57 protein-coding genes (2 of these 57 cut by a window edge) are annotated in these 54500 nt (G+C 65.3%); 34 read left to right on the forward strand and 23 right to left on the reverse strand.

Annotated features, from left to right (window positions below; translation table 11 throughout):
- Positions 1–606, forward strand: partial view of a 5-methyltetrahydropteroyltriglutamate--homocysteine methyltransferase gene (locus tag AC1ROX_RS09360; protein WP_493124699.1) — the 3' end only. 924 nt of this gene lie to the left of the window's left edge; the window shows 606 of its 1530 coding nt (coding positions 925–1530); its start codon lies beyond the left edge, outside the window; its stop codon occupies positions 604–606.
- A gap of 139 nt (positions 607–745) precedes the next feature.
- The gene (locus AC1ROX_RS09365; RefSeq protein WP_493124701.1) at positions 746–1300 is read left to right on the forward strand and encodes a hypothetical protein; all 555 of its coding nucleotides are present in this window, start codon (positions 746–748) and stop codon (positions 1298–1300) included.
- A 36-nt stretch (positions 1301–1336) separates the two neighbouring features.
- Here AC1ROX_RS09365 and AC1ROX_RS09370 read toward each other — a convergent pair whose 3' ends face one another.
- Positions 1337–1570 (reverse strand): hypothetical protein, encoded by a 234-nt coding sequence (locus AC1ROX_RS09370; protein ID WP_493124703.1) that lies wholly within the window; start codon positions 1568–1570, stop codon positions 1337–1339.
- A 101-nt stretch (positions 1571–1671) separates the two neighbouring features.
- Here AC1ROX_RS09370 and AC1ROX_RS09375 point away from each other — a divergent pair, with 101 nt between their 5' ends.
- The gene (locus tag AC1ROX_RS09375) at positions 1672–2199 is read left to right on the forward strand and encodes a hypothetical protein (RefSeq protein WP_493124705.1); all 528 of its coding nucleotides are present in this window, start codon (positions 1672–1674) and stop codon (positions 2197–2199) included.
- On the opposite strand, the gene AC1ROX_RS09380 is transcribed toward AC1ROX_RS09375, so the two are convergent.
- Positions 2196–2684, reverse strand: a complete 489-nt coding sequence (locus AC1ROX_RS09380; protein WP_493124707.1) for an HTH domain-containing protein — start codon at positions 2682–2684, stop codon at positions 2196–2198. The genes AC1ROX_RS09375 and AC1ROX_RS09380 overlap by 4 nt on opposite strands.
- A gap of 138 nt (positions 2685–2822) precedes the next feature.
- Between AC1ROX_RS09380 and AC1ROX_RS09385 the strand changes: the two genes are divergently transcribed.
- Entirely contained in the window at positions 2823–4769 is a 1947-nt protein-coding gene (locus AC1ROX_RS09385; RefSeq protein ID WP_493124709.1) for a hybrid sensor histidine kinase/response regulator, read from the forward strand.
- Between the two features lie 4 nt (positions 4770–4773).
- Here the strand turns inward: AC1ROX_RS09385 and plsY are convergent, their stop codons facing one another.
- Both plsY and AC1ROX_RS09395 read right to left on the reverse strand, forming a co-directional pair.
- Positions 4774–5400: a glycerol-3-phosphate 1-O-acyltransferase PlsY gene (gene plsY / locus AC1ROX_RS09390; protein WP_493124711.1), complete on the reverse strand. Its 627-nt coding sequence runs from the start codon at positions 5398–5400 to the stop codon at positions 4774–4776.
- 2 nt (positions 5401–5402) lie between these two features.
- Positions 5403–6263: a metallophosphoesterase family protein gene (locus tag AC1ROX_RS09395; RefSeq protein WP_493124713.1), complete on the reverse strand. Its 861-nt coding sequence runs from the start codon at positions 6261–6263 to the stop codon at positions 5403–5405.
- 129 nt (positions 6264–6392) lie between these two features.
- Between AC1ROX_RS09395 and AC1ROX_RS09400 the strand changes: the two genes are divergently transcribed.
- The 5 genes from AC1ROX_RS09400 to AC1ROX_RS09420 all read left to right on the forward strand — a co-directional run bounded on the left by AC1ROX_RS09400 (position 6393) and on the right by AC1ROX_RS09420 (position 12179).
- On the forward strand, positions 6393–6914 hold the full coding sequence (locus tag AC1ROX_RS09400; protein ID WP_493124715.1) for a sigma-70 family RNA polymerase sigma factor: 522 nt from the start codon (positions 6393–6395) through the stop codon (positions 6912–6914).
- Between the two features lie 96 nt (positions 6915–7010).
- Positions 7011–8012, forward strand: coding sequence for a FecR family protein (locus AC1ROX_RS09405; RefSeq protein WP_493124717.1), 1002 nt, complete (start codon positions 7011–7013; stop codon positions 8010–8012).
- A 104-nt stretch (positions 8013–8116) separates the two neighbouring features.
- The gene (locus tag AC1ROX_RS09410) at positions 8117–10576 is read left to right on the forward strand and encodes a TonB-dependent siderophore receptor (protein ID WP_493124719.1); all 2460 of its coding nucleotides are present in this window, start codon (positions 8117–8119) and stop codon (positions 10574–10576) included.
- A 97-nt stretch (positions 10577–10673) separates the two neighbouring features.
- Positions 10674–11663, forward strand: a complete 990-nt coding sequence (locus AC1ROX_RS09415) for a Bug family tripartite tricarboxylate transporter substrate binding protein (RefSeq protein WP_493124721.1) — start codon at positions 10674–10676, stop codon at positions 11661–11663.
- Between the two features lie 12 nt (positions 11664–11675).
- Positions 11676–12179 carry a YbhB/YbcL family Raf kinase inhibitor-like protein gene (locus tag AC1ROX_RS09420; RefSeq protein ID WP_493124723.1) on the forward strand — a complete coding sequence of 168 codons (504 nt, stop codon included), beginning with the start codon at positions 11676–11678 and terminating at the stop codon, positions 12177–12179.
- A gap of 95 nt (positions 12180–12274) precedes the next feature.
- Here AC1ROX_RS09420 and AC1ROX_RS09425 read toward each other — a convergent pair whose 3' ends face one another.
- Positions 12275–14059 (reverse strand): sulfatase family protein, encoded by a 1785-nt coding sequence (locus tag AC1ROX_RS09425; RefSeq protein ID WP_493124725.1) that lies wholly within the window; start codon positions 14057–14059, stop codon positions 12275–12277.
- Between the two features lie 124 nt (positions 14060–14183).
- Between AC1ROX_RS09425 and AC1ROX_RS09430 the strand changes: the two genes are divergently transcribed.
- Positions 14184–15197 carry an amidohydrolase family protein gene (locus tag AC1ROX_RS09430; protein WP_493124727.1) on the forward strand — a complete coding sequence of 338 codons (1014 nt, stop codon included), beginning with the start codon at positions 14184–14186 and terminating at the stop codon, positions 15195–15197.
- Here the strand turns inward: AC1ROX_RS09430 and AC1ROX_RS09435 are convergent.
- Together AC1ROX_RS09435 and AC1ROX_RS09440 are read right to left on the reverse strand one after the other, a co-directional pair.
- Complete coding sequence (locus tag AC1ROX_RS09435) at positions 15194–16585, reverse strand: OprD family outer membrane porin (protein ID WP_493124729.1); 1392 nt, start codon at positions 16583–16585, stop codon at positions 15194–15196. The genes AC1ROX_RS09430 and AC1ROX_RS09435 overlap by 4 nt on opposite strands.
- Positions 16586–16706: 121 nt before the next feature.
- Entirely contained in the window at positions 16707–17699 is a 993-nt protein-coding gene (locus AC1ROX_RS09440; RefSeq protein WP_493124731.1) for an HNH endonuclease, read from the reverse strand.
- Positions 17700–17933: 234 nt separating this feature from the next.
- Between AC1ROX_RS09440 and AC1ROX_RS09445 the strand changes: the two genes are divergently transcribed.
- From AC1ROX_RS09445 to AC1ROX_RS09470, 6 genes are all read left to right on the forward strand, one after another.
- Positions 17934–18734 carry a tetratricopeptide repeat protein gene (locus AC1ROX_RS09445; protein ID WP_493124733.1) on the forward strand — a complete coding sequence of 267 codons (801 nt, stop codon included), beginning with the start codon at positions 17934–17936 and terminating at the stop codon, positions 18732–18734.
- Between the two features lie 33 nt (positions 18735–18767).
- On the forward strand, positions 18768–19838 hold the full coding sequence (locus AC1ROX_RS09450) for an alpha/beta fold hydrolase (protein WP_493124735.1): 1071 nt from the start codon (positions 18768–18770) through the stop codon (positions 19836–19838).
- A gap of 239 nt (positions 19839–20077) precedes the next feature.
- The gene (gene mddA, locus AC1ROX_RS09455) at positions 20078–20809 is read left to right on the forward strand and encodes a methanethiol S-methyltransferase (protein WP_493124737.1); all 732 of its coding nucleotides are present in this window, start codon (positions 20078–20080) and stop codon (positions 20807–20809) included.
- A 21-nt stretch (positions 20810–20830) separates the two neighbouring features.
- On the forward strand, positions 20831–22003 hold the full coding sequence (locus AC1ROX_RS09460; RefSeq protein WP_493124739.1) for an MFS transporter: 1173 nt from the start codon (positions 20831–20833) through the stop codon (positions 22001–22003).
- 86 nt (positions 22004–22089) lie between these two features.
- Positions 22090–23070 carry a hypothetical protein gene (locus AC1ROX_RS09465; protein WP_493124741.1) on the forward strand — a complete coding sequence of 327 codons (981 nt, stop codon included), beginning with the start codon at positions 22090–22092 and terminating at the stop codon, positions 23068–23070.
- Between the two features lie 19 nt (positions 23071–23089).
- Positions 23090–23281: a hypothetical protein gene (locus AC1ROX_RS09470; protein WP_493124743.1), complete on the forward strand. Its 192-nt coding sequence runs from the start codon at positions 23090–23092 to the stop codon at positions 23279–23281.
- A gap of 39 nt (positions 23282–23320) precedes the next feature.
- Here the strand turns inward: AC1ROX_RS09470 and AC1ROX_RS09475 are convergent, their stop codons facing one another.
- Positions 23321–24055 carry an SDR family NAD(P)-dependent oxidoreductase gene (locus AC1ROX_RS09475; protein ID WP_493124745.1) on the reverse strand — a complete coding sequence of 245 codons (735 nt, stop codon included), beginning with the start codon at positions 24053–24055 and terminating at the stop codon, positions 23321–23323.
- An 84-nt stretch (positions 24056–24139) separates the two neighbouring features.
- On the opposite strand from AC1ROX_RS09475, the gene AC1ROX_RS09480 reads away from it, so the two are divergent.
- A complete protein-coding gene (locus tag AC1ROX_RS09480; RefSeq protein WP_493124747.1) occupies positions 24140–24556 on the forward strand; it encodes a winged helix-turn-helix transcriptional regulator in 417 nt (138 codons plus the stop codon).
- 19 nt (positions 24557–24575) lie between these two features.
- Here the strand turns inward: AC1ROX_RS09480 and AC1ROX_RS09485 are convergent, their stop codons facing one another.
- Both AC1ROX_RS09485 and AC1ROX_RS09490 read right to left on the reverse strand, forming a co-directional pair.
- On the reverse strand, positions 24576–25346 hold the full coding sequence (locus tag AC1ROX_RS09485) for a hypothetical protein (protein WP_493124749.1): 771 nt from the start codon (positions 25344–25346) through the stop codon (positions 24576–24578).
- A complete protein-coding gene (locus AC1ROX_RS09490; protein ID WP_493124751.1) occupies positions 25340–26284 on the reverse strand; it encodes a hypothetical protein in 945 nt (314 codons plus the stop codon). Before AC1ROX_RS09490 ends, AC1ROX_RS09485 begins: the two co-directional genes overlap by 7 nt.
- A gap of 293 nt (positions 26285–26577) precedes the next feature.
- On the opposite strand from AC1ROX_RS09490, the gene AC1ROX_RS09495 reads away from it, so the two are divergent.
- Positions 26578–26919 carry a hypothetical protein gene (locus AC1ROX_RS09495; protein WP_493124753.1) on the forward strand — a complete coding sequence of 114 codons (342 nt, stop codon included), beginning with the start codon at positions 26578–26580 and terminating at the stop codon, positions 26917–26919.
- Positions 26920–27009: 90 nt separating this feature from the next.
- A complete protein-coding gene (locus tag AC1ROX_RS09500) occupies positions 27010–27987 on the forward strand; it encodes a Bug family tripartite tricarboxylate transporter substrate binding protein (RefSeq protein ID WP_493124754.1) in 978 nt (325 codons plus the stop codon).
- 207 nt (positions 27988–28194) lie between these two features.
- On the opposite strand, the gene AC1ROX_RS09505 is transcribed toward AC1ROX_RS09500, so the two are convergent.
- From AC1ROX_RS09505 to AC1ROX_RS09515, 3 genes are all read right to left on the reverse strand, one after another.
- Positions 28195–29196: a Bug family tripartite tricarboxylate transporter substrate binding protein gene (locus AC1ROX_RS09505; RefSeq protein WP_493124756.1), complete on the reverse strand. Its 1002-nt coding sequence runs from the start codon at positions 29194–29196 to the stop codon at positions 28195–28197.
- Positions 29193–30074: an isocitrate lyase/PEP mutase family protein gene (locus AC1ROX_RS09510; RefSeq protein WP_493124758.1), complete on the reverse strand. Its 882-nt coding sequence runs from the start codon at positions 30072–30074 to the stop codon at positions 29193–29195. The genes AC1ROX_RS09505 and AC1ROX_RS09510 overlap by 4 nt, the downstream gene beginning before the upstream one ends.
- 103 nt (positions 30075–30177) lie before the next feature.
- The gene (locus AC1ROX_RS09515) at positions 30178–31101 is read right to left on the reverse strand and encodes a LysR family transcriptional regulator (protein WP_493124760.1); all 924 of its coding nucleotides are present in this window, start codon (positions 31099–31101) and stop codon (positions 30178–30180) included.
- Between the two features lie 169 nt (positions 31102–31270).
- Here AC1ROX_RS09515 and AC1ROX_RS09520 point away from each other — a divergent pair, with 169 nt between their 5' ends.
- The 10 genes from AC1ROX_RS09520 to AC1ROX_RS09565 all read left to right on the forward strand — a co-directional run bounded on the left by AC1ROX_RS09520 (position 31271) and on the right by AC1ROX_RS09565 (position 43444).
- A complete protein-coding gene (locus tag AC1ROX_RS09520) occupies positions 31271–31657 on the forward strand; it encodes a hypothetical protein (RefSeq protein WP_493124762.1) in 387 nt (128 codons plus the stop codon).
- 521 nt (positions 31658–32178) lie between these two features.
- Positions 32179–35190: an NACHT domain-containing protein gene (locus tag AC1ROX_RS09525; protein ID WP_493124764.1), complete on the forward strand. Its 3012-nt coding sequence runs from the start codon at positions 32179–32181 to the stop codon at positions 35188–35190.
- A gap of 154 nt (positions 35191–35344) precedes the next feature.
- Positions 35345–36286: a hydroxyacid dehydrogenase gene (locus tag AC1ROX_RS09530; RefSeq protein ID WP_493124766.1), complete on the forward strand. Its 942-nt coding sequence runs from the start codon at positions 35345–35347 to the stop codon at positions 36284–36286.
- Between the two features lie 132 nt (positions 36287–36418).
- Positions 36419–37390, forward strand: a complete 972-nt coding sequence (locus AC1ROX_RS09535) for a Gfo/Idh/MocA family protein (protein WP_493124767.1) — start codon at positions 36419–36421, stop codon at positions 37388–37390.
- A 188-nt stretch (positions 37391–37578) separates the two neighbouring features.
- A complete protein-coding gene (locus AC1ROX_RS09540; protein ID WP_493124769.1) occupies positions 37579–38541 on the forward strand; it encodes a tripartite tricarboxylate transporter substrate binding protein in 963 nt (320 codons plus the stop codon).
- Positions 38542–38566: 25 nt separating this feature from the next.
- Positions 38567–39352 (forward strand): HpcH/HpaI aldolase family protein, encoded by a 786-nt coding sequence (locus AC1ROX_RS09545; protein WP_493124770.1) that lies wholly within the window; start codon positions 38567–38569, stop codon positions 39350–39352.
- 155 nt (positions 39353–39507) lie between these two features.
- Positions 39508–40713 carry an acyl-CoA dehydrogenase family protein gene (locus AC1ROX_RS09550; protein WP_493124772.1) on the forward strand — a complete coding sequence of 402 codons (1206 nt, stop codon included), beginning with the start codon at positions 39508–39510 and terminating at the stop codon, positions 40711–40713.
- A gap of 15 nt (positions 40714–40728) precedes the next feature.
- Positions 40729–41619, forward strand: coding sequence for a hypothetical protein (locus AC1ROX_RS09555; protein WP_493124774.1), 891 nt, complete (start codon positions 40729–40731; stop codon positions 41617–41619).
- A gap of 7 nt (positions 41620–41626) precedes the next feature.
- Positions 41627–42637 (forward strand): LacI family DNA-binding transcriptional regulator, encoded by a 1011-nt coding sequence (locus AC1ROX_RS09560; RefSeq protein ID WP_493124776.1) that lies wholly within the window; start codon positions 41627–41629, stop codon positions 42635–42637.
- A gap of 27 nt (positions 42638–42664) precedes the next feature.
- A complete protein-coding gene (locus tag AC1ROX_RS09565) occupies positions 42665–43444 on the forward strand; it encodes an epoxyqueuosine reductase QueH (protein ID WP_493124778.1) in 780 nt (259 codons plus the stop codon).
- A gap of 12 nt (positions 43445–43456) precedes the next feature.
- Here AC1ROX_RS09565 and AC1ROX_RS09570 read toward each other — a convergent pair whose 3' ends face one another.
- The 4 genes from AC1ROX_RS09570 to AC1ROX_RS09585 form a co-directional block, all read right to left on the reverse strand.
- Entirely contained in the window at positions 43457–44329 is an 873-nt protein-coding gene (locus AC1ROX_RS09570) for a class I SAM-dependent methyltransferase (RefSeq protein WP_493124780.1), read from the reverse strand.
- Positions 44330–44373: 44 nt separating this feature from the next.
- A complete protein-coding gene (gene solA, locus AC1ROX_RS09575; protein WP_493124782.1) occupies positions 44374–45540 on the reverse strand; it encodes an N-methyl-L-tryptophan oxidase in 1167 nt (388 codons plus the stop codon).
- Between the two features lie 69 nt (positions 45541–45609).
- Complete coding sequence (locus AC1ROX_RS09580) at positions 45610–46050, reverse strand: hypothetical protein (RefSeq protein WP_493124784.1); 441 nt, start codon at positions 46048–46050, stop codon at positions 45610–45612.
- 32 nt (positions 46051–46082) lie between these two features.
- Positions 46083–46703, reverse strand: coding sequence for a hypothetical protein (locus AC1ROX_RS09585; RefSeq protein WP_493124786.1), 621 nt, complete (start codon positions 46701–46703; stop codon positions 46083–46085).
- Positions 46704–47002: 299 nt separating this feature from the next.
- Between AC1ROX_RS09585 and AC1ROX_RS09590 the strand changes: the two genes are divergently transcribed.
- Together AC1ROX_RS09590 and AC1ROX_RS09595 are read left to right on the forward strand one after the other, a co-directional pair.
- Complete coding sequence (locus tag AC1ROX_RS09590) at positions 47003–48418, forward strand: YcjX family protein (protein ID WP_493124788.1); 1416 nt, start codon at positions 47003–47005, stop codon at positions 48416–48418.
- Between the two features lie 10 nt (positions 48419–48428).
- A complete protein-coding gene (locus tag AC1ROX_RS09595; protein WP_493124790.1) occupies positions 48429–49361 on the forward strand; it encodes a DUF697 domain-containing protein in 933 nt (310 codons plus the stop codon).
- Between the two features lie 127 nt (positions 49362–49488).
- Here AC1ROX_RS09595 and AC1ROX_RS09600 read toward each other — a convergent pair whose 3' ends face one another.
- From AC1ROX_RS09600 to AC1ROX_RS09615, 4 genes are all read right to left on the reverse strand, one after another.
- Positions 49489–50475 carry a M48 family metalloprotease gene (locus AC1ROX_RS09600; RefSeq protein ID WP_493124792.1) on the reverse strand — a complete coding sequence of 329 codons (987 nt, stop codon included), beginning with the start codon at positions 50473–50475 and terminating at the stop codon, positions 49489–49491.
- Positions 50438–51118, reverse strand: a complete 681-nt coding sequence (locus AC1ROX_RS09605) for a hypothetical protein (protein ID WP_493124794.1) — start codon at positions 51116–51118, stop codon at positions 50438–50440. The genes AC1ROX_RS09600 and AC1ROX_RS09605 overlap by 38 nt, the downstream gene beginning before the upstream one ends.
- Before the next feature lie 152 nt (positions 51119–51270).
- Complete coding sequence (locus AC1ROX_RS09610) at positions 51271–51723, reverse strand: hypothetical protein (RefSeq protein WP_493124796.1); 453 nt, start codon at positions 51721–51723, stop codon at positions 51271–51273.
- A 176-nt stretch (positions 51724–51899) separates the two neighbouring features.
- Positions 51900–52649, reverse strand: coding sequence for a S24 family peptidase (locus AC1ROX_RS09615; RefSeq protein WP_493124798.1), 750 nt, complete (start codon positions 52647–52649; stop codon positions 51900–51902).
- Positions 52650–52744: 95 nt separating this feature from the next.
- On the opposite strand from AC1ROX_RS09615, the gene AC1ROX_RS09620 reads away from it, so the two are divergent.
- A complete protein-coding gene (locus tag AC1ROX_RS09620; protein ID WP_493124800.1) occupies positions 52745–52960 on the forward strand; it encodes a hypothetical protein in 216 nt (71 codons plus the stop codon).
- A 26-nt stretch (positions 52961–52986) separates the two neighbouring features.
- Here the strand turns inward: AC1ROX_RS09620 and AC1ROX_RS09625 are convergent, their stop codons facing one another.
- Positions 52987–53583, reverse strand: a complete 597-nt coding sequence (locus tag AC1ROX_RS09625) for a thermonuclease family protein (protein ID WP_493124802.1) — start codon at positions 53581–53583, stop codon at positions 52987–52989.
- Between the two features lie 78 nt (positions 53584–53661).
- Here AC1ROX_RS09625 and AC1ROX_RS09630 point away from each other — a divergent pair, with 78 nt between their 5' ends.
- Together AC1ROX_RS09630 and AC1ROX_RS09635 are read left to right on the forward strand one after the other, a co-directional pair.
- Complete coding sequence (locus AC1ROX_RS09630) at positions 53662–53907, forward strand: hypothetical protein (RefSeq protein WP_493124804.1); 246 nt, start codon at positions 53662–53664, stop codon at positions 53905–53907.
- Complete coding sequence (locus AC1ROX_RS09635) at positions 53907–54314, forward strand: terminase small subunit-like protein (RefSeq protein WP_493124806.1); 408 nt, start codon at positions 53907–53909, stop codon at positions 54312–54314. Before AC1ROX_RS09630 ends, AC1ROX_RS09635 begins: the two co-directional genes overlap by 1 nt.
- 182 nt (positions 54315–54496) lie before the next feature.
- Here the strand turns inward: AC1ROX_RS09635 and AC1ROX_RS09640 are convergent, their stop codons facing one another.
- A protein-coding gene (locus AC1ROX_RS09640) for a helix-turn-helix domain-containing protein (protein WP_493124808.1) crosses the window boundary here: on the reverse strand, positions 54497–54500 show its 3' end. Its footprint extends 449 nt past the window's final position; only the last 4 of its 453 coding nucleotides appear in the window; its start codon lies beyond the right edge, outside the window; its stop codon occupies positions 54497–54499.

A 54500-nucleotide genomic window follows, 5' to 3' on the forward strand; every position in this document is an offset into this window, starting at 1 on the left:
CGCGCCGAGCTGCAGGACCTGCTGGATGCCGGCGTTTCGCTGGTCCAGTTCGACGAGCCCGTCCTGTCCGAGGTCGTGTTCAGCGGCGCCAAGAGCGGTCCTTCCTTCATGTGCGGCGCGCTCTCGGAGTCCCGCGAGCCGGCGCACGAGCTCGCCTTCGCGCGCGACCTGGTCAATGCCGTGGTCTACGGCATGCCGCGCGAGCGCATCGCGCTGCATGTCTGTCGCGGCAACTGGACGCCCGACGAATCGGTGGCGCTGAGCGGCGACTATCGCCCGCTGGTCGATACGCTCGCCGGCATGCGCGTCGGCGCCTATCTCCTGGAGATGTGCACCCCACGTGCCGGCGAGCTGGAGATACTGAAGTCGCTCCCCGACGACGCCCTCATCGGTGTCGGCGTCGTGAACCAGAAATGTGCCCATGCCGAGCCGGTCGAGGAAGTCGGGGCCAGGATCGCCCGCGCCATCGACCTGTTCGGCCGGGACCGCCTCCTGTTCCATCCCGACTGCGGCTTCGCCACCTTCGCCGACAACCCGATCTGCAGCACCAGCTCAGCCGAGGAGAAACTCAAGGTCATCGCGCAGGCGGTGGAGCGGATGGGTTAGAGCGTAGGATCGCCTTCACACGCCTACTGGCAGTATGTCGCGCGACAACAAGACAACCGCTCAAAATGGGCGACGTCTCGGTAACAGCCATTGTGAAAACGGGCAGGATGCCGGGGCGCAATCAGGAAGGCATGACATCATGCATCGCCGGATCTTCATGGTGATTGGTGCAGCGAGTGCGGCAGGCCCGACAGCGGTCGGGCTGGCCATGGATTCCGCGGCGTCACGGGCACAGGCGCAGCCCGTCATGTGGGAAGACATCTACGGTTCCGAAGGCCGCTATCGCGTGAAGATGCCCAAGGGCTATCGTTACCTGCGCGTGCCGAACCACGGCACGACGGTCCACTCCTATGTTTTCATGCTGCCCGACAGGGTGACGCTCGAGCTGCTCGACGTCACCCTCGCCACCCCGTATGACCTCCCGACCGGCCCGGCCTTCGCCACTGCACTCGAACAATCACAGGCAGGAATGATGACGACTTGGCCGGGTGCCAGGATTGTCGAACAGGGCCAGGTCACGACGGGGCCGTTCACCGGCCGCGACTTCACCCTCGCCGCTGCCGACGACAGGTTCGTGAGGGTGCGCCTCTACCTGACGCGCACCGCGATCTATACCCAAGTAGCCCAGGGGCCGGCGTCGGAACGCGGCGACCGGATGGTCGCCGAATTCTTCGATTCGCTCCAGTTCGCCTAGCTCAGCGTGCCTTCCGGGGCGCCGGGACCCACTGGATCAGCCCTGTTCGAGACAGTCGTTCATGAACTGCACCGTCTGCTGGATGCCCCAGGCGAAGGACGCCTGCCGTTCCGGCGCGTGCAGCATGCCGGGATGGAGAACATGGCGGGCGCGACCCTTCTCGACGACCAAGCCGTGTTTCAGCAGGACCTTCAGCTCGCGCCGCACCGTTTCGCGCGGAATGCCCGTCGCCCGGCGCCGTATCGGCGCCGCAGCGGACAGCTTGGCCATTGTCTAAGTACGATTCTGCCCGTTTTGGGCACGGAGCCTTTGCCCATTACAGAGGTCACCGAAACGGCGCAGGATACAGGACCTCAACCAGGGAAGGCATCATGCATCGTCGAATCTTCATGGTGACAGGCGCCGCAGCCGGTCTGGCCGGCACGTCCACTCCGGCATGGGCACAGCAGCTCGCGTGGGAGGACATCACCGGTCCCGGCAGTCGCTATCGCCTGAAGATGCCCCTGGGCTACCGCTACCTGCACGTGCCCACGCATAGCGGCACGCTGAATTCTTACGTCTACATGCTGCCCGACAAGGTGACCCTGGAGCTGCTGGACGTCGTGCCGGCGAGCCCGCACCCGGTCCCGACCGGGGCCGCCCTCACGACCGCGCTCGAACAGGCGCAGGGCGGCATGATGAAGAGCTGGCCAGGCAGCACCGTGCAGGAGCAGCGCCAGATCATGACCGGCCCGCTCACCGGCCGCGAGTTCGTCCTGGCGGCGGCGGGCAACCGCTTCGTGCGCGTGCGCTTCTATCTCACGCCGGCGGCGATCTACTCGCAGATCGCGCAGGGCCCGATGGCTGGATTCGGCAGCCCGATGGTCGCGGAATTCTTCGGCTCGCTGCGTTTCGACTAGCCGGAACGCTTTCGGCTGGCGGGGACCCACTGGATCAGGCCCTGTTCGAGGCAGTCGTTCATGAACTGCACCGTCTGCTGGATGCCCCAGGCGAAGGCGGCCTGACGTTTCGGCGTCTGCAGCATGCCGGGAGTCAGCACGTAGCCGGCGCGGCCCTTTTCGACGACGAGGCCGAACTTCTGCAGGGTCTTCAGCTTGCGGCGCACCGTCTCGCGCGACATCCCGGTAGCCTGCGCGATCGAGCTCGCGTTCACCGCACGCTGGGCCTCCACACCGACGACGCTGTTGAGACTGCGATGCCTGTCGCGGAACCCCTCGTCGCGCATGCCGGGCTCGACGCCCGCCATGCCGACGATCTCGGCGATCCGCGCCAGGTCGAGATCGCCGGAATAGACCTCCTGCCGCCGGAGCTCGAGCCGGTGCAGGTAGGTGCCGATCAGGTAGATGAAGAGGCGGGAATTCTCGGGAGGGCCCTTCAGGGCCAAGCGGCCCTCCGGTACCGTTTTCGTCGCCCGCCGTCGTGCCGGCGCCGCTGCCGTCTGCCTGACCATCGATCCCCCAAGTCCAAAGTCGCGATCTGCCCGTTCGGATGTGCAGCCTAGCATCCGTGCTACAAGCGCAGCATGACGGTTCGTGCTTCAGATCCTCTTGAGTTTTCCAGCGAACGGACCGACGAGAATTCCTTCCGGATGCTCGTCGAGGGCGTGCTGGACTACGCGATCTACATGCTCGATCCCGCGGGCAACGTGGTGAGCTGGAACAGCGGCGCGCAACGCTTCAAGGGCTATGCCGCCGAGGAGATCATCGGCAGCCATTTCTCGCGCTTCTATAGCGAGGAGGACCGGCAGAGCGGCCTGCCGGCGCGGGCGCTCGCCACGGCGCTCGCCGAGGGCAAGTTCGAGAGCGAGGGCTGGCGCATCCGCAAGGACGGCTCGCGCTTCTGGGCACATGTCGTCATCGATCCGATCCGCGATCCCGACGGCAACTTGCGCGGCTTCGCCAAGATCACACGCGACCTCACCGAGCGGCGGGCGGCCGAGGAGGAGCTGCGCCGCAGCCAGGAGGAGTTCCGCCTGCTGGTGCAGAGCGTCACCGACTACGGCATCTACATGCTCGACCCGGAGGGCAACGTGGCGACATGGAACGCAGGCGCCCAGCGCATCAAGGGCTATACGCCCGAGGAGATCGTCGGCCAGCATTTCTCGCGCTTCTATACCGAGGAGGACCGCGCTGCCGACGCGCCGCAGCTTGCGCTGGCGACGGCGGCGCAGGAGGGCCGCTTCGAGAAGGAAGCGTGGCGGGTGCGCAAGGACGGCACGCGCTTCTGGGCCAGCATCGTCATCGATCCGGTGCGCGGACCGGACGGCACGCTGCTGGGGTTCGCCAAGGTCACGCGCGACATCACCGAGCGCCGCGAGGCGCAGATCGAGCTGGAGCGGGCGCGCGAGGCGCTCTTCCAGTCGCAGAAGATGGAGGCGATCGGCCAGCTCACCGGCGGCGTCGCACACGATTTCAACAACCTGCTGACCGCCGTGATCGGCAGCCTCGAACTGGTGCGCAAGCGCCTGCCGCCGGACGACAAGAACCTGTTGCTGATCGATAATGCCATGCAGGCGGCGCGCCGCGGCGCCACGCTGACCCAGCGCATGCTGGCGTTTGCGCGACGCCAGAAGCTCGACCCGGAACTGGCCTCGGTGTGCGATTTGGTGAGCGGCATGACGGCGCTGTTCGACCATACGCTCGGCCCCTCGATCGTGCTCGACATCGATTGCCCCGCGACGCTGGGTCTGGTGAGGGTCGATACCAACCAGCTCGAGATGGCGCTGCTCAACCTCGTGGTGAATGCGCGCGATGCCATGCCGCGCGGCGGCGTCATCACCATCGCTGCGCGGGATATCGTGACGCGGCCGTCAGCCTCCTTCCCGCTGCCCGCCGGCCGCTATGTGCGCCTCTCGGTCAAGGACCAGGGGCATGGCATGGACGCGATCACGATGGCCCGCGCGACCGAGCCCTTCTTCACGACCAAGGGCGTGGGCAAGGGAACCGGTCTTGGCCTGTCGATGGTGCATGGCCTGGCCGAGCAGCTCGGCGGCCGCCTGCAGCTCGAGAGTGAGCCCGGCGCCGGCACGACCGCGTCGCTGTGGATCCCGGTCGCCGGCGGCGAGGATGTCCCGGCGAACCGGGCCGAGCCCGCGCCGGCGCCCGCAGCGACGTCGCTCCATATCCTCGCGGTCGACGACGATGCGTTGATCCTCGTGAACACGGCCGCGATGCTCGAAGACCTCGGCCATGAGGTCACGACGGCCTATTCGGGCCGCGAGGCGCTGGCTGCCTTGTCGCGCATGAAACAGGTCGATCTCGTGATCACGGACCAGGCGATGCCCGGCATGACCGGCACCGAACTGGTCGCCGAAATCCGGCGCGAACGGCCCGACCTTCCGATCCTGCTGGCGACCGGCTACGCCGAGCTGCCCAACGGCGAAAGCACCATCGTGCCGCGCCTCAACAAGCCGTTCCTGCAGGCGCATCTCCAACAGGCCATCGCCGAGGTGATGCGGGGGCGGCGGTAGCGCGTCAGGCGCTGCTGCGCCCCACGCGCGGCTCGGTGCCAGCGAGCAGGCGGCCGATGTTGGCGCGATGGAGCGCGATGACGTAAAGGCCGCCGGCGACGACCAGCAGGCGATAGGCCAGCGGCTCGGGCAGGGCGCAGACGAGAGCGGCAGCGGTCACGGCGGCCAGCATCGATGCGAGCGAGACGATCCGCACGACGGCCAGTACGGCGAGGAACACCGCCGCCGCGCCCACGCCGACCGGCCACGACATCGCGAGCAGCACGCCGAGCCCCGTCGCGGCGGACTTGCCGCCGGTGAAGCCCAGCCAGATCGACCGGCTATGGCCCAGCAGCACGGCGATGCCGCACAGGCAGACGGCCCACGGCAGCCCGTCAGGCGGAGCCTGCAGCCAGGAATAGAACCAGCGGGCCAGCACGATCGCCGCGACGCCTTTCAGCACGTCGACGACAAGCACCGCCAGTGCGGCCGCCTTGCCGAGCGTACGCAGCACGTTCGTGGCTCCGGTCGAGCCGGAACCATGCTGGCGAATGTCGATGCCCTTGAGCAGCTTCCCGGCGAGATAACCCGTGGGTGTCGAGCCCAGGAGATAGGCGACAACCACGCTTGCTGCACACGCGATCCAGAACATCGTCACGCTGCCTTGGCGCAGTTCCAAACGAGCGACGTTGCGGCGAGCGGCGTGCCGCGTTCCGACAGCTCACGCGGCGGGAGCACGTCGCAGCTCGGCCACAGGCCGGTCTCCAGCGCATCGGCATAACCCGCCGGTAGCCCGCGCTCGCGCATCTTTCGTCGGGCCGTAGCAGAGTCGTATTCGAGCGAGCGCAGCGAGATTTCGACGCCGTCTCGCGTCGGGACGAACAGGCTGTACCAGACGCGCTGCGTGCCGTCGTTCGCCGGCATGCCAAGCGCGCCGCTGTTATGCCAGATCCGGCCGTCGCGTTCCTCGGTGAAGGGAATGCCGCTATGGCCGCCGATCACGCCGTCGCATCCGGCGAGGCCGATCTGCCGCGCCTTCTCGGGCCACGGCGTCGAGGCGAAGACGAAGCCGTTCACGAGATCGACCGCGCCGTGGATCACCGCGAGCCGTCGCGACCCGATCTGCACGTCGAGCCGCCGCGGCAGCCCGCGCATCCAGGCGCGCGCGTCGTCGCCGAGATGGCGGTTGGAATAGCCGTACCAGTCGACCGACAGCGCCTCGCACGCGGTTCCTTCCTCGAAACCGCAGCCGCAATCGTCCTTTCTCCAGCCCAGCGACTCCTCGCAGTTGCCCATCACGACATGAACGCCCCAGTCGCGCACGAGGTCGACCGTCGCGACCGGGTCGGCGCAGTAGGCCACGACATCGCCGGTGCAGATTGTGTTGTGCGGCGAGATGCCGAGCCGCGCCGCCTCGCGCCGCAGTGCCACGGTGGCTTCGAGATTGCTATAGCAGCCGCCGAACACGAGGACGGGGCCGTCGAGGGAGAGGAGAGGGGCTGCAGATTCAGCCATGGAGACTCCGGAAACCGACCGTCCTTACTTGCCTAAAACCGCCAGCCAGCGAAACAACGAAGATGTTTGCGCTTCGCGTAGGTATGACCTATTGGTTTGCGAACTATTCGCAACTGGGAATCTCCGAGGGTGAGCAGCGCCAACGAGCGAGCGGAAATCTTCATCCAGCACCGGGCGGCGCTGGTGCGGTTTGCCCTGCCGATCGTCGGCGATCGCGCCCGCGCCGAGGACGTCGTGCAGGAGGCATTCCTGCGGTTCGCGCCGTCCAGTGGCGGTGCGGCGCATCCGATCAAGGAGCCGTTGTTCTACCTCTACCGGATCGTCCGCAATCTCGCCTACGACGTCATGCGCAAGCGGGTGGTCGAAACGAAGCATGGCGAGGATTATTCACGGTCGGCCTTCTGGGTGGTGCCGCAGGAGCCGCGCACGCCGGAAGACGACTTCTTCCTGCGCGAGGATATCGAGCGGATCGACGCCATCCTCGAAACCGTGCCGGCGCGGGCGCGCGAAGCCGTGAAGATGCACCGGATCGCAGGCTACACGCTGGAAGAGGTCGCAGAGCAGCTCGACGTCTCGATCAATACGGCCCACCGGCTGGTGCGCGAGGCACTGGTCGAGATCGCCGTCGCGCTGGCCTCGACCGACGCCTGATCCGGGCCGACAAAAATACGCATCGAAAAAATTCGCGGGCTGATCGTCTATGGTCAAGGGATGGTTCGGCCTTGGGCCGGTTTGGATGATCGGACGATGACGGCAAGCAGGCCGGACAGAGAGCTTCTTCGGCAGGCCACCGACTGGCTGATGCGCCTGTCGGCCGCGCCGGCCGACCGCACGCTCCACGAGGCGGCCGAAGCCTGGCGCGCCGGCGACCCTGCGCATGCAGTGGCCTGGCAGCAGGCCGAGCGGGCGTGGCGCGCGGTGGCCTTCGCGACGCCGACGGAAGCCAGGGCGGATCAGGCGGGGGCGGACGAGGCCGCCCTGCCGCACGTCCCGCCGGCCGCCCGAGTGCCCCGGGCTCGCCCCTCGCGCTGGATGATGACCGCCGTGTCGCTGCTCGCGGTGTTGGTGCTGTCCTTCTACGCACCGTCGCTGGTCATGAATTTGGGCGCCGATCATTCGACCGCGACGGCCGAGCATCGCAGTGTCGGCCTGCAGGACGGTTCGACCGTCGAGCTGGGCGCCGCGACCGCCATTGACGTCGAGTTCAACGGCACGACGCGCGCCGTCAGGCTCCTCAAGGGCGAGGCGTTCTTTTCGGTGAAGCCGGGCGACGCGCGTGCCTTCACGGTGCGCGCGGGCGAGGTCTCGGTCGTTGTGACGGGTACGGCCTTCAATGTCCGCTTCGACGACGGGGCCGTGACGGTGCTCGTCGAGCATGGTTCGGTCGAGGTCATGATGCCGGGACGCGGGGCGAAAACACCGCTCCTGCGAAGCCTGAAGGCCGGCGATCAGCTCGTCTCGCGGCCCGACGGCTCGATCGAGCAGGGCATCGTCCCCATCGCCGAAGCGGGATCGTGGCGCCGGCACCGGCTGTTCGTGGACGGCGCCACCGTCGGCGAAGTCATCAACGATCTGCGCCGCTACGATCGCGGCTGGATCGTCGTCACCAACGAGGCCCTTCTGCGGAGGCGCGTGACCGGCCTCTACGATCTGCGCGATCCGGCCGAGGCGCTGCGTGTGCTGGTCGGTCCGTTCGGCGCGCAGGTGCGCGCGGCCCCGCCGGTCCTGACCGTCGTGTCGGGCTCCTGATCGTCGCTTTCCCGCAGCCGTCGAAAAAAAAACGCAGGTCCCCGTCTCTGATGTGACACGCAGCCATCGCCAGCCGTGTCGGACGAGTTTGCTTCGGGGGCGATATGCGTAAGAGCGTGGCAGTGATGTCGACGGTCGTGGCTTTGGCGGCCTCGTCGAGCGCATGGGCACAGGTCAGGCAAAGCGATTCGACCGGGCCCGATCTCGCGCAGGCTTCGGGCCAGCAGCGCACCTTCGACATTCCCGCCCAGCCGCTGGCTTCGGCGCTCAATGCCTTCGGCACGCAGGCGGGCATCCAGGTCTCGGTCGAGGCGTCCGTTGCGCGCGGGCTCCAGTCGCAGGCGGTCGCCGGCACGATGACCGTCGACGCCGCGCTGCGCCAGTTGCTCGCTGGCACCGGCATCGTCGCGCGCTTCACGCCCAGCGGCGGCGTGATGCTGAGCCGCGCGCCGGATACGAGTGGCGCTCTGCAGCTCGATCCCGTGCAGGTTCAGGGGGCGCTGGTTCCGTCGCAGGCGATGATCGACAACCTGCCGGCGCCCTATGCCGGCGGCCAGGTCGCGACCGGCGGCCAGGTGGGTTTGCTGGGCAATCGCGAGGTGATGAACACGCCGTTCAACCAGACGAGCTATACGGCCAAGAAGGCGAAGGACCAGCAAGCCAAGACCATTCAGGAGGTGCTGGCCGACGATCCGTCGGTGCGCCCCATGCGCCCGGCGACCAGCCCCGGCGCCGACGGCGTCAACATCCGCGGGTTTCCCGTCAATTCGACGTCGTGGGCCTTCGGCGGCCTCTTCAACATCATGCCGTCACTCTCGCCGATGGCGGAACTCATGGAGAGGGTCGACATCCTCAAGGGGCCCGCCGCCATGCTGAGCGGCATGGCGCCGATCGGCGCCATCGGTGGCGTCGTGAATGTCCAGCCCAAGCGCGCACCCAGCGAACCGCTCACACAGTTCGCCGGGAACTACATCTCCGGCAGTCAGTTCGGCGCGCACGCCGATATCGGCCGGCGATTCGGCGAGGACAAGGAATTCGGCGTCCGCTTCAACGGCGTCTTCCGCTCCGGCCAGACGGAACTGCAATACAACAACGACCAGCGCGCGCTGGCGGCGCTCGGCCTCGACTATCGCGGCGACGGGTTCCGGCTGTCGGCCGACTTTGGCTACCAGTCGCAGTATCTCACGGGCATCGCGCCCTACCTGTCGCTGGCCGCGGGCGTGCAACTGCCCTGGGCGCCCAGCGCCCGCAGCAATCCTACCGCGCAGCCCTGGGGCTTCCAGAACCGCACCGACATCTTCACCATGCTGAAGGCGGAGGTCGATCTTGCGCCGAACGTGACGGCCTTCGCGTCGTTCGGCGCGCACGACAACCGCATCACCGGCGTCTACACGCCCTTCACGACGATCACCAACTTCGACGGCACGGCCTCGAGCGGCGCGCCCTTCAACTACAGCTCGTGGACCAACTACCTCACGGCCGAGGGCGGCGTGCGCGCCAACTTCGACACCGGCATCATCGGCCACGAAGCAGCGGTGATCGGCACGATCTACTCGCAAACCGACGGCGTCAACACGGCCACCGGCTCGCAGCCCATCTTCGCGACCAACATCTACAATCCGACCCTGGTCGGCATCCCGAACATCGCAACGCCGAACGCGACCAAGACCTCGTTCTCGGGCCTCAACAGCCTGGCGATCGCCGATACGCTGTCGGCGGCGGACAAGCGCGTGCAACTCACGGTCGGCGCGCGCCTGCAACAGGTGGTGGGCGTCAACTACAACGTGGTGAGCGGCGCCACGACCTCGTCGTACAACGAGACCGCGCTCAGCCCGTCGGTCGCGCTGGTGCTGAAGCCGTTCTGGGAGAACGTCTCCTTCTACGCCAACTGGATCCAGGGGCTGCAGCAGGGCTCGATCGTGCAGGCGCCCTTCGCCAACGCAGGCACCATCTTCCCGCCCTACAAGTCGACGCAGTACGAAGCCGGCGTGAAGATCGACTGGGGCACGCTCACCACGACGGCCAGCATCTTCCAGATCGCCCAGCCCAGCATCCTCACGAATACGACCAACAACACGCAGTTCCTGGGCGGCGAGCAGGTCAACCAGGGCCTCGAGCTCAACGTGTTCGGCGAAGTCTCGCCGGGCTTCCGGGTCCTCGGCGGTGCCATGTTCATCAATCCGGTGCTGGCGAAGACGCAAGGCGGCGTGACCGACGGCTGGATCGCGCCCTTCACGCCGCAGGTGACTCTGAACCTCGGCGGCGAGGTCGACGTGGCCCAGGTGCCGGGCCTGACCCTGACCGGCCGCGCGGTCTACACCGGCACGCAGTACATAGACGCGACGACCTTCCCGCGTCGCGTGATGCCCGACTGGACGCGCTTCGACGTGGGCGCGCGCTATGCCTTCGACAATCCGGGCGCGCCCGGCAAGCTGCTGGTGGCGCGCCTCAACGTCGACAATGTCCTCGATTCAAATTACTGGGCGGGCAGCAACACCAGCGCGCTCTTCATGTTCCTTGGTGCGCCTCGGACATTTCGCCTGTCGCTGACTGCGGACTTCTGACATCGCCACTCGCTTGCTGCCCTCACACCTCCTGAACTAGTGTGCCGCCCGCAAGATCAAGGGGCGGGAAGGCCCTATGGATCAGGGAGGAATTGTTATGCGTACACCGACCAGGCGCGGGCTCATTGTTGCGGGTGTGGGCGCTTTTGCGGCGCCGTCTCTTTTCACCGCGTCGTCGCGGGCGCAGGGGACATTCCCGAACAAGCCGATCCGCATCCTCGTGCCCTATCCGGCGGGCGGGCAGACCGACGGCATCGCGCGCGTCTATGGCGAGTATCTCGGGCGCAAGCTCGGCCAGTCGGTCGTGGTCGAGAACAAGGGTGGCGCCGGCGGTACGATCGGCGTGGCCGAGGTCAAGCGCGCGGCGCCGGACGGCTACACGATCCTCTGCACCATCTCTTCGTCGCTGATCCAGAACAGGGTCACGGTGAAGGACCTGCCCTACGACCCGGAGAAGGACTTCATCTACCTCACCATGACGACCAGCCTCGGCGGTCCCGTCGTGGCGGCCGAGAAGACCGGCGCGACCGACCTCAAGCAGTTCGTCGAATACGCCAAAAAGGTCGACAAGGTGAACTTCGGCGCCTACGGACCCGGCTCGACGCCGCAGATGCTGATCGAGACCATGGCCAAGCAGTACGGCTTCAAGGTCGAGGTCGTGCAGTATCGCGGCGAGGCCGCGATGTTCGCCGACGTGACCTCGCAGCAGCTCGACGGCGCGGCGGGCAGCCCCGCGGCTGCGGCGCCGGTGATCGCTTCCGGCAAGGGCAAGGCCATCGCCATGATGGGCGAGCGCCTGTCGGCCTGGCCCAACGTGGCGACGATGACGGAACAGGGCGCCGTCGGCGGCTTCTACGAGACGCGCGCCTTCGCCACCTTTGCCGTCCCGACGGGGACGCCGCAGGACATCGTGAAGAAGCTGTCGGACACGCTGATCGAGGCCGGCGGCGACGAGAAGGTGAAGGCATTGATGGCCAACTACCTGATCGTCGGGCCGCTCAGCTTCGAGGCGACCAACGCGCGTTTCAAGCGCGACACCGAAATCATGCTCAAGGTCATGCACGAGATCGGTATCAAGCCGGAATAAGGAGTCACGACCATGTCATTCACCGTATCCAGCGACAGCTTCAAGGAAGGCGCTTCCCTCGGCATGGAGCATATCCTGTCGGCCGACTACGGCTTCGGCTGCGGCGGCGGCAACAAGTCGCCGCACCTGCGCTGGTCCGGTGCGCCCGAGGGCACGAAGAGTTTCGCCGTGCACTGCTACGACCCCGACGCGCCGACCGGCTCGGGCTTCTGGCACTGGGTGGTGGTCAACATCCCCGCCGACACGACCGAACTGGCGCTCGATGCTGGCAGCCCGAAGGCCGGCCTTCTCCCGAAGGGCGCGCTGCAGACGCGGACCGACTTCGGCGCGCCGGGCTATGGCGGTCCGTGCCCGCCGCAGGGCCATGGGCCGCATCGCTATGTGTTCACGGTGTTTGCGGTGAAGGAAGAGGCGCTTCCGGTCGCTGCCGATACGTCGGCGGCGATCGTTGGGTTCCAACTCCACTTCAACACGTTGGAAAAGGCCGCGATCACCGGCACTTTTGAAAGAAAGTAAGCAGCGCAAAGCTCGGTGTGTTGCAGCACCGAGCGGCGCTCCCGGACATTGCTATGCAATGTCCTGACGCTTAACCCACCATTGAACGAGCGCTCTTAGCGCTCGTTCAATGGTGGGAAGACCCACTTCCCATCCCGGATCGGCAGGAACGACCCATCGTCGACACCGACCTCGTCGGCGATACGCTCGTTCATCACCTGGTTGAGCGCCAGGATCAGCTCGCCGTTCTTCCTCGGATCGAGCGCGAGGTTGTTCATCTCGTCGTGATCGGCGTCGAGGTCGTAGAGTTCGAGGTCGTTCTTCGCCAGCAGCTCTTCCAGTGTCTTGGGCGTGTTGAACTGCGTCGGTGAGAAGTAGCGCGAGAAGCGGTAGCGGCCGTCCCAGATGCTGCGCAGGCCTGTGCGGTTCGGGAAGTCCGGGAAGTGGCCCGCGAGATGCTTCTCCTGCTCCTGCGGCGACTTCGTGCGGAAGATGCGCGTGTCGATCGTCATCGCGGCCCATTTCGGGTCGGCGTAGGACAGCATGTTGAAGTTGAACAGCGACGCCGGCCGCACCGTCTTCTGGCCGGCCGCGTCCGGGTTGCGCAGCAGCGCGGAGAAGTCCTTGCCGCGCAGGCCTTCGCCCGCGCGCGCGACCGAGGCGGCGTCCTTGCCCGTGAGCGCAAGGATGGTGGGCGTGAGGTCGAGCTGCGAGGTGATGGCCTTGCATTCCTTGCCGCCCGCGAGGCCGGGATGGATGATCATCAGCGGCAGGTGGTTCTGCTCACGGTAGGCGTTGGTGCCCTTGCCGCGCATCTGGTGGCTGCCGCCCAGCTCGCCATGGTCGGCGGTGAAGATGACGATCGTCTTCTCCGCCATGCCGTTAAACTCGAGCGCCTGCATCAGGCGGCTCAGCTGCTGGTCGCAGTCGCGCATGGCGTTGAAGTAGTAGTTGCGCAGGTCGCGCCAGCGCCGGTCCTCGTCGGGCCACTGACCGACCAGCAGGTCGATCGAGCGCTGGTAGTAGAGATGCGCCAGCGGCCGTCCCACCGCGTCGAACGGCTGGTGCCGGTTGGGCGGCAGTGGGACCTTGTCCCAGGTCGCACGATAGAGTTGGTCGGCGGGCGCGCGGGCGATGCCCAGTGCGTGCTTCTTGCCCTGGATGTCCTCGTTGCCGATATCGGAATCGAAATACATCGTGTCGTGCGGGTTCACGAAGTTGACCGCGAGATACCAGGGCTGTCCCTTGGTGCGCAGCGCCTGACCTTCCGTGCGCAGCCACGAGATCGCCGTCGCCAAGGTGCCGTCATCGTACTTGTAGCCGCCCTGGGTGCCGTCGATCAGGTCGCCGACGCCGAAGAAATCCTGGAAGCCGTAGGACTCCATGGTCTTGCGATAGTCCAGCAGCGGCGCGTCGATCGGCTTGTCGTTGAGATCCATCGTCGCCGAGAGATGCCACTTGCCCTGGTAGGCCGCGTGATAGCCAAGCTCCGCGAGTCGATGGCCGACCGTCTTGACGCTGGTCGAGAGGTCGCGTTGCCAGATGTAGTTGAGGTTGTCGGCGATGCCGGTGTGCTGGATGTGCTGGCCGGTATAGACGACGGACCGCGCCGAGGAGCAGACGCAGGAGGCCGCCTGGTGATTGAGGAAGGTGATGGCCTTCTTCTTGATCGCTTCGCGCGCCGGCACCGGGAACGGCCATTGCGGAAAGAAATGCTCCTGGTCGACCAGCACGAAGAGGATGTTGTAGCCCTGCGGCATCGCCGTGTTCGTCGGAACCGGTGCCTGGGTCTGCGCATTTGTGAGCCCGCCGGCCAGCAACGTCGTTCCGAGCAAGGCCGCGCCGGAGGCCATCGCCGTGCGGCGTGACGGGTGAGACGAGTCGTCTTCGGGCGTCGTCATCCTGTTGCTCCTGTGCAAACCTTGCTCATGCTACGCGGATCGCGTCATCGATTGCATGTGAATTGAACTCGGTGTTTCGCGCGTGCCGACATAGGCTGCGGGCAACGGAGTAGGGAGCGTGAATATGACTTTTCGGCGTATCGCGGTCGAAGAAGCCTTCGTAACGCCCGAGATCATGGAGGAGTGGCGCAAGGTGCTGGCAGGCAGCAACGTCGAGCCCGGCTTTGCGAAGATGGGCGAGTCGATCCTGGCGCAGACGCCGGCCAACAAGCCGCTGGACGACCGGCTCCTCGACATCGGCGCCGCCCGCATCGCGCACATGGACGCGATCGGCGTGGACATGCAGGTCCTCTCGCTCACCTCCCCGGGCGTGCAGGTGTTCGAGACGTCGCTGGCCACGCGGCTCGCTGCCGAGTCGAACGACGCGCTCTCGGACGCGGTGAAGGCCCATCCCACGCGCTTCGCCGGCCTCGCCGCCATCGCGCCGCAGGATCCGGTGGCGGCGGCGAAGGAGATCGAGCGCGCCGCCAACAGGCTGAAGCTCAACGGCCTGATCGTGAACTCCCATACGAAAGGCGAGTATCTCGATGCGCCCAAGTTCCGGCCGATCTTCGAGGCGGCCGAGGCGCTCGACATGCCGATCTACCTCCATCCGCGCGAGCCGGCGGCTTCGTGGGTCGGACCCTATCTCGACTATGCGCTGTGGTTCGCCGGCTGGGGCTTCGCCGCCGAGACCGGCCTGCATGCCATGCGCCTCATCATGTCGGGCCTGTTCGCACGTTACCCGAAACTCAGAATCGTGCTCGGCCACATGGGCGAGGGCATTCCCTTCTGGCTGCAGCGCATCGACAATCGCTTCCGGCTCGAGACGAAGATTGGCGCCTGCGAGAAGCTTCCGCGGCTGCCCAGCGAGTATTTCCTCGAAAACTTCGTCATCACCACCTCGGGCGTGACCTCCATGCCGGCGCTTCGCCTCTGCCTCGACGAGCTGGGCGTGGACCGCATCCTCTTCGCCGCCGACTTCCCCTACGAGGAGGACGCCGAAGCCGTACGCTTCATGGACGGGGCGCACGTCACCGAGGAGGAGCGGAAAAAGATCTACGAAGGGAACGCGTGCCGGGTGTTCAATCTCTCTTAATAGAGCTTGAGGTCATAGTTAAGCACCACGCGCAGCTCCTCGCTGTTGGTGACCGTGCCGCCCTGCCACACCGTGGACCTTCCGTACTGCGTGCGGAACCAGAGGCCCTGCAAGGGCTTGTGCCTGGGGCGCCAGTCGATGTGGAAGTCCCATTCGCTCTCGACCAGCGGCGCGCCTGCGGCGGTGGCGCTGGTCCAGCCGTTGAAGAAGTGGGCCGCCACCGCGATGTCCGGCAGACCGACCGGCTTCAGTGTCTGGGACAGGCCGACCATCACCGCCTGCTCGCCGGCGCGCAGGAAGCCCTGGATCAGGGCGTAGGTGTAGAAGGGGCTGGCGCTCCAGGGGATCTGGATGCCGAAACCCGGATGCACCACCGAATAGCCCAGGGTCAGGATGCCGGTGTTGTGGCCGACTTCGACCTTCGTGCCGAACTGGTTGGTGGCGAAGTGCGTGCCGCCATTCATCAGCGCCTGGCCGGTGCTGTTCTGGGCGACGAACTGCGCGGCTCCCATGACGCTGAAGCCGTCGCCCAGGCTCTTCCCGTACTTGCCCTCGGTATAGAAGATGTTGAGCAGGTCCTGGGCGTAGTAGTTGATCGCGCCGATCGAGGCCCCGCCCCAGGTCAGCAGGCCGCCGGCGAAGCCCACGCCCGCGTTCGAGGTGGGAACGCCGGCCATGCTCGCCATCGACTGGAAGGAATAGAAGTCGCGCTGCTTGATGGCGTCGATGTACCCGGTGCCGTAGAGGAGTTTCGGTCCGTCCTTGTCGCCGCCGCCGAACGTGCCGATCAGCGTGTAGCCGGAGAAGGTTTGCGGCGACATGCGATTGTCGTGCGGCCCCATGAACGGCGTGTTGTAGGAATGCCGGCCGACCGTGATCTTGTGGTCCTCGAACACCTCGGCCTGGGCGTAAAGCTGGCCGAACACGGCGTAGCCGGCCTGATCGGGCAGCAGCAGCCCGGTATTGCCGTACTGCGGCGGCGCCACGACGGGGAAGGACGTGTAGAGCACTGCGCCAAACCTGAGGACATCGAACAGCTTGCCGGTCTCGGCCGAGATCGAGCCGCCACTCGCCCAGGCCTGCTCGATGTTGGTGCTGCCCGGCACGTTCACGGCATCGCGGAAGTAGCTGCGGGCCTCGACGTTGAACTTGGAATCGCGCAGGAAGGCCGGCGTGTCCTTCCACTTTTCCCGCAACTCGGGGAACGCGGTGAGCGGCGGCGGTTTCGCCGGCGTGAAGATCCGCTCGATCGAGGTCAGATCCTCCGCCGGATCGGTCGGGATCGGATATTCCTGCTTGCTGGCCTGTGCGAGCGCGCTGCCGGGACCGGCGAGTATCGACGCAATGAAGACTGCTGCCGTGAGTCCAGTCGCCGCGAGTGATTTCACGGCGGCGTCGACCTGAAGAGCGGCACGGACGTCTCCTTTTCTTTGTCGTTGCGGGTATTCAAGCACGGATACCGGTCGAGGAATCTCAGAATAATCGACTTGTTTCGTCCTCTGTCGGACTTCAGGCGATGTAGACCTGCGCGCGATGATAGTTGAGGTAGGATCGTTGACCGTCGGAGAAGCCCTGCGCCAGCCAGGGCATCGGCGCTTCCGAGAAGCCGAGCTGCTTCCAGGCATGTTCGCCGAGGCCGAGGCGGCGAAGGTCGTTCTGGTCGAAGCGAGGCGAGACACGAACTTCGCCACTGTCTTCAAAAGAAATGAAGCCGCGATCGAAGAGCAGATCGGCATCCGGCGTCAGCAGGAGGCCATTGGCGCCGTCGAGTCGCTGGGTTGGCGTTTCGCACGACCGCCACGGCATGATGTGGCTGGCGATCAGAAGGGCTGGGTTGGTGATGCCCGTGAGCCGGCACGATTTCTCGATCTTTTCGACGTTCGACCGGAATGTACCCTGTCCTCGGCGTGCCTGAATGGTGGCAGTGCGCACGGTGTCGCTCAGGCTTGGATCGTTGCGGATGCCGTCTTCGACCCGGTCGTCGAGCTCGTCCTTGACGTTGTGGAACGTCAATCGATTGGCGCCGCCGGTGTGGAGCTGGGCGTTGTCGACATGAGCATGCGTGGTGACGATGTCGTAGATTTCCCGCGGGATGGCGGCGAGATAGACGCCTTGGTTGCCGTCGCCGGATGATGCCCGGATGGGCGAATATTTCTCCGGGAGCATAGGCCCGATCAGCTGCAGGAGATCCTTGGGGCGCACTGGCGGATCGAGGCGGGTCCAGAAGACCGGCAGCAGCCAACCTTCATCGGCCCAGTACGAGCCCGTCGTCCCGAATTCCGAAGGTTTGGGGGCTGTGAAGGCGAAATCCGCGACGCGTCCGACGTAGCGGATGAGTTGGTTCGCGTAGGAGAGAACGAGGTCTCCGGGATTTGCCGCGCGCATATTGTCGTAGAAACGATTGCGAACGCCGTTCTTCGAGGTCTTTGGCGACCACAGGTACTGGTGCTCAATCTCCTGATTGAACGTCTGCTTGTGATTTACCCACCAGAACTGGCGCATGCAGATACCAATCTAGCCGGTGTAAAGGGCGTATGTCATGGGATCTAAGCTGCCCACTTGAGGCGTGGATCGGCACCGGGCGGCGCTCCCGGACATTGCTCCGCAATGTCCTGACGCTCAGGGGGCCGAGCTTCGCTCGGCCCTAAATCCCCCTTTCGCTCCGGCTATGCGCCCGTCATAAGTCGGGGTGGGGGAGGGCCGATCGACGGCCTTCGCGTTCGACAGGGTACTGAGATGGCAAGGCTGTTGGGGGATCGCGGGATTCACGTCCTCAGGCAGGCAGGGGCGGTCGTTGTCTGCGCCCTCACCGTGACGGCCTGCGGCAGCGACCCCTCCTACCAGGAGCAGGCGCTGCGGGCGTCGGAGGGGGGCGACCTCAAGTCGGCAACCAGCCTGGCGCAGAAGGAGGTCGAGAAGTATTCGGCCTCGGACCAGTGCTCTTCCACCACCAACTATAATTGCGGCACGCTGGCGCTCGCGCTGAGCAGCCTCGCCGAGTACCAGATCCTGAGCGGCAATGTGGCGGCCGGCGAGCGCAGCTTCGACCGGGCCAAGGGCGCGCTCCAGCGCGTGCCGAAGGACAACAAGCCCAGCGCCACCGGCATGGTCTATCGCGACGTGTCCGAGGCCTTCTGGAAGGCGGGCGACAAGCGGCGCGCCATCGCCATCTTCCGCGAGGGCACGACCCGCGGCGCCGACGAGTGGCTCTACACCTCCTCCGCCGCCAAGGCGGTCGCCCAGCAGGAAGGCCGGCCGGCGCCGGCTTCGGCTGGCGCTCCTGGCGCGCCAGGCGCTCGCCCTGCACCGGGCGCGCCGGTCCCCTTGGGCATGCCCGGCTCGGCCACCCCGGCCGGGGAGTCCGACACGATGGTCAAGCCGACCATGGTCAACGATTCCGCGATCGGCGATCCGATGCGCGGGCTGCCCCCGAGCTCGGCCGACCCGACCGCCGCGCCGGCCTCGCAACCTTCAACGCCGCCGGCCCCGAGCCCGCTCGGGCCGACGCCGACGCCGCTGCAGAGGTCGCGCTACTAGGGCGCAGCGGCGCTGCACATGCTAGGGTAGCGCATGCCGGCATTTCAGCATCATGTGCGGTTCTGCCGTTCCCGCGACGGGGCGCGGATCGCGCTGGCGGCGGCCGGGAAGGGACCCGCGGTCGTGCGGGCCGCGCACTGGCTCAGCCATGTCGAGCACGACGCCACGAGCCCGGTCTGGGCACAGTGGATCCGCGAACTCTCCCGCGATCACACGTTCGTGCGCTACGACCAGCGCGGCTGCGGCCTGTCCGATGCGGCGCCGCCGTCAATGTCCTTCGAGTCCTGGGTCGACGATCTCGAAGCGGTCGTCGAGGCGCAGGGGCTGAAGCGTTTCGCGCTGTTCGGCATGTCGCAGGGCGGCGCCATCGCGATCGCCTATGCAGCGCGCCATCCCGAACGGGTGTCCCGCCTCGTGCTGCTGGGCGCCTATGCGCGCGGCCTGCTGCGGCGGCCGCTCACCGAGCAGCAGCGCGAGGAGGCGCTGATCCTGGTCAAGCTCATCCGGCTGGGCTGGGGACGGGACAATCCGGCCTTCCGCCAGGTCTTCACGTCGCAGTTCATTCCCGACGGCACGCGCGAGCAGCATCAATGGTTCAACGATCTCGAGCGCAGCACCGCGTCGGCGGACAATGCCGTGCAGATCCTCGAGACCATGTACGGCATCGACGTCACCAGGGAAGCGAAGCGCCTGCGGGTGCCGACCTTGGTGATGCATTCGCGGCGCGACGCCCGCGTCTCGCCCGAGGAGGGGCAGCTTCTGGCGGAGATGATCCCCGGCGCGCGCTTCGTCGGCCTGGAAAGCCGCAATCATGTCCTGCTCGAGAACGAGCCGGCATGGACGCAATTCCTTTCCGAGTACCGCGCGTTCATGAATGAGGGTGTGGAGGGCGCGGCCGCCCTCGGCGACGCCGGCCTGACCGCCAGCGAACGCGAAGTCCTCGCGCTGTTGGCGAAGGGCCTGGACAATGGCGAGATCGCCCGCGCCCTCGACAAGAGCGAGAAGACGGTGCGCAACCAGGTCTCGAGCATCTTCGGCAAGCTCGGCACGGCCACACGGGCACAGACGGTAGCGCTGGCCCGTGATGCGGGGCTGGGGACGTAAAGGTCCCTCGCTACGCTCGGGATGACATCGTTTTCTGCATCGGCGCACTGCGCAAATCCCGGCAACATTGTCATCCCGAACGCAGTGAGGGACCTTTCGCTTTCCCATAGGACAGCAGTCCCATAGCGCCGCTCCTTTACGGCCATAAACAGCTCGCCGGGCGGGACACCCGCCTCATGACGCCCTTCCTGGCCCGCGCGAAAATCCCCGCCGCTTTGCATCTTCCGGGGAGGCCCCTCATGGCCAGGTTTCTGATCCTGCTCTATGGCGCCGCTGCCTACGCCATCTTCTTCGTCACCTTCCTCTACGCGATCGGCTTCGTCAGCGGATTGGTCGTGCCGAAGACGATCGACAGCGGGGCGACCGCACCGCTGTTCGAATCGCTCACCGTCAACTTGGGCCTGCTCTCGCTGTTCGCCATCCAGCACAGCGTGATGGCGCGCCCCGCCTTCAAGGCCTGGTGGACGCAGTACGTCCCGAAGCCGATCGAGCGCAGCACCTACGTGTTGCTGGCGAGCCTCGTCCTCGACCTGCTGTTCTGGCAGTGGCGGCCGATGCCTGCCGTCGTGTGGGAGGTCGCCTCGCCCCAACTCGCCATGGCCATCACGGCGCTGTCGTTCCTGGGCTGGCTGCTCGTGCTGCTCTCGACCTTCCTGATCAATCATTTCGAGCTGTTCGGGCTGCAGCAGGTCTTCAACGCGCTGTTTCATCGCCCGGACGTGGCGCCGCGCTTCAGGACGCCGCTCCTGTACAAGATCGTCCGCCATCCGCTCTATCTCGGCTTCATCATCGCCTTCTGGGTGACGCCGACCATGACGGTCGGGCACCTGCTCTTTGCCGCGGTCACCACGGCCTACATCCTCGTCGCCGTCGTGTTCGAGGAGCACGACCTGATCGACCTGTTCGGCGACGAGTACCGCGATTACCGCCGGCGCGTGTCGATGCTGATCCCCTGGCGCAAGTCGGCTTGAGCGTCGGGCGGGAGAGACTCCATGGCCTGGTTTGCGGTCGGGACGGCGGCCACGATGCTCGCCGTCATCATGGGCACGCTGGTCAACGGCCTGACGGCGTTCTTCGTCCCCATGGAGCAGGCCGAGGGCTGGGCGCGCGCGGACGTGGCCGGCATCAACTCCTTCGGCCTGCTGGGTCTCGCCATCGGCAGCGTGGCCATGGGCTTCGTCACCAACAGGCTCAGCATGCGCACGATCTGCCTGATCGCGGCGTCGGTGACGGGAATCGGCCTGGTCGTCGCCTCGCAGGCGGGCTCGCTCTGGCTGATCTACGCGGTGTTCTTCGCCGCGGGCCTGCTGGGCGGCGGTACCCTGTTCGCGCCGATCTTCGTCTATGTCGGCAACTGGTTCCCCAGGGGAGCCGGCCTCGCCATCGGCATCGCGGCGGCGGGACAGGCCGTGGGGCAGGGCGGCGTGCCCTTCCTGGCGGCCTGGCTGATCGATGCCGCCGGCTGGCGCACCGCCATGCTGGTGCTGGGCGTCGGCACCCTGGCGCTGCTCGTGCCCCTGGCGCTCTTCATGCGGCAGCCGTCGGCGGCGGGCGCGGCCGCACTGCCCGAACCGCCGCTGAAGGCGTCCCTGTCGGTGCCGATCCTGTCGGTCGCGGTGTTCCTCTGCTGCACCTGCATGGCGGTGCCGCTGATGCACCTGATGCCGCTCATCCAGAGCTTCTGCATCCCCTCGACCGACGCCGGCAGCGTCATGTTGGTCATGCTGCTCGCCGCCATCGCGGGCCGCATCGCCTACGGCAAGCTCTGCGACCTGATCGGATCGACGCCGTCGTGGCTGGTGGCCTCGTCGCTGCAGACGGTGGGCGTGCTGGCCTTCTCGCTGTTCACGACCCTGCCGGAATTCGCAGTCTTCGCCACCGTCTACGGCTTCGCCTATGCCGGCGTCATGACCTCGCTGCTGGTCACGACACGCGCCCTGACGCCGTCGACCAACAAGGCGGCGTGGATGGGTATCGTCTTCTCCTTCGCCTGGCTCGGCCACGCGTTCGGCGGCTTCCAGGGCGCCTTCGCCTACGATTTGACGGCAGGCTATCGCGCCGGCTTCGCCATTGGCGCGCTCGCGGGTGGGGGCAATCTCGTCCTGGTCGGGCTGCTTCTGTGGTTCACGCGTCCCCGGTTTCATCGCGCGGTGCCTGCGACCTGACATGACACTCGATCCTCCGCTCCATCTGTGACAATTGGGAAAGCGGTTGAGCGCCCGAAGGTCGTGGAAATGTCGAGGAAAGCGGGATGAAAAGTTGGCTGTTGGCCGGCGCGATCAGTCTTATTGCCGCTGTTGTGGCTGCTCTTGCCTTCGGGGCGTGGAAGAACAGCGATCTCGTGGATGGATCGAGCGACCGACTGGGCATGGAAGGGACGTTCGTCAACGGCTTCTACGATCAGGGCCGGGATCAGGACGGGCGTGACAAAGGCATCAAGGATGTCGGTTTCATTGCGCTGCCCAACAAACATGTCACGGCCCGCAGGACGCTCGATGGACGGGCCATCTTCGATGCGTCCTACACGACGGGGCCCGATCGCTTCCGCGTCGTTCCCAAGGTCGAGAACGCCCAGCGCTGCGTTCTCTTCTTCGGCGACTCCTTCACGTTCGGCGAGGGCGTGAATGACGACCAGACCTCGTCGGCCCAGCTTGTCGCCAAGGGTAAGGGCCAGATCGAGGTCAAGAATCTGGGGATCGGCGGCTGGGGCCCGCACCAGTTCCTGGCGGGACTCCAATCCGGCCGCTTCCAGCGCGCGATCACGTGCAAGCCGACCGATGCCGTCTATCTGTTGATCGCGGCCCATCCGGCGCGCGCGGCCGGGCGGGGAAAGTGGGACTGGTTCGGTCCGCGCTTCGTCGTCGACGACAAGGGACGGCCGGTGCGGGAGGGGAACTTCAATACCGCCGGGAAAAGCTGGCGCCAGCTGATCGGCTTCAATCGCCTGACCGAAGGCGAGGAACAGGAGCTGGCGGCGGCGATCATCACCGAGGCCTCGCGCGAACTCGAGCGCCTCTATCCCGGCATCCGCTTCCATGTCTTCGCCTGGGACGGCGTCACCGACGATTTGATCCGGCGCCTGACCGCGAACGGCGTGCGCGTGCATACGATCCGCCAGATCATTCCTGACTACACCGACGAGGCGTACCTGATCGCCCCGCCGTTCGAGTATCACCCTACGCCGCGCGCCTACGAACGCGTGGCGGACTATCTATTGACGCTCCTGAAGTAGAGTGGAGTTGAGGAAGGTCATGCGCCGGGTAAAGCTCGACGAAGACATCGTGAAGATCGCGCTGCAGCGGCGCGGGCGGCTCAGGCTGTTCGTGTCGGATGGCACGGCGACCCACACCGACTACGAGCACAACAGCACCCTGAACGCCATGATGCTCACCTTCGCCGATGTCGTTTCGACGGAGGATGTGGTGAAGCTGCTGAGAGCGTAGAGCGGATGGGGGCCAAGCCATGCCTGGCCCCCGGTTCGCTCATACCTGGGCAAACCCGCCGTCGACGAAGACCTCGCCGCCGGTCATGAAGCTCGAATCGGAGGAGGCGAGGAACGCCGCCACCGCGCCGGTCTCCGACGGATCGCCGATGCGGCCGAGCGGCGTCGTGGCGCCGAGTGCCTTGAACGCTTCCTCGCCCACCACTTCGAGCGCAAGTTCCGTCAAGGTCGGGCCCGGCGACAGCACGTTCACGCGGATGCCGGTGCCCTTCAGGTCGAGCGCCCAGCTGCGCGCCAGGTTGCGCACCGCCGCCTTGGTGGCGCTGTAGATGCTGAACTGCGGCGTGCCCATCTCGCCGGTGGTCGAGCCGGTGAGGATGATCGAGCCGCCGGCCTTCATCAACGGCAGCGCCTTCTGTACCGTGAAGATCAGGCCTTTCACGTTCACGTCGAAGATCTGGTCGTAGTGGTCGGGCGTGATCCCGCCGAGCGGCGCGAAGGCGCCGGTGCCGGCATTGGCGAACACGATGTCGAGCCCGCCGCGCTCTTTCTTCACCGTCTCATAGAGACGGTCGAGATCGGCGGGATCGGTCACCGAACCGCGCACGGCGCGTGCCGAATTGCCGAGCTTCGCCACGGCGGCGTCGAGCGGTTCCTGGCGGCGCCCGAACAGATAGACGAACGCGCCTTCGTCGATGAAACGCCGGGCGGCGCCGAGGCCGATGCCCGTGCCGCCGCCGGTGATCACTGCTGTCTTGCCTTTGAGTCTGGTCATGCTGTGCTCCTGCATTTGAGGTTGCACAGAGCTGGAGGCGTACCCACCTAAGGACAAGTATGCACCTTTTGGTAAGTGTCCAAAATGTCGACCGACTTCTCCCCGCAGGCCCAGGCCTGCACCCCGACCCTGCCCGGCTTCACCTGCGGCCTCGACGCGACGCTCAGGGTCATCGCCGGCAAGTGGAAGCCGCTGATCCTCTACTTTCTCGCCCAGGGCGGTCCGACCCGTTACGGCGAGCTGCGCCGCGCCATGCGCGACGTCAGCGACAAGATGCTGATCCAGCAACTGAAGGAGCTGACGGCCGACGGCCTCGTCCGGCGCACCGACTACAAGGAGGTCCCGCCGCGGGTCGATTATGCCCTGACGCCGCTCGGCCACAGCCTGGCCGAGGCGCTGGTGCCGCTCTGCACCTGGGGCACGGAGAACCTCGACGAGGTCACGCGCGTCTTCGCGCGGCGCGAGGCGGTGCATGAGACCGTGAAAGGCACGGGACTCTGAGCGGCTTCGTTTTCCCGCGTCAGACGGCTTGCGCGAGCCTGTAGGCTGACCGCAACAGCGCAATCGCCTCGTCTTTCGTCAGGGACAGTTTCAGCTCCCTGAGATCCAGCAAAGTGTCGGCCTCGATTTCATCGACGAACCGTCGCAGATCGTCGCGGATGGGCTCGGGAAGGTCGATCGAAGCGTCGGCCGGGAGCAGCTGCACCAGCCGAAGGACGTCGCTGCGGTGTTTCGTGATGTCCCGGCTTTTGATTTCTCCGCCGGCGGCGGCGCGCGCCTTGTTGTTGAGAAAGGCGTGCGCCTTGAGGGGGATCAGGAGCGTGTGGTCAACGACCGTCACCCCGTCTATCTCGCGTTTCCCGGCCTTGAGCGCGTCATAATAGACGCCGTCGAGGAGGATCGCGGACAGGCTGACGACGTCCTCGTCAACCGCAAGCCGCCTCAGCCGGATATCGTCCGGCAGAACGGGCGTGCCGGGGTGGCGCGCCAACAGCTCGATCATGAAGGGGAAACGCGCGTCCGTGGGCTTGTGAAAGCGATAGAATTCCTTCGTGCCATCTTGGCCGCGCTCCCGGGCCTGATAGCCGCCCGCCTCGATGAAGTCCCTGAATACCTGGGCGAATGCGACGTCGACCACTTCGACACAAAGGACGATGTCGATGTCCTTGGTTGCGCGGAACGCAAGGCCGGCCGCGCTGAACAACAGGTCGCAAGCGGCCCCGCCGATGATGGCGTAGTGCTGTTCGTGGCCGGCAAAGAATTCACGGAACTTTTCGATTCCCTTCACCACGGCACGCCCTCCAGCAGGTCCTCTGCGGCTGCAGCGACGCGCTCATCGCCGTGATCCTTGAATTGCGCATGGAGCGACAATCGGTCGACAACCGGCCCGGCGGACAGCATCGCGGGATCGTAGGACCAGGTTTCGACGATGTAGTCGGCTCTGAACCGATCCGTCTCGGCCAGGCCATGGTCGCGGGCGATGGTCTTCCAGTCCCTTGCCGCGACGGCGCGCGTCTCGATGCGCGGTGGTGCCAGGTCGGTCAGCGCGGCAAGGGCGCTCTCGCCAGAAATCATGAGCGCCCTGTCGGGGAGGCCACGGACGAATTTGAGAGCGCGAACGGGCGTGCGCAGATGGCCCCGGGCGCCCTCGAACAGCGAACGGCGATCCGCGGCGAACCGGATATGCCGTTCCTTCCCGTGCTTCAGGGTTTCCGCCAATCCGGTCGCGACCAGATCGTCGAAGGCGCGGCCGATCGACATGGCCGAGTAGCCCAGTTCCCTGGCAAGAAGCGACGGAATCGAAACACCCTCGCCGCGCCGAAGCAGATAATGGAAGAAGACGGCCTGTGCCGCCGGAGACAGGCCGTCCGTTTCCGCGACTCTCGGTGCCCGGAAGTTCTCCCGCAGGTCCATGGCCAGCTCCGGGATGTAGAGCTGGTTGCCCGGGACGACGAAGGCAACGCCGTGCTTGAGAAGGCGCTGGCGATTGTGGGCGCTGAGGGTGGGGGTCGCGAAGACGACCAATGTCTTCACGGCCGAGCGGATCAGGTCGATGTGCTTGGCGATATCGCCGGGGGTGGCGATATCTTCTCTGGCCACGGCAAGTATGCAGCGCCTGCGAAAGATTTCGGTTTCGTAGAGCCGGTAGCTGCGTTCCAGGAACGCCGGGAGCGAGCGCACGCCAACAAGATCGCCGACATCGATTTTGATGTGCAGCGTTTCGCTCAAGTAGCGTTGCAGGGCTCGTACAAAGCCCGACCCGGGTGCCGACTGGTTCTCTAACATCAAGACGCATACTAACATTATCAATGTTATTGTGCACTATGGTGTTAGCGACTTGTTTTTATTTCATATTCAGAGTGAGCGAATGCTGTCGCCTCGGATCGGCCGTCCGCCCGGCCGGGAACGCTCCAAGGGGCGGAGCGTTTGTCAGGTGGCTGCAAGATGGCCAAGCCCGCCTTGGTTTGGCCCGGAGACTTCCGGATGATGGATGCGCTCACCTGTGAGCTGGAGGGATGAAGATGCTGACGACCTTTGCGAGACTTGCGCTTGTTGCCGGCATGGGACTGGCGGCCGCGGCGTGCCAGGGCGACGGTTACGGCCAGCCGACCGGCTATCAGCCCGCCTATAACAACGGCTATAACGCACCGCCGCCGCGCTACGCCTATGCGCAGCCGGCGCCGGCCTATTACGGCAACCAGGGCTACGCCTATAACAACGGCTACAATCAGGGTCCCCGGGTGACGACCGTGACCGTCACGAACCGTGGCCAGAACGGCTACAGCGACCAGGTCGTCCAGCAGCAGGTCGCCTGCGGCAGCCAGTATTACGACGGCTACCGCCAGCGCATCGCGCGCTGCTGATCCGAGCGGCGGAACGCTGCCGCACACGCCGCACCAACGGCGCCGCAGGGCCTGATAAGAATCTCCGGGGAAGGTCTCCGGAGGTTTTTCATGCGTAGAAGGAATTTCGTCGCTCTCGGTCTTTCGTTCGCGGGCGCGGCCCTCGTCGCCGCCGGCACGGCCAGCGCCCAGGACTTCCCCAACAAGCCGATCACCATCCTCGTGGGCTACGCGCCGGGCGGAAACATCGACGTGACGGCGCGCACCGTGGGCCAGGCCCTGTCGAAGGTGCTGGGCCAGCCGGTGGTGATCGAGAACCGGCCAGGCGCCGCGGGTCTCATCGCGCAGACGGCGGTCGCGAAGGCCAGGCCCGACGGCTACACCCTGGTGCTGGCGGGCACGACCGGCTTCGTGCTGGCGCCGCGACTGGTGCCGACGCCGCCCTACACGGTGGAGGACTTCGCGGGCATCGGCTCGACGTCCGAGACTCCGCTGGTGCTCGAGGTGAACGCATCGGGCCGCTTCAAGACCTTCGCCGAGTTCGCGGCCTACGCCAAGGCCAACCCCGAAGCGGTACGGATCGGCCATGCCGGCAACGGCACGACCAACCATGTCGCGATCCTGCGGATGCAGCAGATGCTCGGCGCGAAGATCACCGCGGTTCCCTACAAGGGCTCGTCGCCGGCCATCGCCGACCTGCTGGGCGGCAACATCGACGCTGTCGTCGACCAGATCCCGAGCTCGATCGGCCAGCTCCGCTCCGGCACCTTCAAGCCGCTGGCGGTGACCAGCCTGAAGCGCGCCACCGACCTGCCCGACACGCCCACGCTCGACGAGCTTGGCCTGAAAGGATTCGAGGTCGTCACCGGATCGGGCATTACGGCGCCGGCCAAGACTCCGCCGGCGACGGTGAAGGTGCTGGGCGACGCGCTGCAGAAGGTGCTCGACGATCCCGAGGTGCAGGCCAAGCTGCGCGGCCTCGGCACCGAGGGCCGTAAGATGACGCCCGAGCAATACGACGCCCTCCTGAAGAAGGAAGACGCCGCGGCCGCGCAGATGATCAAGGACGGGCTTCTGAAGGCGGAGTAGCTCCCCGTCGGATGCAGGGCTATCGCATATGAGGCAAAGGTCCCTCGCTTACGCTCGGGATGACAGCGTTTGTTTGGTCGGCGCACTGCGCAAATCCCAACAAAATTGTCATCCCGAGCGTAAGCGAGGGACCTTTCGCTCTTCTCGAAACGCCAATTCATCCGGCCTTTTGGGCCATATGCGATTGCCCTGCCGTCGGATGGATCCCTAATCCACCTTCACATTGCCTTCCCGGATCACCGTCGCCCACTTGTCGAGCTCCGCCTTGATGAAGTCCGTGTACTGCTCGGGCGTCATCGGTGTGACAGTGACGCCCATCTGGGCGAGGCGGGAGGCGATCGTCTCGGTGCGCAGCACGTCGTTCAGCGTCGTGTTGAGCTTGTCGACGATCGGCGCGGGCAGGCCGGCCGGGCCGGAGAGGCCGTACCAGGCTTCGGAGACCAGGCCCTTGAAGCCGAGCTCGTTGCCGGTCGGGATATTGGGCAGCAGCGGCGAGCGCTTCGTGCCCGCTACGAGCAGCGCGCGCACGTCGCCCTTCTCGACATAGGGCACGGCGGCCGGCAGGTTCTCGAAGATCATCTGCACCTCGCCCGACAGCAGCGCCATGCGCGCGGCGGCGGCGCCGCGATAGGGGATGTGCAGCAGCTTCAACCCGGCGCGGTTGCGCAGGATCTCGGCGGCGAGGTGCGGCGTCGAGCCGTTGCCGGCCGAGCCGTAGGCCACTTCCTTTTCCTTGGCGAGCTTCACCAGGTCCTCGACCGTGCGGATGGGCGAGTCGGCCTTCACCAGCAGCACGTTGGGCAGCGAGCCGAACAGGCCGATATGCGTGAAGTTCTTCAGCGCGTCGTAGGGCACCGAGGCGTAGAGCGCGGGCGAGATGCCGTGCGAGGAGACGTTCGAGACCAGCAGCGTGTAGCCGTCGGGCGCGGCATTGGCGACGGCGGCGCTGCCGACGATGCTGCCGGCGCCCGGCTTGTTCTCGATCGGGAAGGTGACGCCGAGCTTCTCGCCCATCGCCTCGGTGACCAGGCGCGACACCGCGTCGAGGCTGCCGCCCGGCGGGGCGGCGACGGTGAGGCGCACGGGACGGTTCGGATAGGGCCCGGTCTGCGCGAAGGCGCGGCCGGCGGTCGTGGCGGTCACGGCCGACGCGCCGAGGAAGGCGATGCCCTGCAGGACATGCCGGCGGGAAAGAGGCGCGCGGCTCACTTCCGGCCACCTTTCACCATCGCGTGCTGCGCCGGCTCGTAGAGATGTTCCTTCTCGCGCAGGCCATCGAGGTCGAACAGGTCGTGGAATTCGTGCATCGAGAACATGTTGCGACCGCTATGGTCGAGCATGTGTTTGGCCTTGAGCTCGGTCAGGCTGTCCATCACCGCGCGCGCGGCGATGCGCATGGTGGTGAGCGGGAACAGCACGACCTGGTAGCCGAGGTCGGCGAGCTGCTCGGTGTCGATCTGCAGGTTCCACGAGCCCATGGTGACGACCAGCGGCCCCTCGACGGCGTCGCGGAAGTGCTTGAGGTCGTCCACGGTCTTGGGGTTCTGGAACATGATGGCGTCGGCGCCGGCGCTCTTGTAGGCGCGGCCGCGCACGATCGCGTCGGCGAGATCGGTGGCGCCCATCGCGTCGGTGCGGGCGATGATCAGGAAGTCGGTGCTGCGGCGGTTCTCGACGGCGGCGGCGACCTTGCCGCACATCTCCGCGACCGGAACCATCTCGATCCCGTCCATGGCGGCGCAGCGCTTGGGCAGCTTCTGGTCTTCCAGGTGGACGGCGGCGACGCCGGCCGCTTCCATGCCGCGGATGGTGCGGATGACGTGCAGGGGCGAGCCGTGGCCGTTGTCGGCGTCGGCGATGACGGGAATGCCCACCGACTCCGCGACGCGGCCGGCGCGCTCGATCATCTCGGTCATGGTGACCAGGCCGATGTCGGGATAGCCGTAGCTCGCCGAGACGAGGTAGCCGGACAGGTACACGCAGGGAAAGCCCGCGGCCTGGACGATGCGGGCCATCATCCCGTCGCCGACGCCCGGCGCCAGGATCGAGCGTTGCGTCGAAAGCATCTGCTTGAGCGTCTCAGCCATTTCCACCCTCGTTCTTTTTCGGTCTGGACGGCTTAGGTTCCGCTCTCCCGGGAATCAAATTCGTAAGGCTGATGGTGGGCCATAAGGCGGGTTGATGGACCGGCTAGGGGTTCGACGGATGAGCCGCCGCCTGGAACGCCGCACTCACCTCCTTCACCGTTTCGATCGCCATGCAGGTCCGCCGGTCGAGCGTGCCGGCGCGGTGGCTGAGGAAGAATTCGAACGGCGGCACGTTCGCCGTGGCGTTCAGCGTCCGCAGCTCGCCGGCCGCCACCAGCCGCCGCGCGATGACGCCGGGGAAGGCGCCGATGCCCAGCCCGTTGCGCGCCAGCTCGAGGATGACGTGGGTGGAATTGCTGCGGAACGTCTCGATCGGCCAGATGCCCTGCTCGCGGAAGAGCTGGACCATGGCGTTGTAGGCATAGGTGCGGCGCGGGAAGGTGATGATGCGGTGGCGCGCGATCTCGGCCAGCGGCACGGCATCGCCCTCCGAGCGCTGGGAGGGCAGGTCGAGCGCCGGGCTCGCGACCCAGTCGAACTGCTCGCGATAGAGGAAGTGGCTCTCGAAGCCCTCGCGGGAGATCTGCTCGCGCGAGACGATGAGGTCGTAGTCGTGGGCCAGCAGCCCGTGATGCAGGTCGGGCGTGATGGCGACCTGGACGTCGAGATCGACCTGCGGATGCGCCTCCTGGATGCGGCGCACCAGGTCGGCCAGCCAGGTGTAGGCCACGATGCTGCCGATCCCGAGCCGGATCGTGCCCTGCAGCGGCGAATCGCCGGCAGCGGCGCTGCGGATGGCGGCCGAGGCTTCGATCATCTGCCGCGCGATCTCGGCGATCTCCTGGCCCTGGTAGCTCAGCCGGACCTTGTTGCCGGTCCGCTCGAACAGCTGTACGCGCAGTTCTCCCTCCAGCGACGCGATGCGCCCGGAAATCGCCGGCTGCGTCGTGCGCAGGTGAAGCGCCGCCGCGCTGAAGCTGCCGAGCTTGGCGATCCAGTACAGGGCTTCGAGCTGGCGCAGTTCCATGGTGGGCGAACCATTGCGTACAAGCCGGAGGGTGTCGAGGTGGACGGCGGCGGAGGTGCGGGAAGCGGCATGGTTTGACTCCGCCGGACCTTTGGCACCATCCTTTGAATGCAGAAGAAGCCTGGGCACAACAAGCGATTGAGCGGCTTGCCTGCAATAGGGGGAGTCCATGACGCCGATCTCGGTTGCCGTGCCGGTCCTGCTGGCCAATCTGTGCGTGTTTTCCGGTCTCGCTGCGGCGGCCGACGCGAGTTGGCTGAGCGTGAAGGTCCTGGAGAGCGGCTCTCCCGCCAATTGCGGCCAGGGCTATCCCGACTACAGGATCGAGATCAAGGGAACGACCTTCAGGTCGGTGCCTGTCGGTGGTACTTCGCAGGAGGCCTCGGCAACCACCCTGAACATCAAGTCGTTGCAGGCGGACGGCTCGGGAAGAGTGAGCAATACCAACAAGGCCGGAAAAACCTGGCACTATGATTTCGACGCCGGCGCCGGACCCCGCAAGGTTCGCTACGGCAACGACTTCTCGGCGTGCCGCTATGCATGGGTGCCGAAGTAGGTCGCGAAGCGGCGGAAGGAGGAGACCTTCTCGCGCACCGGCGAGGGATCGGCCGCGCCGGAGGCGGCGCGCCGCCTCGGCCGTGCGCGCGACGATGTAGGGCTGGGAGTTGGTTTGCTCCTCCTCGATGGGCAGCACCGAATCCTCGTCGGTGAAGGCCTGCATTTACTCGGACAGGAGGCAGCTGCGCTCCACCTTGAGCATCGCCGCCAGCACGCGCGGATCCCGCACCCCGCGCCGCTCGATCTGCCGCCGCACGCTGTACTCGGCGTCCCCCGAAGTGTCGGCCCCTCCTGTGCGGTCCCGGTCAGCCAACGGATGCGCGGAGAGCGGGGAGTAGCGGGGGGTATCCCCTCGATGCCTACTTCTCACCTTAGCCCGAGCGCGAAGCCATCACGGGAAATACCTGATTCATACGCGTCCTGTAGGAGAGTCATCTTTCCACAATTAACAAAGTCAGTAGTGGCAAGCCACCCATGGCATATACTAGTGTTGGTTGTGGGTACTGCAGGGAGCTTAGGGTGGTTGAGGGAATATCAATAGGCCAAACACTCTTCAAAATAATCGGGACGGCGGCGAGTCGCATTGGGACACCGATTGTTCAACGTGTTTCGAGGGTTCGCCAGATTGAGGCTGCGCTTATGGGGGCTGTCCAAAAGGACAAGGCAACGGCCGATGCTTTCGAAGATTTCGAAGTTGTCATTGGCTCTGTCTATGGAGAATTAACCGAAGAGCTTAATGGGTTTTTACGAGAATTAGAACGTTCTGGTCTTCTTACGGCAATCGCAGAAGCGGCTGTGTTGGAAGTCCAGAGTGCTCCAACAAAAGAAGCATTTATACAGCTGCATAACGCCATCGTTCTTACTAGGCGCGGCGAAGGTGCTGCGCTCTATGACAAGCTTTATGTGGCAATTGGTACATCGCTGAGAGCCATGAGTAAGGATCCTGCGGGTGCGTTCTTGCATCGCGCAGGGGCAAAAGATCTGCGTAGTCGAGTGGACTTGGTCTCGGCACAACTCAGTAGCCTTTTGCGGCAATCTGATCCTATCGCATCTCCGGCTGAAGTTTCATCGCTATTGGAGGATTACCTTCGTTCTGTAGTCGCTTCGCTAAAATATTTGCGAGTGGAGACGCATAGAGGCCCTCGTCCTGTTGAAATCTCCAAGATCTATGTTCCTTCGCGGGTAAGACCTCGCAACGCAGCCGACCGCGGTCGATACGGAGCAGTGCGTAGGGCATTAGCTCGTGCCGCAAACACCAGTGGGGTTCTATTCGATCGAGATCATTCTAAGTCGTCTTTCAGTTATGAAGAACTTAAAGCAACTTTCCGCCGAATTGTTGTTCTGGGCGATCCAGGTGGAGGTAAGTCGACGCTGTGTCAGTCGCTCTGCCATGACCTCGCGAAGAAGAGTCTTCTCCATATTCATTACCCTCTGCGTAATGATTTGGACTCAAAGGTTGAGCGTGTTCCACTTAGGGTCGTTCTTCGAAGCTACGAAGCGGCGAAGCGACTAAGCCCTCAACTCGGTATCTTCGATTATATTTGTAATGAGATAAGGAGTTCAACGAACGCGGACATTCTGCTAATTCAAAGGTGTGTTCGATATTTGTTAAATTTTGGCCGCGCGGTGCTAGCTTTCGATGGCCTTGATGAAATACTTGACGTTGGTCGTCGGCGAGATTTCGTGCAGCTCGTGGTAAATTTTTGCGACCATTACCCATTGTGTCCCGCGATCGTTACTTCTCGAATCGTTGGTTACGAGGAAGCTCCGTTAAGTGAAGATTTTATGCCGATGGTGTTGGATCGCTTCGGCGATCTAGAAGTAGCTCAGTATGTGGAGAAGTTTCTCAAGGCGTTCGAGCGGAGGCCAACTCAGGTAGCACACGCCGAGGCAAGAGACTTTGTTCGGCAAACTGACCAGAACGCAGCCGATCTTAGGCAAAACCCACTTATGCTTGGTTTGATGGCGCTTTTATTCGCTACGAATAAGGGTGACATACCTAGCAATCGACCCGAGATTTATCGCGAATGCTCTACACTCATGTTTGAGAAATGGGATCAGAACAGAAACATTCGCGCTCAAATACCACAGTTCGATTTTCTGGATCTGTTCAGGACGTTTGCATTTCGTATATTTGGAAACGCTGAACTAGAAGAAGGTGTTTCGCGTGAGTGGATTCAAGAGCAAAATTCAGCGTATTTCTCGGGGTATTTTGAGAGTAAAGCTAAGGCATTTGAAGCTGCTAGGTCTGTGACCGATTTCATCACGGGGCGATCGTGGCTGATGGATGCGTTCGGACCAAACGTCTTTCGCTTCACCCATCGTACGTTCCTTGAATACTATTTTGCTCAGCATCTAGACCAGAAACATGAGCTGTTGGTGAAGCTCTTGACGGTCTTGAAGCCAAAAATCTTGGCTCGCGAATGGGATGTTATTTGCCATCTCGCAATTCAGATCAAGACCAACAGAAATATGACCCGCATTGGGCAGGTCCTCTCTTTTCTGTCCATCCAGCTGGAGGGCGCAAAAGGGCGAAAACACCGAACTGCACTTATTGAGTTTTCAGCCAAAGCTCTGGAGTATCTGCCCGGCACCGAACAAGACGTGAGAAGGCTTGTTACCTTAATTGTAGACACCGCATTTAGCTTGTCTTCTGATCCAAAGTTCTCTGCCGTTGAAGTTATTGATCAACTTTGCAATGCAGCAATGGATCGGCGAGAGTTCGTCCGCACCATTCTTTCAGAGCAACTCCAAGAAAAGTTGACGCGTCAGGACTTCGAGCGCAGGGCTGCTGTTTGGATGCTCTCCAGTGGCCACGATAGAGTATTTTGGGGTGAAGAGCTGCTGCAGCATAGGAGTACCTTCATTGTGGCGGATGTGCGCGATAAGGTCGTTCTAGCGTGCCGTTCGCATAATTTTGGTCGTGCATTGAGTTCGGCGCAGGACGCATTCCTCTATTGGGTTTGGTATAGAGACAGCTTTGAAGAGCTATTCACAAAGCATGGGCTCCGCCTGTTTCTTGAACGCACACCGGACACAAATCGGCTTATTGGTGTTCTTGATTGCTGGCGGGTTGTGGCGAGTGCAGTCAATTTTATGGATCAGCAGCAGATGCCGAAGGAGACAGCGGTCGAGGCTCTGCGGACTATTGGTCAGGTGCGATTACCTCTAGCGGATCCCTATAGCGTTCTGCCTGTCGCGCTAGTGCGACTACCGATTGATATGTTGCTCGAGTCGATCCCTAAGTTATCTCTGGGTGATCCGTGTGTGTTTCGCGGAGTTCTTGTGTGCGTAATGATGCTGGTTGAGTCAGGGCTAGTAGTCGAGATGCGCAAATCAGAGGGCTCTCGAGGCCGCGGAATTTCAGAGGAACTCGAAATGCTCCGAGCATCTATCGAAAAGTCACGAACGAAGCACGCTAAGACGGCGGCCTCTGTGGATTTTGACAGCATTCTCGGTTGGCTGGACGGGTCTTGGTCTCTGTTCGAAGGACGAGGTGTGAGGTCGCTACGCCGTTTGGGAGCCGACTAGGATCAGTCAACTAAGGGTCAAAGTTGCGCTTTGCGCTCCGCGCTGACTCTGGCCGTTGAGCCTCTCGCTCTCATCCCTCAATCCCGCTAAACACCTCCCCCTTGTCATTGCGCTTGGAGAGGGTGCCTCTATGAGGAACGGGCCGCGGATCATCGTGAATTCTGACGTGCTGGCGCCGGCGGCGCTGGCGTTGCTCGAGGAGCGGGGGGCCGAGGTGCGGACGCTGCCGACACACGCTTCCGAGGCCGAGATGATCGCCGCCGTCTCCGAGGCGCCGACGCATGCGATCCTGGCGCGCTCCACGAGGATCACGCCGGCGGTCTACGACGCGGCGCCCGACCTGAAGGTCGTCTCCAAGCACGGCGTCGGCTACGACAATATCGACGTCGCGGCGGCCAAGGCGCGCGGCATCGCCGTGCTGCGGGCGCACGGCGCCAATGCCCGCTCGGTCGCCGAGCTGGCGCTCTCGATGATGATCTCGCTGCTGCGCTACGTGCGGCCGCTCGATGTGGCGCTGCGTGAGGGCACCTGGGCGCAGTCCGCCTTCATGGGCCGCGAGCTCTCGGGCTCGAAGCTCGGCGTCGTCGGCTGCGGCGCCGTCGGCTCCTCGCTGGTCGCGCTCTGCCGGCCCTTCGATCTCGACATCAGGATCTACGATCCCTACCTCGCGCCTGAGGCGATCCCCGAGGGCGTCGGCCGCTTCCATGAGTTCAACGAGCTGCTGGGCTGGGCGGACATCGTCACCCTGCATTGTCCGCTGACGAAGGAGACCGACCGCATGATCGATGCGGCGGCGCTCGCCCGCATGCGCAAGGGCACGTTCCTGGTAAATGCCGGCCGCGGGCCGCTGGTCGACGACGTGGCGCTGGTGGCGGCGCTGGAGAGCGGCCATCTCGCCGGCGCCGCGCTCGACACCTTCGTCGTCGAGCCGCCCGACGCCGACCATCCGCTGTGGAAGCAGAAGAACGTGATCTTCACGCCGCATGTCGGCGGCTCGACGCGGCAGTCGATGGAGCGGGTCGCCGTGCAGGCGGTCGAGAACATCTTTTATGTGCTCGACGGCAAGGCGCCGCCGGCGCGCTGTGTGGTGGGGTAAGAGTTTCCGTCGTCCCGAGCGAAGTCGAGGGACCTCTTTTCCGACGCACGGCGTGTCGAGGCGAAAAGAGGTCCCTCGACTACGCTTCGCTCCGCTCGGGACGCCGGGTAATGCGATAAGGGGAGGATACGCATGATCAACGTCGGCATCGTCGGGCTGGGCTGGTGGGGCGTCACGCTCATCAAGTCGGTGCACGGGATCAGCGACCGCATCCGCTTCGTCCACTCCGTCGCGCGCGACCCCGCGTCGAAGCAGGAGATCGCGGCCCGCTACGGGCTCGGCCTCTCGTCCTCGCTGGCCGAGATGCTGAAGAACCCGGCCGTCGAGGCGATCGTGCTGGCGACGCCGCATTCGCTGCACCGCGCCGAGATCGAGCAGGTGGCGGCGGCTGGCAAGCCGGTCTTCTGCGAGAAGCCGCTGACCTTGACCGCCGCCGATGCCGTGGCCGCCGTCGGTGCGGCGCGCAAGGCGGGGACGTTGCTGGCGGTCGGCCATAACCGGCGCTTCCTGCCGGGCCTGATCGAGATGCAGCGCATGGTGAAGGCGGGGGAGCTGGGCGAGCTGCTGCATGTCGAGGGGCATTTCAGCAACCAGAACTCCTCCTCGGCCTTCGCGCCCTGGCGCTCCGACGCCGAGGAATCGCCGGCCGGCGGCATGACCGGCACCGGCATCCACGTGCTCGACGCCTTCGTGTCGCTGCTAGGGCCGGTCCGTTCCGCGCACGCGCAGCTTGTCTCGCGCAAGCCCGCGCCCGGCCCGCTCGATACGCTGTCGATCCTGCTGCGCTTCGAGAACGACGTGACCGGCACGCTCTCCTGCGTACGCGCCACGCCGCGCTACTGGCGCTCGCATTTGTTCGGCTCGACGCGCTCGGCCGAGCTGCTGCAGGAGGACACTTTGGTCGTCCACCATCCCGACGGCGCCCCGGCGACGCGGCAGACATTTCCGGGCGTCGATACCTTGCGCCTCGAACTCGACGCCTTCGCCGATGCGGTAGAGGGCGTGCGGCCCTATCCGATCGGCGATGCCGACATGGTGGCGACGGTCGCGGCCTTCGACGCGATCTGCCGGTCGGTGAAGAGCGGGAAGACGGAGCAGGTCTAACAGTAAAGGTCCCTCGCTACGCTCGGGATGACACGGGGTTTGGGTTCGCCAACCATTGTCATCCCGAGCGCAGCGAGGGACCTTTGGCATCGGCACCGCCCGGCGAAACCCCCAATGATCAAAGGATTGACCTAGGCGCTGCCGTGTCCAATTCTCCCGCCAACGAATAAAGGACGGGAGGAAGAACAATGCGCCTTCACTGGCTCGCGGCCGCTGCCGCGACGTTGCTTTTTGCCGGCAGCGCTTCTGCGCAGTTCCCCGACAAGCCGATCAACGTGGTCGTGCCCTATCCGCCGGGCGGCGGCGCCGACATCTCCGCGCGCCTGCTGGCGCCGCTGATCGAGAAGCATCTCGGCGGCACTGCGCGGCTGGTCGTGTCCAACCGGCCGGGCGCGGGCGGCGAGGTCGGGTTCAACGTGATCGCAGAGGCGGCGCCCGACGGCTACACGATGGGCATCATCACCACGCCGAACATCGTCACCATCCCGCTGCAGCGCAAGGCGCGGGTGACGTGGCAGAGCTACGACCTTCTCGGCAACATCGTCGACGATCCCGGCACCTTCGTCGTGCCGGCCGACAGCCCGATCAAGGACTGGGCCGATCTCGTCAAGGCGGCCAAGGCCAATCCCGGCGGCGTCAGCATCGGCACCACGGGCATCGGCTCGTACAGCAACATCGCCATCCTCTCGCTGCAGAAGATCGGCAACCTCAGCTTCAACCAGGTGCCGTTCCCCGGCACCGCCGGCATCCGCGGCGCGCTTTCTGGCGGGCACATCAACATGGGCGCGCTGGCGGCGGGCGAGGTGAAGGCCTTCATCGATTCCGGCTCGCCGCTGCGCGTGATCGCGCAGATGACGGCGACGCGCAATCCGCTGTTCCCCGACGTGCCGACGCTCAAGGAGCTGGGCTACGGCGTCGAGGCCTCCTCGGCCCGCGCGCTCGCCGCGCCCAAAGGGCTGCCGGCCGACGTGCGCTCCAGGCTGGTCGCCGCGATCGGCAAGGCCGTCAACGATCCCGAATTCGTGCAGAAGGCCGCTGCCGCCTATGCTCCGGTCCGCTACATGGATCCCGCCCAGTTCGGCGCGCTGCTGCAGGGTCTCGACACTTACTACCAGAAGGTCTGGAAAGAGACGCCCTGGAACGAGAACTGAGTCACTAACGAGAAGGAACACAGACATGGCCATCCGCCAGAACGTCATGAAGGCCGCGATGAAGAGCGGCAAGACTTGCGCGAGTTTCAACGTCAACCGCTGGCGCAGCGTCGATGCCGCCGAGATCGCGAAGTTCGCGGGCTTCGAATGGATGTTCCTCGACCTCGAGCACTCGACCCTGAGCGAGGACCTGGCCGGCCAGATGTCGGTGACGGCGCTGGCCACCGGCGTGACGCCGATCGCCCGTGTCGGCATGGATCAGTTCTACCAGGCCGCGCGCCTGCTCGATGCCGGCGCCCAGGGCATCGTCTTCCCGCATGTCGACACGCCCGAGCAGGCGAAGCTTGCCGCCGCCGCCACCAAGTATCCGCCGATGGGCACACGCTCCCTCACCAGCCCGCTGGCCCAGGCCGAGTTCAAGCGCAGCGCCGATCCGGAGTCGCTGGCCCAGCTCAACGCCGAGACGCTGACCATCGTGATGATCGAGACGCGCACCGCCGTCGACAACGCCGCCGCCATCGCCGCGGTCGAGGGCGTCGACGCGCTGATGATCGGCACGTCGGACCTCTCGGCGGACTTCGGCATCGTCGGCAATCCCGGCCATGCCGACATCATGGCGGCCTACGAAAAGGTCGGCGCCGCGTGCCGCGCGAAGGGCAAGTTCTTCGGCATGGGCGGCGTCTATTCCAGGGAGTTGATCGAGAAGTTCCTGAAGCACGGCATCCAGTTCCTGCTGGGCGGCGCGGACGTCTCGTTCGTCATGGACGGCGCCAAGGCGCGCCGCGAGATGATCGAGGCGGCGGGGAAATAAGGAAAGCGAAAGGTCCCTCGCTTACGCTCGGGATGACAATGGGTGTGGCGTCACCACCCCGTGTGTCATCCCGAGCGTAGCGAGGGACCTTTGATCAAACGTTTGATCAAAGAGGGTGGATCGGCTACGCTTCGACCATCCCGAGGAGGAACGACATGACCACGGCGACCCTGGCGACCATCTCCCCAGCCGAGGACATCGACTATGTCGAGCGCGCGCGTCGTCTTGCGCCGGTGATCGAGGCGGGTGCGGCCGAGGCGGAACTCACCGGCCAGATCGCGGCGCATGTCATGGAAGCGCTGCAGGAGGCCGGCCTGCTGCGGCTGCTGCTGCCGCGCGCGCTGGGCGGCCAGGCGCTCGATCCCGACCGGTTCGCCGCCGTCGTCGAGGCGATCGCCGCGGCCGATGCCAGCACCGCCTGGACCGTGAACCAGACCTCGGTCTGCTCGGCGGGCGCGGCCTTCATGACGCCGTTCGCCGCCAGGGAACTCTACGGCCCGGCCGAGGGCATGCTGGCCTGGGGTGCGGGCGCCAAGGCGCGCGCGCAGGAGTGTGAAGGTGGCTATCGCGTCACCGGCACCTGGCAGTTCGCCAGCGGTTCGCGCCACGCGACGCATATCGGCGGCCATTGCGGCGTGTTCGACGCGGCGGGCAACCCTAAGCTCGGGCCCAACGGCAAGCAGATCGAGCGCACGATGCTGTTTCCGCGGCACCAGGTGAAGTTCGACGATGTGTGGCGGGTCATGGGCCTCAAGGGCACCGGCAGCGACACCTACACCGTGACCGACCTGTTCGTGGCCGAGGCGATGTCGTGCCCGACCATCACCGACTGGATCGTGTCGCAGCCCAGCGATCCGGCGCCGGTCTACCGCTTCAGCGGCAGCGCGCTCTACGCCGCGGGCTTCGGCTCGATCGCACTCGGCAATGCGCGCGGCATGCTCGACACCTTCATCCACATCGCGCGGGACAAGACCCCGCGCGGGGCGAAGAACGCGCTGCGCGACCAGCCCGTGGTGCAGATGCAGCTGGCGCTCGCCGACACCGCGCTTCGGGCGGCGCGCACCTTCCTGCTGCAGTCGCTGCGCGAGGTGCAGGACGGCATCCGCGCGACCGGGGCGATGACGACCGGCGACCGCATGACCATCCGCGCCGCCGGCACCAACGCCATCCATCGCGGCACCGAGGTGGTCGAGACGCTCTATCGCGCCGCCGGCGCCAATGCGATCTTCGAGAACGAGCCGTTCGAGCGCCGCTTCCGCGACGCCTATTCGGTGTCGCAGCACCTGCAGGGCAGGCTGGCGCATTTCGAGCAGATCGGGAAACATCTGCTGGGCCAGGAAACGGACCTGATGTTCGTCTGAGGAAGGGAGAAGGCGATGAGCGCGAAGTTCGACCGGCAGCAGGAAGACGTCAGCAACATCGTCCATCTCGAGCATGTAAACACCTGGGTGCCCGACCAGCGGCTCGCCACCCTGTTCTACGTGACCGGCCTCGGCCTCACGCGCGATCCCTTCCTGATGACCAGCACCGACAATATGTGGGTCAATGTCGGACGCAGCCAGTTCCACCTGGCCACCGGCCCGGCCCAGGTGCTGCGCGGCACCACAGGGCTCGTCATTCCCGACCGGCCCTACGTGAAGAAGCGGCTGGAGTCGGTGCGCAACGAACTTTCCAACACGCGCTTCGCGGTGGAGGAGGCGGACGACCATCTCGCCGTCACCTGCCCTTGGGGCAACCGGCTGCGCATCCACGAGCCCGCGCCGGAATTCGGCCGCAACCAGCTCGCCATGCCCTACATCACCTTCGACGTGCCGGTCGGCACGGCCGAGGGCATCGCGCGCTTCTATCGCGAGATCTTCGACGTGAAGACGCGCGTGACCGCGTTCGAGGACGCGCCGGCCGCGGAAGTGTCCGTCGGCCGCGACCAGAAGCTCCGCTTCCGCGAGACCGACGCACCGCAGCCGCCCTACGACAACCACCACATCCAGATCTATCTCGCGGATTTCTCGGGCCCGCACCGCCGCCTCGAGGAGCGTGGCCTGGTCAGCCAGGAAAGCAACCAGTGGCAATACCGCTTCCTCGACATCGTCGATCCCGCCGACGGTCGTGCGCTGTTCCGGATCGAGCATGAGGTGAGGAGCCTCACGCACCCGCTCCAGGGCCGGCCGCTGGTCAACCGCAACCCCTACCAGTCCAACCGCGAATTCGTGAACGGCTACGAGACGCGGATGCCCGACCTTGCCTGGGCGGACAGCGCCAACTGGTAGGAGCGGCGTGGCGATAACCCTCGACAAGATCGCGCGCGAGGTCGGCGTCGACGTCTCGCTGGTGTCGCGCGTGCTGAACGGCGATCCGTCGGCGCGCATCTCGGCCGAGAAGCGCGCGAAGATCGTGGCCATCGCGGCCGAGAACAATTACAGCCCCAACCGCATGGCGCGTTCGCTCAGGACGCGGCGCACGCGCATCCTGGCGATGCTGAACCCCGACATCATCAATCCCTTCTATGCGCATCTCTTCCGGTCGGTGGAGCGCACGGCCTCGGCGGCGGGCTACGATGTGATCCTGTGCAACACCGAGGAGAGCAGCGCCCGTTTCCGCCACATCGTCGAGACCCTGGCCGAGGGCCATGTCGACGGGCTGCTGATCGCCACCGCGCAGGAGACCGACCCCGCCATCGAATGGCTGCGCGAGCGCAAGCTGCCCTATGTGCTGCTCAACCGCTCGCGCAAGGCGGAGAGCGATCCGTGGGTCGGCTCCAACGATTTCCAGACCGGCTGGCTGGGCGGCAACCATCTCGGCAAGCTCGGCCATCGCCGCATCGCGCTGCTGACCGGCCCGCCGACGCACAACATGCTGGGCCGCGAGGAGGGGTTCCGGGCGGCCCTGAAGGAACTGGGCATCAAGCCGATCGACGAGCTGATGATCGGCGACCTGCCCAACCGCCAGAGCGCCAAGACCATCGTCGAGAGCCTGATGGCGCTGCCCAAGGCGCGCCGGCCCACCGCCTTCTTCGCCCCCCACACGCAGCTCAGCGACGGCATGCTGGCCGGAATCCACAAGGCGGGTCTCCGCATCCCCGCCGATCTTTCCGTGGTCGGCTGCAGCGCCTCGGTGACCCCCGACATCACCAGCGTCTGGCTTCCCATCGAGGAGATCGGCCGCGTCGGCACGGAGTACCTGCTGCAGAAACTGCGCACCGCCGACGCCGCCCGCGACGGCGCCGTGCCGCGGATCGAGCTGCCGGTAGCGCTGGTCGACTGGGGCTCTACGCGGTCGATCGCCTGAAGATAAAGGTCCCTCGCTGCGCTCGGGATGACAATAGATGCAGCCGGTGCGGTCTTGCCACGCCGGCTGGCGCTGGAGTATGCCGGGCGCATCATGGCCAAGCAGTCCAAAAACCAGCCTGGGGGCGAGCCCCCGAGCGGCGAACGCAAGCCGATCCCGCTGCCGGGCGGCCACGACAAGGTGCTGCTGCATTCGTGCTGCGCGCCCTGCTCGGGCGAGGTGATGGAGGCGATGCAGGCGTCGGGGATCGACTACACGATCTTCTTTTACAATCCGAACATCCATCCGCTGAAGGAATACGAGCTGCGCAAGAGCGAGAACGTCCGCTTTGCCGAGAAGCACGGGATCGCCTTCATCGATGCCGATTACGACCGCGACAACTGGTTCGCGCGCGCCAAGGGCATGGAGATGGAGCCCGAGCGCGGCGTGCGCTGCACCATGTGCTTCGACATGCGCTTCGAGCGCACCGCGCTCTACGCGCACGAGCATGGCTTCCCGGTGATCACCAGCTCGCTCGGCATCTCGCGCTGGAAGAACATGCAGCAGATCAACGAGAGCGGCGTACGCGCGGCCTCGAAATATCCCGGCCTCAGCTACTGGGAATACAACTGGCGCAAGGGCGGCGGCTCGGCCCGCATGATCGAGATCAGCAAGCGCGAGAATTTCTACCAGCAGGAATATTGCGGCTGCGTCTACTCGCTGCGCGACACCAACGAGCATCGCGTCGCCAACGGCCGCGAACGCATCCGCCTCGGCGAGCTTTACTACGGCAAGGCGCCGGAGACGGCGGACAAGCCGGAAGAGTAGGCGGCGGCTTCGTCAGCCGGCAGGCGCGTCCATCACGTCGAGCAGGCCGGGGCGGACGCCGAGCTGTTCCACCAGCTGGTCGAGCTTGCGGCGGGCCAGCGGGTTGGCCTGCTGGTGGCGCGTCGCGAGGATCAGCTCGTTCTTCAGCGAATGTTCGAGGCCGGTGAACTCCGTCACCCTCACCTTGTAGCCCTGCGCCTCGAGCACCAAAGCGCGCAGCACGTTGGTGGCGTGCGCGCCGAACTCGCGGCGGTGCATCGGATGCCGCCACAGCTGGTCGATCGGCGTGGGCTTCGCACCCTCCAGCAGCGACGCGACCTCGGCCTGGCAGCAGGGGATCAGCGCCACGATCTTGGCCTTGTGGCGCAGCGCGAAGCGGATCGCGTCATCGGTCGCGGTGTCACAGGCGTGCAGCGCCGTCGCCATGTCGGCGCGGCCACCCGGCAGCATCGTGTCGGCGATGCCGCCGGCGACGAACGACATGCGGTCGAAGCCGCACGCGCGCGCGAGCTGCTGCGAGCGCTCGACCAGCTCGGCGCGCACGTCCACGCCCACGATCGAGCCGCGGCCGGCGGGTCCGACGACCAGGTCGTAGAGGATGAAGCCCAGGTAGGACTTGCCGGTGCCGAGATCGGCGATCACGGGGTCGCCTCCCTCCGCGAGCAGCGCGTCGAGCGGCGGCCGCAGCAGCTGCACCAGATGCAGCACCTGCTTCAGCTTGCGCCGTGTGTCGAGGTTCAGCCCGCCGTCGCGCGTCAGCACGTGCAGCGCCTTCAGCAAGGTCACCGAACTCGCCTGCGCTGTGCCCGGCCACACTTCGGCCAGCACTTTCTGTGCGGCGATGACGTCCGGGCGTTCGCGGGATTGGGACGGGTGCTTTGCCATGGGGTGAGCTTGTGGCTAACCGACGGGCCGGGCGCAAGCGACTCCTATGAGGTGTAGTCGAACCTGAATTCAGGCAGCGTGCCGCATTCGCCCAGCGCCATGCGCGACAGGAGTTCGCCGAGGGCGGCGGAGTGCTTGAAGCCGTGGCCGGAGCAGGGCGAGGCGATGATGATGCGGTCGTGGTCGGGATGGCGGTCGATGAGGAAGCGCGCGCCCTTGACCTCGGTGTAGAGGCAGACCTCGGTCCGGACGCACTCGTCCGACAGGCCGGGGAAGGCCGGCTTCACGAAATTCTCGACCATGTGCCGGATCTCCTGCGGACTCACCGTGCGATCGACGTCCTGCGCAGTGGTCGGCGCATCGTATTCGGTCGCGATCTTCATCCCCTCGGACAGGCCGCCGAGGGCGGGGAAGCCGTAGAAGACCATCTGGCCCTGGAGCTGCCAGATGAAGATGGGGCACCGGTCCGGCGCGAACTGGCGATGCGCGGTCTCGTTCTTTGCCTTGAACCAGAAGAGGACCTGCCGCGTCACCTTGAAGTGCGTGTTCAGCGCGTGCGCGCCGAGCAGCGCCGGCAGGTAGGCACCCGCCGCGACGATGAGCTGGCGGGCGCGCCAGGTGCCCTTGTCGGTGACGACGACGGCGTCGCTTCCCTCCTGGCCGATCTCGATGGCCTTCTCATCGAGATGCAGCTGCGCGCCGAGGTTGCGGGCCTGCGTGAGCTGGGCCGCGATGCAGGCCTCGGGACGGACGAAGCCGCTCACCGCATCGTGGTAGCCCTGGTCGCCCTCCCGGATGGCGAAGGCCGGGAAACGCTGCCGCAGCCGTGCCGCATCGAGCCTCTCGTACGGGAGGCCCCAGGCGTCGGCGGCATCGATCGTCGCCGTCAGGAAATTCGTCGTGCCGTGCGCCTCCCTGTGTTCGCCCGGTGCTCCGATCATCAGCATGCCGTTCTGCGTGAGCAGGGAGACGTCGAGCTCGGCCTCGAGTTCGCGCCAGATCTCGTGCGAGCGCCGGGCGAAGGGCGTGAAGTGCGCGCCCTCGGCACAGGCGATCCGCGTGATGCGGCTCTCGCCATGGCTCGATCCCAGCCGGTGCGGCGGCGCGTACTGGTCGATCCCCACGACGTCGACACCGCGCTTCGCCAGTTGGTAGGTCGCAGCCGCACCCATCGCGCCCAGCCCGAGGACGATGACGTCGTGTTTCGCCATGATGAAACCCCGCTCACACCTGCACTGCCCGTGCTGACCCATCGCTGGGCAGGATAGAGAGTGCGGGGGCTAGTGTCGCGCCGGCAGCGGCAGGATCACGGGTGCGGGGGCGGCGGGGATGAGGGGCAGGCCGAGATGGGCGTTCAGCTCGGCCACATCGTAGGTCCAGAGCGAAGCGCGGCCAGATGTCGGGCTCGAACGGGGAAGCGGCTCTGTCGTCATCAACTGCGTGACCGTCACCGATTCAGGCAGCGTGTCTTCGGGCTCGTCCTCGGGCTCGAGACCGCCGACATAGGCAAGGTGGAAGCGGCGCCCGTCGGTCAGGCTGACCACGCAGCCCAGCGACGAGAAGCTGGCCGCTTGGTGCACCCAGTAGGCCTCGACCCACTCCAGGTCCTCCTGGGTGAATCCATAGGGCTGGTCGGCCGCCAGCTCGAAAGCGCGCAGGATCAGGCCGGCTTCCATCTCGAGCGTTTCGCGCGTGTCGAGCGGAGTGAGGACGATGGACATGGGGTCTCCTTGCAACGCGAAACTTACAAGACTTAGAGATGGTGCAGGCCGCGGCAGCAACGCCAGAACCACGACCTGTGTTCCCGCTCCGCCCATTCGATCATCACGCCGGCGTAATGATTGGGATCGGCGATGGTCGGATGGGCCTTTTCGATCAACCGGGCGGCGGCAAGATGCGCGGGCCAGGACCAGGCGCCGACATGCCGCTCGGCGCGATAATGCGCGACCACCTGGCGGGTCATGCCCGTGGTGCGGCCCCAGGCGAGGATCTCCTCGCGCTCGGCGGCCCGGCGCTCCCATTCCAGCGCCACTTCCTCGCGCGTGGCGCCGCGGGTGCTGTTGGCCTTGAGGCGGTGCAGCTGCTTGTCGAATGCATATTCGGCGAAGGCGGCGGCGGGCTCGGGCTGCGTGAAGCGGAAGGTGCCGATGCCGTTGAACGAGGCGCTGCGATGCTCGCCCAGCCGGTTCAGCGTCGCGTTCACTTCGGTCTGCTCGTAGACCATCCAGAGGCCGCGCCGGATCACCTGCGTGGCATGCGGGAAGGCCTGCTCGATCTCGGCCGATGTGTCGTGGCGCTTGGGCCAGGAAAGGGCGACGCGCGCAGGGCCGGGGGCACGAACGGGAGCAGCGTCGTAAAGCGTCAGTCCGGTCATCCAGCACCTCCTTGCTGAGACGGACTCGTATCGGAACAAAACAAGAACAACAAGCCACGGAATGTGGGGGCTGGGGGACCTGAAAAGCCGCTAAATATGGGCTGCCCGCGTTGAGGGCAGGGACATTTGCCGGGGAATGAAAGGTCCCTCACTCCGCTCGGGATGACAGCGTTTTCTGCATCGGCGTACTGCGCAGATCCCAACAATATTGTCATCCCGAACGAAGTGAGGGACCTTTCGCTTTCCCGCGCCTCCGCGCTGCCTTACTTCGGACTCGGACGGTCCCCAAATCCGCAAGCATGCTTCGTGGGCCTGACCTGCTGAATCCTCTTTCTTTTTGGAAGACCGTTGCCGGCGGCACGCTCGAGAGCCTTGCGGCCGCGCTCGACGCGTCGCCCCTGGGGCAGCGGCGGCACCGGATCGCCGTCACCGGTCTGCAGAGATCGGGCAAGACCGTGTTCATCACGGCGTTCGCGCATGCGCTTCTCACGGCGGCGCGTGCGCCGATGGCGTCCTTCCCGTTCTTTCCCTGGCGTGAGCACGTTCAACAGGTGGAGCTGCTGGAGATCCCGGGCATCCCGCGCTTTCCCTTCGAGGAGCGGCTGGCCCAGCTCCTGTCCGAGCGGCCCGCCTGGCCCGCGCCGACGACCGGCCTCAGCGGCCTGCGCGTGCGTATCCGTCATGGCGACCTCGGCCTGCTGCGGTCGGCGCTCTCGTCCACGGCGACGACCGACCTCGATCTCATCGACTATCCCGGCGAATGGCTTCTCGACCTGCCGATGCTGACCCAGTCGTTTCGCGAATGGTCGCTGCAGATGGAGGAACTGGCCAACAGTGCCGGGCGCGCGGACCTGGCGAAGCCGTGGCTCGACGCCGTGCGCTCGATCGATCCGAATGCGCCGGAGAACCCGGTCGAGCTGGCGCGGATCGCGAGCCTCTACCGCGACTATCTTCTGCGCTGCCGGCAGGAGCGCAGCCTCTGCTTCGTCCAGCCGGGCCGCTTTGCGCTGGCCGACCAAGCAATCGATCCCGCCACGCTGTTCTTCCCGCTCTCGACCGTGCGATCGGCGAAGCGTGGCACGATGGGCGCCGCGCTGCTCCGGCGCCATGCCGACTACCTGAAGCTGGTCCGGCAGTTCCACGGCGACGTCTTCGGCCGCCTCGGCAAGCAGGTGCTGCTGGTCGATCTCCTCTCCGCGCTGCAGCAGGGACGTGAATCCTTCGCCGATCTGGGGCTCGCGATCCGCAGCATCAGCGATGCCTTCGACGAGCTCACGCACCCGCTTCTCCGGATGCTGCCGATCCCGAAGGTCGACCGGCTGGCCGTGGTCGCGGCCAAGGCCGACCACGTCACCGCCGACCAGCATGCCAACCTGGTCAACCTGCTGCGCGACATGATCGGCGAGCCGTTCCTGCTCGCGACCGCGCGCCGGTCGGGGCTGATGGCCGTGGCCTCGGTGCGGGCGACGACCGACCTCAAGCTCAAGGTGAACGATCTCGCCATGCCCTTCCTGCGCGGCATCCCGGCGGGCCGCGACGAGGTCCTCGACATCCAGCCCGGCGTGATCCCGGGTACCATTCCCGCCGTGGACCAGTGGGACGAGGTGGCCTTCCACATCAGGCGCTTCGAGCCGCCGCGGCTCGGACCCTTTTTCAGGGACAGGCCGCTGCCTCACATCAATCTCGACAAGGTCCTCCAGTTCCTCCTCGCGTGAGCACGCCGCCATGAGCATGACCACATCCACCGACAAGCCCCCCAACCGGCCCCAACGACTCGTCGACATGGAATTCCGACCGGGCGAGCTGCCAGCCGCCGATGCGCCGGCGATCGACGAGCCGTTGCCGGAGGCGGCGGCGCGCCCGCCGGCGATCCGCTGGCCGGCCAAGCTGGCCCTCGGTTCGGCAGCTCTCCTGCTGCTGCTGGTGATCGTCGACGGCGCCATCTCGCTGCTTCGGAGCGCGATCGAACAAGGCAGCGTGCTCGACCTCGCGCAGTTTGCCGTCCTCGTCGCACTTCTGGGCTCGACGCTCTGGCTCCTGGCCGGGCAGGCCCGTGCCTACACGCGCCTCAAGTCGGCCGAGAAGGCGCGCGCGCTGGCCGAGCATCTCAGCCGGTTGGGCGGCGTCGGCAGCGGCGGTCGCGTGGTCGGTGCGCTCAAGGGCCTGTACGGCGGCAATCCCGAGGTGCTGGGCAAGCTCGACGCCGTCTCCGCCGCGCTGCAGCCGCAGCACACCGACGCCGACGTGATCGATCTCCTGAACCGCGAGATCTTCGTGCCCATGGACCGCGCGGCCGACGAGCGCATCCAGCGCGCCGCAATCCGCGCCAGCCTCGGCGTCGCGGCCTGTCCGCATCCGGCACTCGATGCGCTGGTCGTGCTGGGCGTCGGCGTCGCGCTGGTGAAGGACCTGATGCAGATCTACGGCCTGCGCCACAGCGCGCGCGCCGTCTGGCGCATCATCTCCCACGTCCTGTTCTCGGCCTCCTCGACCGCCGTCATGAGCACGGTCGTGGAGTATGCCATGAGGGCCACGCATGACCGTCTCGCCGCCGCGGTCGTCGGCACCGCCGGCGAAGCGCTGGTCGTCGCCCGCCGCATCTTCGCGCTGGGCGTGCTGGCGAAGGCGGAGATCAGGCCGTTGCCGTTGGTGAGGTGATGCTTACATGTGGTCCCAGTAGCGACGCGCAAATCGACTATATTGCACTTATTTCATTTGCCGAATTTGCTAATTCGACTTGAAGTGCCAAGGTCTGGAATGCCGACGAAGTGTACTTCGCACTTGGCTATTTAAGTGTCTCTATCTCGCTTTCCAGTTTCTCAAGAGTCTCCTCCATCTGCTGCATGGCCGCATCGTAGGTGGACGGCCTGTTCCACTGCTGCGGATTCCTCCTATAATATTCCATGGTTTGTCGATAAATATTCAACGCTCGGGCGATACCAAGCGGATGGCTTGATTTCTGTTCAGCTTCTATTGAATTGCCTCCGACGAGAGCCATGAAAGCATGCCACGGCATTGCGGCGGTAAGTGAGTATCGTGCCCCGAGGGCGGTTCGAACGGCATAGCTATCCGCGTCGTCCTCTTGTGTGCGACTCATAGCTAGTCCGGCCACATCAGATGTTCTCTTGCCGTCTGTGTGTCGCAGAACGTGATGGCCGAGTTCATGCAGATAAAGAAACATGATGCTTGCTTCGATAGCCCCAGCTTTTTGCCTTCCATACTCAGGCGAGGACATCATGCGCTGGGGGCTAGCACCAGAGCAGGCGCCACCCTGTCGTTGCGCAAATGTAAGAGGTGTTGCAACTGGGCTTGGAGAAAGCCCAGAGGCAACAGCCCTCTGGTTATTCTGAAGTCCGGAATAGTAGTATCGGGCGTATTCCTTGAAGCAGCCTGATAAATTGAGCTCGTTCTCCATCCAAATTGCATCGAACATCCAATCCATTGACTGGATTGTTCCGGCATGAATCACGATCAGCCTTCTATTACCTTCGTATGCTGCAAATGCGCCAATGCCGGGGCTGGCGGTAACTCTGTACTCGATAGCTTGGGCAATACTACGTTCAGCGGGAGGAAGGGTCGGTTCGATGTGCTTTCTGGCATTATCGAGAACGACTTTGGTGTGTTGCTGATACCATTGAGGGCTTAGAGATGTTTGCGCAGCCAACTCTGCCGGCAAGTACATTGAAATCAGTGCAATCACGCCAAACCAGGCGAATCCGGTTATGCGTAGGAGCCTATTTGAGGCCGTCTGAAAGTAATTGATCTGTTGCATTGAAACGCCTCCCTTTGGCTTGGTCTCGTTGGAGTTCCTGTTGGAAACCACTGGGATCTATCGTGCGTCGATCGTTGAGAATTCGCCATTCGTTGTAGCTATTGGCGCCAAGAACTTCATCCACTAGAACCCGTTTAACGGGTTCTAGTGCTGACAATGCTCTCTTGGCGAGTTGTCTCTGTTGATCGGTAATGGCGGGGTCGTCTGCGAGTAAGCTTAAAGTGTTGAAGGCTTGTACTGATTCTCGTGGCGTCATGGCGGAGGGTGAATCGGCGATTACCCCTCGAAAGCTCACACCTGTAATCGGGGGCGAGCCGATGACGGAACCAGACTGTGGGCCTTGGAAGAGCGCAATTGCCATAACTGCTGCGCCGAACAGAGCGAAGAATACACCCGGGCCTACTTGCGCCATCTTGAAGGTCCAACTGCCGCCTTTGGCGAGCATTTGACCTGTGTTCTCCGCAGTAATCTGAAAGAGCCGGAAGCCAAGGAATAGTGAACACCCGGCGACGGCTACAATTAGAATGCGCTCAAATGCCCTAGCCATGAATACGTAATTCAACGTTTCTGGCGATTGGGCCGCGGCGGCAAATGAAACGAACAGGAAGGGCAGGCCGGTAAAGGCCCTGATCAATATTGACACGGGACATCCTTACACGGAGAGCAACCATAGATAGAAAGAAACATGCGCCTATCGATAGAACGTAATCAAGTAATTTCTAGTTGATTGTGTAAAGGATGAGCGAGGAGCTGACACCGCAGGTCGGCGTTTCAGGGCTCAAACCATATTATCGGTTATGTCGTTGCCTTCAAAGTCCGCCCCGCTGCTCGATAGCACTCGGTTTGTCTCACGAAGCCAGACCACAGGGTGCGGCGCTTCGTGAACCATTGGGCGCGATCGGACTCGCACCAGCTCCGGAACGGCACGCCCGACCACGGCATGCGCTTCTCGCTCTCGTGGGTCTGGAGATGGGAGAGCCAGACAAGCGCGGCGGCGGCGTGGGCTTCTTGGGGGAACTGGCCGAGTTGTTCGCAGTCGGGTTCGAGCCAGCGGTCGAAGGTGAGGCCGAGGGCGCGTTCGACCCGCTGAAAGTCGCGGCTGCGGTGGTTGATTTCGGCGGTGCAGACGGCGACGGCCCAGGCGCGGAAGTTCTCGATATCGATTGCGGGCGCGGGGAGGGGACGGCGGTGGCGGCGGATCAGGTCGGCGACGGTCTCATTCGGGCGGACGGCGAGACTGTCGGGCATGATCCGAGTATCGGATCTGGGGCTGGATTTTTCAACCGTGTTCCGGAAATAAATCCGGATTACACTCGGGTCTTCCTGAGCGCAGCGAAGGACCTCACATAGCGGTCAGAGGACTCCGTGGCGGGCGTGAGATCCTTCGCTGCGCTCAGGATGACAGGAAGGGGTGCGCTCCGGGGCTACCTGCCACCTTTCATGAGTTCATCCCATTCGAGCACCCGATAGACGCGGAAGACCGTCTTGCGGTCGACGTCGAATTCCTTGGCCGGGCGGTACTGCGCGAGCTTGAGGGTCTTCACCGAGATGCCGACCAGCAGCTTCACCACGGTCTGGCGCACGCTCGAGCCGGCGATCGGCCTGAACTCGACCACGACATGGTCGTTGACGCTGGGGGCGCGGTCGCGCTCGACATAGATCAGGCTGTTGGGCTTGCGCCACGGCCACATCGAATCGCCCACCACGTTCAGCGCGAACACGTCGCCGCGGCCATGGATGCCCGGCGGGCGGGCGACATGGTCGATCACCGTGCCGTTCATCTCGAACTCGCCGTTGCCGTCGCCGCCCATCGCCGTGCCATAGAGCGGCACGTCGTTGGCCATGTGGCCGAGCATCGGCCGGCCGGGCGCGTCGAAGGCGGGGGCGACGTTGCCGGCGATGTCGCCGATCGACAGGGCCTGGGCCGCATCGAGAGGCAGCGCGCCTTGCAGCTCGGCGACGCTCACCGGGCGGCCGATCTTCTGGGCAGCGCCGCTGGCCAGCTTCGCATAGGTCTTGTCGGTCAGCGTCTTGGCGCCGGTCGGGTCGTCGAGGAACTTGCGCAAGGTGCCGTCGCCCAGCCCGGAGAGGGATTCCCACTGGGCGACGTTGAGGCCGGCCCCGGCCATGAAGGCGCGCAGGGCCTGGCGGCGTTGGTTGGCGTCGAAGGCCATGCCGTCAGTCTGGCATTTTCCGGAATGGATTCCGAGCGGCTTATTTTCCGGAATCCGTCTTGAAGTCGGATTATTATCCGGATACTCTTCCGGTCATGGCCGCTCCCAACCTCTCCGCTTCCGCCCTTCATCCCTGGCTCGTCGAGGACGCGGCCGACTGCCTGGGCTTCGAACGCGAGGGTGGTTATTCGCCCCGTGCCGCGCGGATGGCGACGCGCGACATGCTGGCCGACCGCGCCCGCGAACTGGGCTATCCCGAACGCGAGATCGAGTCGATCGTCGATGCGGCGCTGGAGGCCGCATCGGCGTGACGGCCCTTCGCCGGGAAGACGGAGCCTTACTTCTCGCCGAGCCAGTGAGCCCAGGTGCCCTTGCGCGCCTTGCGGGCCTCGAACTCGGCATCGGCGTAGCGCTGGGCGGCGCGCGGCTCCCACGACAGTGGCTCGTCGAGCTCGTGGCCGTAGGCGACGCCCGAAGCCAGCAGCGCGCCGCCGAGATCGATCGGCTGGGCTTCGTCGAGCGCGCATTGCGCCACCAGCCGGCATTCCGAATCGTAGCGCGCGATCCGGCACTTCACCTTGTGGTCGGCGCGCGCCAGCAGATCCTCGAGCGTCGCGCGGGCGCGCATGCCGGGCACGGTTTCCACGCGCGACGCATCGCGCAAGGCCGGGGCCTGCACGCCCCAGATGCGGAGCGGCGTCTTGAGTCCGCTGCCGCCCAGGGTCTCGCCGTCGAGGGCGAAGGCCTGGCCCGACCAGGTCTGCGGCAGCGCGCCGACGGTGGCGACGCAGCCCTGTGGCTTGGCAGGTGCGGCGGCCGGCGTTGCGGGAGCCGGTGTCGCGGGCGCGGCGGCAGGCGGCTTGGGCGTGTTCTGCGCCTGGGCAGCCGAGGTGAGCAGCCCGAGCAGTGCGACAGCGAGGGCGATCTTTTTCATGCGCCGAACGTGGCGTCCGTTTGAGGCGAGGTAAAGGCCGATGGCACGTATCCGAACGATCGAGGAAGGAGTCACACCATGAGCCGTGGCCGTCCCTGGACCGCCGACGATGCCGCGCGCCTGCGCAGGCTGGTCGCCGCCGGCGAGACCGATGCGCGGATCGCCGAGACGATGGACCGCCATCCCGACGTGATCCGCAAGCGCCGCCGCGCCGAGAACCTCGCGCCCGGCCAATCGCGTGCCGCGACGATCATGCTGATGCGCGTGAACCGGCGGCGGCTGGGAAAGAAGGTGGCGGGCAAGTACGAGAAGGAGAGCCCGTGATGGCCGAGCGACCCACCGGCTTCAGCGAAACCCTGGCCGCCGAAATCTGCCGCCGCCTGGCCGACGGCGAACTGCTGTACGACATCTGCCGCCCGACCCGCATGCCCAGCCGCGACACGGTGCGCCGCTGGCAGTGCGAGAACGCCCCGTTCCGCAGCCAGTACGCCGCCGCCCGCGACCAGCAGGCCGACGCGCTCGCCGAGGAGGCGATCCACATCGCACGCAACGCCGACGCGGCCAACGTGACCGTCTGCCGGCTCCAGATCGACACGATCAAATGGCTCACCGCGAAGATCGCACCGAAACGCTACGGCGAGAAAACGGTGTCTGAGGCGGCCGCAGAAGTGTCAATCGGTGACGCGATCGAGAAGGGGCGGGAGCGGGTGCTGCGGTTGCGAGAGGGGTGAGGTTGGCGTTTCCTCCGAGCTAAGAATGTAGGTCCGGTCGCCGCATTACGGAGCGGACCATATCTGCTGCGCGTGATCGAAGAGTTGTTTGCCGCGCGCTGTGCCTCGTCTTCGTCCCACTTAGTTTTTTTCACGAAGTCCTTGGTCAACATCAGGATTGACTGATCCGAGACATGCCCCCTTCAG

It is taken from the genome of Reyranella sp. GW821-FHT14A01 (assembly GCF_058803965.1).

What these genes read in the sequence shown, in the direction of transcription:
- AC1ROX_RS09385 (WP_493124709.1), top strand. Translation starts at nt 2,823, where the DNA reads ATGACGGTTCGTGCTTCAGATCCTCTTGAGTTTTCCAGCGAACGGACC.
- AC1ROX_RS09495 (WP_493124753.1), top strand. Translation starts at nt 26,578, where the DNA reads ATGCTGACGACCTTTGCGAGACTTGCGCTTGTTGCCGGCATGGGACTG.
- AC1ROX_RS09410 (WP_493124719.1), top strand. Translation starts at nt 8,117, where the DNA reads ATGCGTAAGAGCGTGGCAGTGATGTCGACGGTCGTGGCTTTGGCGGCC.
- AC1ROX_RS09405 (WP_493124717.1), top strand. Translation starts at nt 7,011, where the DNA reads ATGACGGCAAGCAGGCCGGACAGAGAGCTTCTTCGGCAGGCCACCGAC.
- AC1ROX_RS09425 (WP_493124725.1), bottom strand. Translation starts at nt 14,059, where the DNA reads ATGACGACGCCCGAAGACGACTCGTCTCACCCGTCACGCCGCACGGCG.
- AC1ROX_RS09420 (WP_493124723.1), top strand. Translation starts at nt 11,676, where the DNA reads ATGTCATTCACCGTATCCAGCGACAGCTTCAAGGAAGGCGCTTCCCTC.
- AC1ROX_RS09415 (WP_493124721.1), top strand. Translation starts at nt 10,674, where the DNA reads ATGCGTACACCGACCAGGCGCGGGCTCATTGTTGCGGGTGTGGGCGCT.
- AC1ROX_RS09460 (WP_493124739.1), top strand. Translation starts at nt 20,831, where the DNA reads ATGGCCTGGTTTGCGGTCGGGACGGCGGCCACGATGCTCGCCGTCATC.
- AC1ROX_RS09450 (WP_493124735.1), top strand. Translation starts at nt 18,768, where the DNA reads ATGCCGGCATTTCAGCATCATGTGCGGTTCTGCCGTTCCCGCGACGGG.
- AC1ROX_RS09565 (WP_493124778.1), top strand. Translation starts at nt 42,665, where the DNA reads ATGACAATAGATGCAGCCGGTGCGGTCTTGCCACGCCGGCTGGCGCTG.
- AC1ROX_RS09370 (WP_493124703.1), bottom strand. Translation starts at nt 1,570, where the DNA reads ATGGCCAAGCTGTCCGCTGCGGCGCCGATACGGCGCCGGGCGACGGGC.
- AC1ROX_RS09515 (WP_493124760.1), bottom strand. Translation starts at nt 31,101, where the DNA reads ATGGAACTGCGCCAGCTCGAAGCCCTGTACTGGATCGCCAAGCTCGGC.
- AC1ROX_RS09535 (WP_493124767.1), top strand. Translation starts at nt 36,419, where the DNA reads ATGATCAACGTCGGCATCGTCGGGCTGGGCTGGTGGGGCGTCACGCTC.
- AC1ROX_RS09545 (WP_493124770.1), top strand. Translation starts at nt 38,567, where the DNA reads ATGGCCATCCGCCAGAACGTCATGAAGGCCGCGATGAAGAGCGGCAAG.
- plsY (WP_493124711.1), bottom strand. Translation starts at nt 5,400, where the DNA reads ATGTTCTGGATCGCGTGTGCAGCAAGCGTGGTTGTCGCCTATCTCCTG.
- AC1ROX_RS09445 (WP_493124733.1), top strand. Translation starts at nt 17,934, where the DNA reads ATGGCAAGGCTGTTGGGGGATCGCGGGATTCACGTCCTCAGGCAGGCA.
- AC1ROX_RS09375 (WP_493124705.1), top strand. Translation starts at nt 1,672, where the DNA reads ATGCATCGTCGAATCTTCATGGTGACAGGCGCCGCAGCCGGTCTGGCC.
- AC1ROX_RS09630 (WP_493124804.1), top strand. Translation starts at nt 53,662, where the DNA reads ATGAGCCGTGGCCGTCCCTGGACCGCCGACGATGCCGCGCGCCTGCGC.
- AC1ROX_RS09475 (WP_493124745.1), bottom strand. Translation starts at nt 24,055, where the DNA reads ATGACCAGACTCAAAGGCAAGACAGCAGTGATCACCGGCGGCGGCACG.
- AC1ROX_RS09555 (WP_493124774.1), top strand. Translation starts at nt 40,729, where the DNA reads ATGAGCGCGAAGTTCGACCGGCAGCAGGAAGACGTCAGCAACATCGTC.
- AC1ROX_RS09590 (WP_493124788.1), top strand. Translation starts at nt 47,003, where the DNA reads ATGCTTCGTGGGCCTGACCTGCTGAATCCTCTTTCTTTTTGGAAGACC.
- AC1ROX_RS09620 (WP_493124800.1), top strand. Translation starts at nt 52,745, where the DNA reads ATGGCCGCTCCCAACCTCTCCGCTTCCGCCCTTCATCCCTGGCTCGTC.
- AC1ROX_RS09600 (WP_493124792.1), bottom strand. Translation starts at nt 50,475, where the DNA reads ATGCAACAGATCAATTACTTTCAGACGGCCTCAAATAGGCTCCTACGC.
- AC1ROX_RS09520 (WP_493124762.1), top strand. Translation starts at nt 31,271, where the DNA reads ATGACGCCGATCTCGGTTGCCGTGCCGGTCCTGCTGGCCAATCTGTGC.
- mddA (WP_493124737.1), top strand. Translation starts at nt 20,078, where the DNA reads ATGGCCAGGTTTCTGATCCTGCTCTATGGCGCCGCTGCCTACGCCATC.
- AC1ROX_RS09635 (WP_493124806.1), top strand. Translation starts at nt 53,907, where the DNA reads ATGGCCGAGCGACCCACCGGCTTCAGCGAAACCCTGGCCGCCGAAATC.
- AC1ROX_RS09430 (WP_493124727.1), top strand. Translation starts at nt 14,184, where the DNA reads ATGACTTTTCGGCGTATCGCGGTCGAAGAAGCCTTCGTAACGCCCGAG.
- AC1ROX_RS09480 (WP_493124747.1), top strand. Translation starts at nt 24,140, where the DNA reads ATGTCGACCGACTTCTCCCCGCAGGCCCAGGCCTGCACCCCGACCCTG.
- AC1ROX_RS09550 (WP_493124772.1), top strand. Translation starts at nt 39,508, where the DNA reads ATGACCACGGCGACCCTGGCGACCATCTCCCCAGCCGAGGACATCGAC.
- AC1ROX_RS09470 (WP_493124743.1), top strand. Translation starts at nt 23,090, where the DNA reads ATGCGCCGGGTAAAGCTCGACGAAGACATCGTGAAGATCGCGCTGCAG.
- AC1ROX_RS09595 (WP_493124790.1), top strand. Translation starts at nt 48,429, where the DNA reads ATGAGCATGACCACATCCACCGACAAGCCCCCCAACCGGCCCCAACGA.
- AC1ROX_RS09500 (WP_493124754.1), top strand. Translation starts at nt 27,010, where the DNA reads ATGCGTAGAAGGAATTTCGTCGCTCTCGGTCTTTCGTTCGCGGGCGCG.
- AC1ROX_RS09610 (WP_493124796.1), bottom strand. Translation starts at nt 51,723, where the DNA reads ATGCCCGACAGTCTCGCCGTCCGCCCGAATGAGACCGTCGCCGACCTG.
- solA (WP_493124782.1), bottom strand. Translation starts at nt 45,540, where the DNA reads ATGGCGAAACACGACGTCATCGTCCTCGGGCTGGGCGCGATGGGTGCG.
- AC1ROX_RS09625 (WP_493124802.1), bottom strand. Translation starts at nt 53,583, where the DNA reads ATGAAAAAGATCGCCCTCGCTGTCGCACTGCTCGGGCTGCTCACCTCG.
- AC1ROX_RS09615 (WP_493124798.1), bottom strand. Translation starts at nt 52,649, where the DNA reads ATGGCCTTCGACGCCAACCAACGCCGCCAGGCCCTGCGCGCCTTCATG.
- AC1ROX_RS09365 (WP_493124701.1), top strand. Translation starts at nt 746, where the DNA reads ATGCATCGCCGGATCTTCATGGTGATTGGTGCAGCGAGTGCGGCAGGC.
- AC1ROX_RS09570 (WP_493124780.1), bottom strand. Translation starts at nt 44,329, where the DNA reads ATGGCAAAGCACCCGTCCCAATCCCGCGAACGCCCGGACGTCATCGCC.
- AC1ROX_RS09585 (WP_493124786.1), bottom strand. Translation starts at nt 46,703, where the DNA reads ATGACCGGACTGACGCTTTACGACGCTGCTCCCGTTCGTGCCCCCGGC.
- AC1ROX_RS09395 (WP_493124713.1), bottom strand. Translation starts at nt 6,263, where the DNA reads ATGGCTGAATCTGCAGCCCCTCTCCTCTCCCTCGACGGCCCCGTCCTC.
- AC1ROX_RS09580 (WP_493124784.1), bottom strand. Translation starts at nt 46,050, where the DNA reads ATGTCCATCGTCCTCACTCCGCTCGACACGCGCGAAACGCTCGAGATG.
- AC1ROX_RS09465 (WP_493124741.1), top strand. Translation starts at nt 22,090, where the DNA reads ATGAAAAGTTGGCTGTTGGCCGGCGCGATCAGTCTTATTGCCGCTGTT.
- AC1ROX_RS09510 (WP_493124758.1), bottom strand. Translation starts at nt 30,074, where the DNA reads ATGGCTGAGACGCTCAAGCAGATGCTTTCGACGCAACGCTCGATCCTG.
- AC1ROX_RS09540 (WP_493124769.1), top strand. Translation starts at nt 37,579, where the DNA reads ATGCGCCTTCACTGGCTCGCGGCCGCTGCCGCGACGTTGCTTTTTGCC.
- AC1ROX_RS09440 (WP_493124731.1), bottom strand. Translation starts at nt 17,699, where the DNA reads ATGCGCCAGTTCTGGTGGGTAAATCACAAGCAGACGTTCAATCAGGAG.